This is a genomic window from Geothrix campi (assembly GCF_024609265.1).
In the GTDB taxonomy this organism is placed as follows: domain Bacteria; phylum Acidobacteriota; class Holophagae; order Holophagales; family Holophagaceae; genus Geothrix; species Geothrix campi.
Genome location: NZ_JANHMP010000001.1, coordinates 1,821,888 through 1,875,945, shown reverse-complemented (window position 1 = coordinate 1,875,945; position 54,058 = coordinate 1,821,888). Strand labels below are relative to the sequence as shown.

Sequence of the window (54,058 nt, the reverse complement as noted above, 5' to 3'; positions counted from 1 at the left end):
TCGGCTTCGTGGACCCCAACGGCGGCAAGCGCGCCTCCAAGGCCGAGAAGGGCCACTGCGAGAAGCTCGGCGTCGCCCCGGTTCGCGTGCTCCGCGAGATCAGGGTGGACGCGGCTGACGCCTCCAAGCCCGGCGACAGCGTCCTGGCCAGCGCCTTTGAGGCGAAGACCAAGGTGAACGTCACCGGCATCAGCAAGGGCAAGGGTTTCGCCGGCGTCATCAAGCGGCACCATTTCGCCGGCGGCCGCGCGACCCACGGCTCCATGTTCCACCGCGCGCCGGGCTCCATCGGCCAGTCCAGCTACCCCAGCCGCGTGTTCCCCGGCATGCGCATGGCCGGCCACATGGGCGATGCCCAGGTGACCGTGCGCAACCTGGAGATCGCCAAGGTGGATGTCGAGAACAACCTGCTGCTCATCAAGGGTGCCGTCCCCGGCCCCAAGGGTGGGTACATCGTCATCAAGCAGGAGGCCTAGGATGGCAGCGTTCCAGCACCCCGTCGTCAACCTCGACAACAAGCAGGTCGGCACCGTTGATCTGCTGCCCGAGGTGTTCAAGCTCGAGGACCTGAACGAGCACCTGATCTGGGAAGCGGTCCGCCACTTCCTGGCCAAGCGCCGCGCCGGCACCGCCAAGACCAAGGACAAGTGGGAAGTCAGTGGTTCCGGCAAGAAGCTTTGGAAGCAGAAGGGCACCGGCCGCGCCCGCGTGGGCTCCATCCGCAGCCCGCTGTGGAAGGGCGGTGGCACGACCCACGGTCCGCACCCCCGTTCCTACGATTACGCCTTCCCCAAGAAGGCCCGGCGCGCCGCCCTGCGCAACGCGCTGTCCGCCAAGCTGGCCAGCGGCCAGATCCTGGTGGTCGAGAACTGGGACGTCGCGTCCCACAAGACCAAGGCTCTGGTCCAGACGCTGGGCAAGCTCGGCGTCACCGGCTCCGCCCTTCTGGTGGGTGCCGAGGCCAGCGAGAAGCTCTCCCAGGCCGCGGGCAACAACCCGAAGCTGCAGACGATCGAGAGCCTGGGCGTCAACGTCTATGAGCTCCTCAAGTACGACCAGGTGATCTTCTCCAAGGAAGCCGTCCTGGCCCTCCAGGAGGTGGTGAAGCCATGACCAAGATCTTCGACGTGATCCGCAAGCCCCTCCTCACCGAGAAGGGTCAGATCCTGCGCGAGAAGAACATCCAGGTGTTCGAAGTGGCCACCTGGGCCACCAAGCACCAGATCAAGGAAGCTGTAGAGCTCCTGCTTCAGTCCAAGGTGAAGGGCATCCGCACCGTGCGGATCCCCAGCCGGACCAAGCGCCTGGGCCGTTTCGTGGGGACTTCCAGCCCCCGCAAGAAGGCCTATGTCGAACTCGCCGAGGGCGCGCCCGCGTCCGAATAAGGTGACTTCAATGGCGGACGGAAAAGTTTTGCCCACTATCGCCCGCCCCTTTCAACCCTGAGGCAAGAGGACAACCATGAGCATCAAGCAGCTCAAGCCCACGACCCCCGGTCAGCGCGGCATGTCCAAGTTCGGCTTCGAGGAAATCACCACGGACGTCCCTGAACGTTCGCTGATTGCCAAGAAGAACCGCACTGGCGGTCGTTCCAACACCGGCCGGATCACCACCCGCCACATCGGCGGTGGCCACAAGCGCCAGTACCGCATCATCGACTTCAAGCGCAACAAGCTCGAAGTGCCCGCCAAGGTGGCCACTATCGAGTACGATCCCAACCGCACCGCCCGCATCGCCCTGCTGGTCTACGCGGACGGCGAGAAGCGCTACATCCTGGCCCCCGATGGCCTGGAAGTGGGCCGCACCGTGGTGGCCGGCAAGAACGCCGACATCCTGGTGGGCAACGCGCTGCCCCTGCGGAACATCCCCGTCGGCAACACGGTGCACAACATCGAGATGAAGCCCGGCAAGGGAGGCCAGATCGCCCGCGCCGCCGGCACCTTCGCCCAGCTTGTGGCCAAGGAAGACGACTACGCCCAGCTCCGCATGCCCTCCGGCGAGATCCGCAAGATCCACCTCGAGTGCTACGCGACCATCGGCACCGTCGGCAACCTGCAGCACGAGAACATCCAGATCGGCAAGGCCGGCCGCACCCGCTGGAAGGGCATCCGCCCGACCGTCCGCGGCGTGGTCATGAACCCCGTCGACCACCCGCACGGTGGTGGCGAGGGCCGCACCTCCGGTGGCCGTCACCCCGTGACGCCCTGGGGCCAGCCGACCCGCGGCTACAAGACCCGTGGCAACCGTCGCACGGACAAGTTCATCGTCAAGCGGATCAACTAGGAGACACGACAATGGCACGATCCCTGAAAAAAGGCCCGTTCATTGACGCCCACCTCCAGAAGAAGGTGGAAGTCGCCCAGGCGGCCAACGACAAGCGCGTGATCAAGACCTGGTCCCGCCGGTCGACGGTCGTCCCGCAGATGATCGGACTGACCCTCGCCGTGCACAACGGCAACAAGTTTATTCCTGTTTATGTCACCGAGAACATGATCGGTCACAAGCTCGGCGAATTCTCGCTGACCCGCACGTTCAAGGGTCACGCCGGCAAGTCCGATTCCAAGGCGAAGGGGAAGTAGCGATGGCTGAGATCGTTTCCACCGCCACCGTTCGCCACCTGCGCGGTTCGGCCCAGAAGGCCCGCCTCGTGGTGGACTTGATCCGCGGCAAGCACGTCGGCGAGGCCCAGTGGGTGCTCGCGCAGGCCAAGAAGTATGCCGCGGCCCCCATCCGCAAGCTCCTCGATTCCGCCGTGGCCAACGCCATCGACAAGAATCCTTCCGTCAACCCGGACGAGCTTCTGGTGAAGAGCGCCTTCGTGGACGAGGGCTTCCGCATGAAGCGCGTCCGCCCTGCGCCCATGGGCCGCGCCTACCGGGTCCAGAAGCGCACCTGCCACATCACCATCCAGCTCGCGTCCGCGGCCGGGGAGGAGTAGTCATGGGTCAGAAGGTCCACCCGTACGGGTTCCGCCTCATCTACCAGAAGAACTGGCACAGCAAGTGGTTCTCCAAGCGTGACTACGCCACGCTGCTCCACGAGGACATCAAGCTCCGCCGCGAACTGAAGAAGCAGCTGCACAGCCTCAACGCGATGATCTCGAAGATCGATATCGAGCGCGCCGCCGACAAGGTCACCGTCCGCATCTACACCGCCCGCCCCGGCATCGTCATCGGCCGCAAGGGCGCTGAGATCGACAAGCTGCGCGAAGACCTCCAGAAGCGTCTGAACCGCCCCGTGTCTGTGGACATCCAGGAGATCAAGAAGCCTGAAGTCGACGCGCAGCTCGTGGCCGAGGGCGTGGCCCAGCAGCTTGAGCGTCGCATCGCCTTCCGCCGCGCCATGCGCAAGGCTGAAGAAGCCGCGATCCGCTTCGGCGCCAAGGGCTTCAAGATCAAGGTCGCCGGCCGCCTGAACGGCGCGGAGATCGCCCGGACCGAGGATTACCTCTCCGGCCAGATGCCCCTGCAGACCATCCGCGCGGGCGTTGACTACGGTTTTGCCGAGGCCCATACGACCTACGGGATCATCGGCATCAAGGTCTGGGTGAATCTGGGCGACCAGATTGCCGAGACCGTGAAGCGCTGAGGTGAATCCATGCTGATGCCCAAGAAGGTCAAGAACCGTAAAACCCAGAAAGGCCGCACCCGCGGCGTCGCCACCCGTGGCAACGATCTCGCTTTTGGCGACTACGGCCTCAAGGCGATCGAGCACTGCTGGCTCACGAACCGTGAGATCGAGGCCGCCCGTATCGCCATGACCCGCCACATCAAGCGCGGCGGCAAGATCTGGATCCGCATCTTCCCCGATCGTCCCACCACGTCGAAGCCCGCGGAAACCCGCATGGGCTCCGGCAAGGGGGCTCCGGACGGCTGGGTGGCGGTGATCCGCCCCGGCCGCATCCTCTTCGAAATGGAAGGGGTGACCGAGGAAACCGCGCGTGAGGCCCTGCGCCTGGCCCAGATGAAGCTGTCCGTGGCGTCCGAGTTCGTCAGCCGCACGCCGCCGGAGGAGTGAGAGCCATGACCAAGAAGAACCCCTTTTCCGATTTGACCGGCAAGAGCGTCGAGGAACTGGCGCAGCTGGAGGCCGAACTGGCCGCCAAGCGCTTCACCCTCCGCTTCCAGCATGCTGTGGGCCAGGTCGAGAACACTGCCGAGATCCGCAAGACTCGCCGTGAGCTCGCCCGTGTCAAAACCGCCCTGGCGACGAAGCTGGCCTAGGAGATCCCATGAGCCTCGAAAACAAGATGATTCGTAACGGCGTCGTGGTCTCCAACAAGGCCGACAAGACGGTGGTGGTGAAGGTGGAGCGCAAGTTCCAGCACCCGCTCTACCACCGCACGGTCAAGCAGACCGCCAAATTCATGGCTCACGATGAGACCAACGCCTGCGGCATCGGCGACGTGGTCAAGATCGTCGAGACCCGCCCCCTTTCCAAGCGCAAGCGCTGGATGGTCCTCGAGATCGTTCAGAAGGCCGGCGAGTAAGGAGCTCACATGATCCAGATGGGAACCATGCTCATCGTTGCCGACAACTCCGGCGCCAAGAAGATCTGCTGCATCCTGCCCCTGGGCGGCGGTGTGGGCAAGATCGCCCAGCTTGGCGACGTGATCACCGCCTCCGTCAAGGAAGCGATCCCGGGCGGCACGGTCAAGAAGAAGGCCGTCGTCCAGGCCGTGATCGTCCGCCAGCGCAAGGCCTACCGCCGCAAGGACGGCTCCTACATTCGCTTCGACGAGAACGCCGCCGTCATCATCAAGAAGGATGGCGAGCCGGTCGGCACCCGCGTGTTCGGCCCTGTGGCCCGCGAGCTGCGTGAGCGGAAGTACATGAAGATCGTCTCCCTCGCCCCTGAGGTGCTGTAATGGAAGCCACCACCACCAAGATGAAGCTCAAGAAGGGCGACCAGGTCGTCGTCATTGCCGGCAAGGAAAAGGGCAAGACCGGGACCATCTCCAAGGTCAGCCCCGCCACCAACCGGGTGGTTATCGCCGGCATCAACATGATCAAGAAGGCGACCAAGCCCAATCCCCAAACCGGCGAGGGCGGCGGGATCATCGAGAAGGAGGCCTCCATCCACGCCTCCAACGTCATGATCCTCGATCCCAAGACTGGCAAGGGCACCCGCAAGCGCCCCGAGTAAACCGCTTTCCATCCTCCTGCATTCGTGGGAGGATGGTCATTCTGCCCCGTGCGCGGGGTGGAGATCCACGGCGCATTCCGCGCCATGACAACTGAGGTTGGGGGGAAACGGGCCGGACCGCCGTTCCCAAGCCCCCCCGCTCTCCCGAACCCCTGGGGCATAGCCGCCCCACGGAAATGGAGGAATCCATGACTGCCAAGCAGGACCACGCGGAGCCCCGCGTCAAGGCTCGCTACCACCAGGAGGTGGTGTCGAAGCTCAAGGAGGAGTTTGCTTTCTCTTCCGCCATGCAGGTGCCCCGCCTGCAGAAGATCGTCATCAACATGGGCGTCGGCGACGCCATCCAGAACATCAAGGTCCTGGATGTCGCCGTGGACGAACTGACTGCCATCGCCGGCCAGAAGGCCGTCGTGCGCAAGGCCAAGAAGAGCGTCGCCCAGTTCAAGCTGCGCGCCGGCATGCCCATCGCCTGCATGGTGACCCTGCGCGGGTCCCGCATGTGGGAGTTCTTCGACCGCCTGGTGACCCTGTCCCTGCCCCGCGTCCGTGACTTCCGTGGCGTGCCCACCAAGTCCTTCGATGGCCGCGGCAACTACACTCTGGGCCTCAAGGATCAGTTGATCTTCCAGGAGATCGACTACTCCCGTGTGGACAAGATGAAGGGCATGAACATCACGTTCGTGACCACCGCTGCCAACGACGCCGAAGCGCGAGCCCTGCTCGCCCACCTCGGTATGCCCTTCCGCAAATAGCCAAGGAGATCATACCGATGGCCAAGATTTCCAAAATCGTCAAGGATTCGCGCAAGCCGAAGTTCTCGACCCAGCACCGCAATCGTTGCAAGTGCTGCGGCCGTCCCCGGGGCTATATGCGCAAGTTTGAACTCTGCCGTCTGTGCTTCCGCAAGTTCGCCCTCAACGGCGAGCTGCCGGGCGTCCAGAAGTCCAGCTGGTAAGGAGAGGGGACCATGCATACCGATCCCATCGCTGACTACCTCACCCGCATTCGTAACGGCATCATGGCCGGTCACGATGCCGTGGTGGTGCCCGCCTCGAAGATCAAGGCCGGCCTCTGCGGCATCCTGAAGCAGGAGGGCTACATCCACTCCTTCAAGCAGGTCGAGCATGAGAGCCGCGTCTATCTCATCGTCAACCTGAAGTATGTGAAGGATAAGGAGAACGTGATCCACGGCCTGCGCCGCGTGTCCCGTCCCGGCCTGCGCATCTACACCGGCGCGCAGGAGATCCCGGAGGTCCACGGCGGCCTCGGCATCGCCATCCTGTCCACCCCGAAGGGTCTCCTGACGGGCAAGGACGCCAAGAAGCAGAACGTCGGCGGCGAAATCCTCGCCCACGTCTGGTAACCCATCCTGAAATGGGCGGGTTTCCCGCCCTCATCTAAGGAATCAACCATGTCTCGAATCGGAAAGAAGCCCGTGACGCTGCCCAAGGGCGTGAAGGTCACAGTCACCGGGTCCGAGGCCGTCGTCGAGGGCGCCAAGGGCAAGCTCAGCTGCCCGATCCCCGCGGGGATCACGCTCGACATCCAGGCCGACTCCGTGAATCTCACCCGCGCCAATGACGAAGCCCAGACCCGTGCCTACCACGGCCTGACGCGCGCCCTGCTCGGCAACGCCGTCACCGGCGTGACCGAGGGCTGGAAGAAGGAACTCGACATCGTCGGCGTGGGCTACAAGGCCGCCATGGACGGCGCCAAGCTCCACCTGGAGCTCGGCTACAGCCACCCCATCAACTACGAGGCCCCCGCGGGCATCCAGATGGCCGTCGAGAAGACCACCCACATCGTCGTGACCGGCATCGACCGGCAGCTGGTGGGCCAGGTCGCCGCTGACATCCGGAAGTTCCGCAAGCCCGAGCCTTACAAGGGCAAGGGTGTCATGTACACCGGCGAAGTCATCCGCCGCAAGGCCGGCAAGACCGGGAAGTAAGGGGAACCCATGGCGAACGATATCAACATTCGACGCGACAAGACCAAGGCCCGCATCCGCGGCCGTGTGAGCGGAACGCCCGAGCGGCCCCGCCTCACCATCTACAAGAGCCTGAAGCGCATCTATGTGCAGGCGGTGGACGACACCCAGGGCATCACCCTGGCGTCCGCAAGCAGCCTCGAGAAGGACCTGCGCGCTTCGCTGAAGAACGGCGCCAACATCGAGGCCGCGAAGGCCGTCGGTGCGAGCATCGCTGCCCGCCTGAAGGAGAGGGGCATCACGTCCGTGGTGTTCGACCGGAACGGCTACGTTTACCACGGCCGCGTCAAGGCGCTGGCTGACAGCGCCCGCGAAGCCGGGCTCCAGTTCTAGGGGATGACCATGGCGACTGCAGAGCTCAAGGACAACAAGGAAACCCGCAACTCCGAAGCCGGGGAATTCAAGGACCAGGTCATCTACGTGGGCCGCGTCACCAAGGTGGTGAAGGGGGGCAAGAACTTCTCCTTCTCCGCGCTGGTGGTCGTCGGCGACGGCAATGGCAAGGTCGGCTTCGGCCTCGGCAAGGCCCTCGAAGTGCCCTCCGCCATCAAGAAGGGCATCGAGAGCGCCAAGCGCAACATGATCAAGGTCCCCGTCACCTCGAACGGCAGCCTGCCGCACCCGGTGACCGGCATCTTCGGCTCTGGCAGCGTGCTGCTGAAGCCGGCCCCCGAGGGCACCGGCATCATCGCCGGCGCCGCGGTCCGCGCGATCATGGAGGCCGCCGGCGTCCACAACGTGATGACGAAGAGCCTGGGCTCCTCCAATCCCCACAACGTGGTTCGCGCCACGTTCGAGGGCCTGAAGGAACTCATGGATCCCTACACGGTCCTGACCAACAGGGGCCTGGACCAGGCGGAGGTTTAACATGTCGCAGTTCATCGGCAAGCAGGTGGTGCTGACTCTCAAGCGCTCCATCATCTGCACCACTCCCAAGCACCGGGCCTTCATGCAGACCCTCGGTCTCAAGCGCCCCGGCGACACCCGCGAATGCGAATACACCCCCAACGTCCATGGGATGGTCAAGCTCGTGCCCCATCTCATCAGCGTTCAGGTGAAGGGGTAGACCATGAAGCTCAACGAACTCCGGCCCGCAGAGGGCGCCACCAAGTCCCGCAAGCGTCTGGGTCGCGGCAAGGGCTCCGGCCTCGGCAAGACCTCCGGTCGCGGCGAAAAGGGCCAGAAGTCCCGGTCCGGCTACCGCAGCAAGCGCGGTTTCGAGGGCGGCCAGATGCCCCTCGTCCGCCGGCTGCCCAAGCGTGGCTTCACCAACATCTTCGCTCCCGAGACCAAGGAGATCACCCTCAGCCTCATCTCCATCCACTTCAAGGATGGCGAGTCGGTCACGCTTGAGGCGCTCCGCGAGAAGAAGCTGGTCAACTCCCGCGTGGAGAAGATCGTGGTGCTGGCCAGCGGCGAACTCACCACCAAGGTGAACGTCGTCGCCGATCGCATCACCAAGGGCGCCCGGGAAGCCATCCTGGCCAAGGGCGGCACCATCCAGGAGCCCGCCGCAAAGTCTGCCGAGTAACGGCCGATGAACCGCCTCAAGAACCTCTTCGCAATCCCGGAGCTGCGCAGGCGGCTCCTCTTCACCCTGATCCTCCTGGCCATCTACCGCCTGGGAGTGCACGTCAGCGTGCCCGGGGTGAACGCGGAGAACCTGTCAGCCGCGCTCAAGCGCGGCGGCGGCGGGCTCTTCGACGTCGTTGATCTGTTCTCCGGTGGTGCGTTCAAGAAGTTCTCCGTCTTCGCCCTCGGCATCGCCCCCTACATCACCGCCAGCATCGTGCTGCAGTTGATGGGAGCCGTAGTGCCCTATCTGGAGAACCTCCAGAAGAAGGAAGGCGAGGCCGGCCGGCAGAAGATCACCCAGTGGACCCGGTACCTCACCGTGTTCCTGGCCTTCATCCAGGGCATGGGCATAGCGTCCCTGGCGCAGAGCCAGAACGCGCCCGGCCTGGAGGTCGTGACCACCGCCATCTCCCCCACGGCCTTCCGCCTCTTGGCGGCCTTCACGCTGTCCGTGGGCACCCTCTTCGTCATGTGGATCGGCGAGCAGATCACGGAGCGCGGCATCGGCAACGGCATCAGCCTGCTGATCTTCGCGGGCATCGTGGCGGGCCTTCCGCAGGCCCTCACCACCATCACGGTGATGATCACCCAGTCGCTGAAGAACGCCCCGAACGTCCCGCCCCCGGGCATCTTCATCCTGCTCATCGGGGCCATGACCGTGGTGCTGTTGGCCGTGGTGCTGGTGGAGAACGCCTACCGGCGCATCCCCATCCACTACGCCCGCCGGGCCGACTCGGCCGGCATGTCCAGCCAGCGCAGCTCTTACATGCCCCTGAAGCTGAATACCGCCGGCGTGATGCCCGTCATCTTCGCCAGCTCGGTGATCTTCTTCCCGGCCACCATCGCCCAGTTCACCCGGTGGGAGTGGCTGGCCAAGCTTTCGGCCATGATCAGCCCGCAGACCCACTTCTGGATCTACACCCCGGTCTTCGTGGGCGTGGTGATCTTCTTCGCCTTCTTCTACACCAGCATCGTCTTCAATCCCGATGAGACCGCCGAGAACATGAAGCGGTCCGGGGGTTACATTCCGGGCATCCGGCCCGGCAAGGAAACCAGCATCTTCATGGACAGCATCCTGTCCAAGTTGACCTTCGTGGGTGCCATCTACCTCGCCCTGGTCTCCCTGGTGCCCCTGCTCATCACGAACAACATCCAGGGCCTCAACTTCTACTTCGGCGGCACCAGCCTGCTGATCGTGGTGGGCGTGGCCATGGACAGCGCGGCCCAGCTGGAAAGCCTGCTGGTCATGCGCCGCTACGACGGCTTCCTCGAGAAGGGCCGCATCCGCGGTCGCTCCACTCGCGGAGGGGCCGCATGAGTCTGATCGCGAACATCCTCCTCGGGGCCCCGGGCTCCGGGAAGGGCACCCAGGCCAAGCGTCTGGTGGAAACATTCTCTTTGACTCACCTCTCAACCGGTGACATTCTGAGAGATGCCGTTTCGAAAGGGACGGAGATCGGCCTGAGGGCGAAAGCCATCATGGCCGAGGGAAAACTGGTGGACGACGACACCGTCAACGGCCTTGTCTTCGCGCGGCTGCTGGACGAGACCTCTGACGTGTTGTTCGACGGCTACCCACGCACCCTTCAGCAAGCTCAGGCCCTGGAAGACTTCCTCTCCTCCAAGGGCATGAAGGTGGGTCACGTGGTGCTGGTCGATGTCCCCCAGGAGGTGCTGGAAGCCCGTGTGGTGGGCCGGCGCGTCTGCAGCAACAACGCCTGCGGCGCCATCTACCATCTGGAATCCAAGCCCTCCAAGCAGGCCGGTATCTGCGATGTGTGCGGAAGTCCCCTGAAGCACCGTTCCGACGATACCGCTGAAGCCTTCCGGAGCCGGATGGGCGAGTTCCACTCGACCTTCCAGCCCCTCCTGGGCTTCTACAAGCATCGGCCGACCTTCCGGAGCGTAGATGGCAATCGCGCGCCGGAGCTGGTGTTTGAATCGTTGCGTCACGTCTTCGGAGAACGCGCTTGAGCAAAGAAGAAGCCATTGAGCTCGAAGCCACAGTGGTCGAGGCCTTGCCCAACGCGGTGTTCCGGGTCGAACTGGAGAACAAACACCAGGTGCTGGCGCACATCAGCGGGAAGATGCGCAAGAACTTCATCCGAATCCTTCCCGGTGACCGGGTGCTCGTAGAGGTCACGCCCTACGATCTCACTCGCGGCCGCATCATCTACCGATTCAAGTAAACGAGAGGACACCATGAAAGTACGGCCCTCCATCAAGAAGCTGTGCGAGCACTGCAAAGTGGTCCGGCGCGAAGGCATCAATCGGATCATCTGCAAGAAGAACCCCAAGCACAAGCAGCGTCAGGGTTAAGGAGACACGATGGCACGCATCTCAGGCATTGATCTGCCCATCGGAAAGCGCATCGAGATCGCGCTCACCTACATTTTCGGCATCGGGCGCGCCAAGGCGCACAGCATCCTGACCCGCGCGAAGGTCGACTTCGGCACTAAGGTCCGGGATCTGACCGAGGACGAGGTCGGCCGCATCCGCCGCGTCATCACCGCCGAGGAGACGGTGGAGGGCGACCTCCGCAAGAACATCTCCCTCGACATCAAGCGGCTCATGGACATCGGCTGCTACCGCGGCTTGCGCCACCGGAAGGGCCTGCCCGTCCGTGGTCAGCGCACGCATACCAACGCCCGCACCCGCAAGGGCAAGCGACGCACCGTAGCCGGCAAGAAGAAGTAAGGCGAGGAGCCCATGGCAAAGACCCAGACCCGGACCGCCGGTAAGAAGGTGGTCAAGAAGAAAGAGAAGAAGAACGTTCCCCACGGCGTGGCCCACGTCCAGGCGTCCTTCAACAACACCATCATCTCCATCTCAGATCCGATGGGGAACATGCTCTGCTGGGCTTCCAGCGGCAACCAGAACTTCCGCGGCACCCGCAAGGGCACGCCGTTCGCAGCCCAGGTGGCCGCCGGCATCGCTGCCGAGGCCGCCAAGGAGCAGGGCGTCCGTTCCGTGGACGTCCGCGTCAAGGGTCCCGGTGCGGGCCGTGAGAGCGCCATCCGCGCCCTCAATGCCGCCGGCATCCAGGTGACCAGCATCCGCGACGTCACCCCCATCCCCCACAACGGCTGCCGGCCGCCCAAGCGGCGCCGGGTTTAAGAGAGGAGGAGAGACATGGCACGTTACACAGACGCCGTTTGCCGCCTCTGCCGCCGCGAGGGCATGAAGCTTTATCTCAAGGGCGAGCGCTGCTTCAAGGAGAAGTGCTCCTTCGAGACCCGCAAGGGCAAGATCCCCGGCCAGCACGGCGCGGGCAAGATCAAGAAGCCCACCGGCTACGCCCTGCAGCTTCGCGAGAAGCAGAAGGTGAAGCGCATCTACGGGGTGCTCGAGAAGCAGTTCCGCCACTACTTCGAGAAGGCCGACGCCAAGAAGGGCGTCACCGGCCACAACCTGCTCGGGTTCCTCGAAGGCCGGCTGGACAACGTGATCTACCGTCTGGGCTTCGCGCCCAGCCGCTCCGCTGCGCGTCAGATGGTCATGCACGGTCACGTGCTGGTCAACGGCAAGCGGGTGGACATCCCCTCCTTCCAGGTGAAGCCTGGCCAGGCGGTGGAGTTGGGCAGCCGCGCCCGCGAGAACGACGGGGTCAAGTCTTCCGTCGAGACCTCCGCTGGCCGTGGCATTCCCAAGTGGCTTTCCCTGGACGCCGCCGCCTTCAAGGGACAGGTGCTTGCCGCGCCGACCCGCGAGGACATCACCCTGGACATCAACGAGCAGCTGATCGTTGAACTGTATTCCAAGTAAGGGGGCAGGATGCTGAATCTCAGCGATTTCCAGAGGCCACGATTCGCCGAGGTGACTCCCGGGTCCCTCACGGACTCCTACGGAGAATTCGTGGCCTACCCTTTCGAGCGTGGCTTCGCCACGACCGTGGGGCACAGCCTGCGCCGGGTGCTGCTCAGCAGCATCCAGGGCGCGGCTGTCACCAACGTCCGCATCAAGGGCGTCATGCACGAGTTCACGACCCTTCCCGGGGTGTGGGAGGACATCACCCACGTTCTCCTGAACCTCAAGGAAGTGCCCTTCAAGCTGCACAGCACTGAACCCCAGACGGTGACCATCTCCGCCAAGGGCGAAGGCACGGTGACTTCGGCCGCCATCCGCTGCAACCAGAACGTGGAAGTCGTGGATCCCAACATCCACATCGCCACGCTGGGCGAAGAGGGCGAGCTGGAAATCGAGATGGTGGTGCGCCCCGGTCGCGGCTTCGTGACCGCGGACCACAACCACGACGAGAGCCTGGGCCTGGGCTTCATCCCCATGGATGCCAACCACAGCCCCATCATCCGCGTGAACTACATCGTCGAACCCGCCCGCGTGGGCCAGAGCACCGATTACGAAAAGCTCACGCTCCAGGTGTGGACCAACGGCGCCGTCAACCCCAAGGAAGCCGTTTCCGACGCGGCCCTCATCCTGCGCGACCACTTCCTCGTGTTCGCCCGTCAGGACGAGGACTTCACCGAGATGGAGATGGGTGCCGCGACCCTGGGTGCCGAAGCCGCCAACACCTGGCTGGGCAAGTCCGTCGAAGAACTCGAACTCTCCGTGCGGGCCAACAATTGCCTCCGCAACGCCAACATCACCACCATCGGCGAGCTGGTCCAGCGGACCGAGGCTGAGCTGATGAAAACCAAGAACTTCGGCAAGAAGTCGCTCCAGGAGATCAAGGACGAGCTCGCTCGTATCGGCCTCTCCCTCGGCATGCGGCTCGAGCAGGAAGTGTAAGGAGCCCCCATGCGTCACAACGTTGCCGGCAAGCGCCTGGGCCGCACCACCAACCAGCGCAAGGCCCTCATGAAGAACCTCGCGACCGCCCTGATCCAGAGCGAGCGCATCGAGACCACCCTCGTGAAGGCCAAGGAACTCCGCACCTATGTGGAGCCCTTCATCACCCTCGCGAAGACCGATTCCGTGGCCAACCGCCGTCTGGCGATGGCCCGCCTCGGAAGCAAGGACGCCGTGCAGAAGCTCTTCGGCGCCGACTTCCGCAAGCGCTTCGAGAGCCGTCCCGGCGGCTACACCCGCATCCTCAAGATGGCCCACCGCCTCGGCGATGCGGCCGACATGGCCCTCATCGAGTTCGTGGACTACACCCTCCCCGAGCCGAAGGCCGAGGACGCCGAGTAGGATCCCGCCGCAAGCATGGAAACGCCCCGCTCTGCCGGGGCGTTTCCATGTACGGAAAGAGCGATCATCCCACCGTCCAGGGCACGTCCGATGTCTCCTCCGGTTCTTCCTTGAAATCCGATCTCCCAAGCCGGCGGGACCGCACCACCGTCACGGTGCAGGGGGCTTGGGCCGCGACCTGGCTGGACACGCTGCCCAGGAGGGAGCGACGCAGGGAGCTGGCGCGGGCGCCGATCACCACGTGATCCACGTGGTTGGCGTTCACGTACTGGAGGATGGCGGAGGCGGAATCCGGAGATTGCAGCACGTGGAAACTGATCCGGCCTTCCTCCAGGCCCAGGCCCTCTGCCCAGTGGCGGAGCTCCACCAGGCGCTGGAGGTGGATGTTCCGTCCCTGGTCATCCACGGTCTGGTCCAGGGTGATGCGCCCGAGCTTGAACACGTTCAGGCAGGCCACGCGGGCCCCGGGAAGGGCGGGCAGCATGTGGGCGACCATGTTGCGCAACAGCGCGGCGATGGGAGCGGCCTCGGGGGAGAGGTCGATGGCCACCGCGAGGATGGGGGCGTCCCCGTCCTGCCGGCTGGGAGCCTTGCCCTTGGGGACGGCGAGCTCGTGGTCCGCGAACCGCCGCCGGAGGACGGTGGTGAAGGAGTCCTGCCGCAGCTTCTCTGAGCGGGCGGTCAGCTTCACCTGGTCGGGGTGTCGCAGCGCCAGGGCCAGGTGGGCGGCGGTGGGATAGCGCCAGGCCGGATGCACCTCCAGGCAGCGCAGGATGATCTCCTGGAGCCAGGGAGGGCAATCGGGGCGGAGCCGGCGGGGTGGCATAGGATCCCGCCAGAGCCTGCGCTTCAGGCCGGCGAGACGCTGGGGATCCCCGAAGGGGCGCACGCCCGTGACGAAGAAGTACATCAGCACGCCCAGGGCGAACTGATCGCTGCGGGGGTCCTTCCGGAGGCCGAGAACCTGCTCTGGGGCCATGTATGGGGCGGTGCCGTAGGGGAGCCGGAACTCCTCGCCCATCAAGTCGGGCAGCTCATCGTGGTGGGACAGGCCGAAATCGACCAGCACGATCTCGCCAGTGGGGCGCGTCAGGAGGTTAGAGGGCTTCACGTCCAGGTGGACGACATGCTGGCGGTGGAGGTTGTCCAGGGCCGTGGCGATGCGGGCGCCCAGGGCCGCCACCTCCGTCCAGGGAAGGGGGAGCTGGGTCAGGCGCGGCAGGAGGCTGGGCCCGGGGATCCGCTCCATGACCAGATAGGGCTGGATCCCGGTGGAACCCTGGGCGATGAACTTCGGGACGTGCGGGCCTGACAGCCGCGGCAGGATCATCTGCTCCATCTCGAAGCCGACGATGGCGGCGGGGTCCGTTCCTTCCGAGAGCACGGGCGCCTTCACCAGCAGGGGGAACGCGATATCAGGGTGGGAGGCGGCCCAGAGCGAAGCCATGCCGCCCCGGTGGACCTGCTCTCCGACGAGAAAGCCGTCGAGGGTGGTCCCGGGCGTGATCGTCGTCTGCCGCATGGTCAGAGCCCTTTCCGGAGCCGCGCCGCCAGGGTCGGAGGCAGGCCCGCCTCCAGGATGGCCGTGGCCGTCGCCTGGACATCGTAGGGCACCCGGAAGTGGGTGATCTCGGACCTGGTGGTGTCCAGCAGCGCATACGCCGCGGCGGGATTGCCGTCACGGGACTGCCCGACGGCGCCGACCACGGTCAGCCAGCGGCGGTGCGGCGGCAGGGGCACGGGGACCGAGGGGACAGGGTCGAACGAGACCAATTGTCCGGTGGCGGTGATGCCATGGAGGGCCGGCAGGTGGGTATGCCCGCAGAAGACCATCTGGGCGCGGCTGGCCTCCAGCGCGCGCCGCGCATCGCGTCCCTCACGGATGTAGATCCACGGCGGGTAGGTCTGCGGGCTGGCATGCACATACAGGCGTGCCCCGTCCTCGAAGCGCAGGGGCAGGCTGGCCAGAAACTCCCTGGCCTCGGCCCCCAGCTGGCCGCGGGTCCAGGCCATGGCGGTCTCCGCGTCAGGGGTCATGGTGTCGCGGTCGTTGGCCACGGACTGATCATGGTTGCCCGCCACCGCGATCGCACCGCGGGCCGTCTCCGCCATGATGCGATCCAGCACGCTGCTCGGCTGGGGGCCGTAGCCCACGTAGTCACCGAGGAACACGAGCCGGTCGGTGCCCTGCGAGCTCGCATGCGCAAGGCAGGCCTCCAGCGCGAGCCGGTTGGCATGGATGTCTGCCAGGAGGGCGATGCGCATGGCGGAGTCCGGGTGGGTGGAGGGTCAGGACCATGATAGGGGCTAGGGCCCATCGGAAGCCGTCTCTCTCTGCGGAAGGGCCAGGGAAGCTTCGACGGGGCCTGGAATCTACCAACCCTGAGAGGCGGAGTCCTGGGTCTCGTCTCCTGGCCTGGGATCCATAACTGGAAGAAGATCGCATGGTCGTTTTAGATCAGGAGTTACGGCAATTTTTCCCCCCTTAAAAAAAATGGCTCTCCGGACATGGACTTGCTTGACCCGGAGGAAAGGAGTGCGTTAGCTAGTGGTCAGCCAACACATCCCAATCTGTTCCGCGGAGGTTCGTCCACCGCGAACCCCATAACGATCCATCGCGTTCAGGCCTGGAGCATTCCAGGCATGACCCATACAACTGCCCCGGCTTCGGCCGGCATCACGAAGGGGGATTTCGAGAGGTTTCGCATCTGATGTGCCGTCCGGCCCAATCTCGGAAGGATCACTGAGCGCCCAGCTTCAACCCGAAGGAACATTCAAGGAGGCAACACGTCATGGCAATTGCAACCGAACAAGTCGCAGCAAGGACCCCGCTCACCAAGGAAGAACGCATGGTGATCGTGGCATCGTCCGTGGGGACGGTGTTCGAGTGGTACGACTTCTACCTGTACGCGACGCTGGCTCCCTTCTTCGCGACGCTCTTCTTCCCCAAGGGCAACGACACGGCCGCCCTGCTGTCGGCCTTCGCGGCCTACGCGGCGGGCTTCCTTGTGCGGCCTTTCGGCGCCCTGGTGTTCGGGCGCATCGGGGATCTGATCGGGCGCAAGTACACCTTCCTGGTGACCATCGTCGTGATGGGCCTCTCGACCTTCGGCGTCGGCCTCCTGCCGACCTATGCCGCCATCGGCTGGTGGGCCCCCATCATCATGGTCACCCTGCGCCTGATGCAAGGCCTGGCCCTGGGCGGCGAGTACGGCGGCGCGGCCACCTATGTGGCCGAGCATTCCGCTCACGACCGGCGCGGTTACAACACCAGCTGGATCCAGACCACCGCGACCGTCGGCTTCTTCCTCTGCCTCGGCATCATCATGGGCTGCCGTGCCGCCATGACCAAGGAAGCCTTCGCCTCCTGGGGATGGCGCATTCCCTTCTGGATGTCCATCTTCCTGCTCGCCGTCTCCGTCTGGATTCGCCTGAAGCTGCACGAATCCCCCGTCTTCACGAAGATGAAGGCCGAGGGCAAGACCTCCAAGGCCCCCCTCAGCGACAGCTTCCTGAAGTACCCCAACAACAAGTACGCGCTGCTCGCGCTCCTTGGCGCCACGGCGGGTCAGGGCGTGGTGTGGTACACCGGCCAGTTCTATGCGCTCTTCTTCATGCAGATCACGCTGAAGCTGGACTACCAGACCACGTATATGATGATCGGCGCCTCGCTGCTGCTGGGCACGCCCTTCTTCATCTTCTTCGGCTGGCTGTCGGACAAGATCGGCCGCCTGAAGATCATCCTGGCGGGTTGCCTCATCGCCGCCCTCACCTTCTTCCCCTTGTTCAAGGCCCTGACGCACTACGTGAACCCTGCCCTGGAGACCTTCCAGAACACCACCGTGATCAAAGTGGCCGGGGATCCCAAGGACGAGACGTTCAACCTCTTCGTCGGCCCCTGGAGCAAGTTCTCCCAACTGGACCGCGTGAACGACTTCTTCGGGAAGCAGGGCCTCAACTTCAACAAGATCGCGCCTGAGGCCGGCAAGATGGTGGTCGCCACCATCGAAGGCAAGAATCCCACGACGGGTCAGTTCACCACCACCCGCGTCGAGGGCTGGAGCGCGGCCTCGGAAGGCGCCCTCAAGAAGGCCCTGACCGACCTCGGCTATCCCAAGGAAGCCGACAAGTCCAAGGTCAACTACCCCATGACCCTGCTGATCCTATTCATCATGCTCATCTACGTGACGATGGTGTACGGGCCCATCGCGGCCTTCCTGGTGGAACTCTTCCCCACCAACATCCGCTACACCTCCATGTCACTGCCCTACCACATCGGCAACGGCTGGTTCGGTGGCATGCTGCCCTTGATCGCGACGGCCATCGTGGCCCTGAAGGGCAACATCTACTACGGGCTCTGGTATCCCATCATCGTGGCCCTCATCACCGTGGTGATCGGCGCCCTCTTCCTGAAGGAAACCAAGGACCGGGACATCAGCACCTATCAGCACTGATCCAACTTCCCGGCGGTCCCGCCGTCCGGAAGGCTGCAGGGGTCGGGCGAAGGTTGACTTCGCCCGACCCCACCCCTTGGGCTTCAGCCACAAGACTGGGGACCCTACCCGAGGTAACGAGCACTGGACAAGGGCTCGGGCGGGCCGGAAAATGAGCCACCCCCCCCCACCCATTCAACGTCTTTCCCAGCCTGACGGACCTGCGTGGAGATCCAGGCCTCCACTGCCATCCACACGCTCCTCCGCCGCTTTCCATATCCATCTCACCATCTGGCACGGAGCTGACCCATGTCCGAAGACCTCTTCCCCGTGAAGCCCAACATCCGGGAGCGGGCCCATATCAAGACCATGGAGGAGTACCAGCGCCTGTACCGCCTGTCCCTGGACAACCCGGAGTGGTTCTGGGGGGAGCAGGCCAAATCCCTTACCTGGTTCCACCCATGGCAGTCCGTCTTTGACGCCGACTACAAGGAAGTGGACTTCTCCTGGTTCTCCGGTGGGCGCCTCAACGCCTGCTTCAACTGCGTGGATCGGCATCTCCCGCACCTGGGGGACAAGGACGCCCTCATCTGGGCCCAGGACGAGCCTGGGGTCTATACCCACATCACCTACCGCGACCTCAAGCATCACGTGGCCCGGGTGGCCAATGTCCTGCTGCACAACGGTGTAAAGAAGGGCGATCGGGTTTGCATCTACCTGACGATGATTCCCGAGCTGGTCTACACCATGCTGGCCTGCGCGCGCATCGGCGCCGTGCATTCCGTGGTCTTCGGTGGGTTCTCCGCGGAGTCGCTGCGGGACCGCATCGTGGATGCCCACTGCAAGGTGGTGGTCACGGCCAACGAGGGCCTACGGGGCGGCAAGCGGGTGCCCCTCAAGCGCACCGTGGACCGGGCCATCGAGGGGATGTCCATGGTGGAGACGGTGCTGGTGGCCCGGCGCACGGATGGCGACGTCCCCATGCAGCCCGGGCGCGACCTCTGGCTGGACGAGGAGACCGCCAAGCAGCGTTCCACCTGCACCAACGAGTGGATGGGCGCGGAGGATCCGCTCTTCATCCTCTACACCTCCGGCAGCACCGGCAAGCCCAAGGGCCTGCTCCACACCACGGGCGGCTACCTCACCTATGCCGCCTTCACGCACAAGCTGGTCTTCGACTACCACCCGGACGACATCTACTTCTGCGCCGCCGACGTGGGCTGGGTCACGGGCCACAGCTACATCGTCTACGGCCCCCTGGCCAACGGCGCCACCTCGGTGATCTTCGAATCCACGCCGCTCTATCCGGACGCGGGGCGCTATTGGCAGATCGTGGACGACCTGGGGGTGAACATCCTCTACACGGCGCCCACGGCCCTGCGCGCCCTGGCCCAGGCCGGTGACAGCTGGATCAAGAAGTACAGCCGCAAGTCGCTGCGCATCCTCGGCACGGTGGGCGAGCCCATCAACCCCGAGGTCTGGCGTTGGTACCACGACGTGGTCGGCGAAGGCCGTTGCACGGTGGTGGACACCTGGTGGCAGACCGAAACGGGCGGCATTCTCATCACGCCGCTGCCGGGGGTGACGCCCACCAAGCCGGGCTCGGCCACCCTGCCGTTCTTCGGAGTAAAACCCGTGATCGTGGACCCCGCCACCGGCGTTCCCCTGGAGGGCAACGACGTCTCCGGAGCCCTCTGCCTCGGCGCGCCCTGGCCCGGGCAGGCCCGCACCGTGCATGGCGATCACAAGCGGTTCCGGGAGACCTACTTCACCCAGTACCCCGGCTACTACTTCACAGGCGATGGTGCGCGGCGGGACGAGGACGGCTACTACTGGATCACCGGACGCATCGACGACGTCATCAACGTATCCGGTCATCGCCTGGGCACGGCCGAAGTGGAAAGCGCCCTGGTGGCCCACGAGGCCGTGGCCGAGGCCGCCGTGGTGGGCTACCCGCACCCCATCAAGGGCCAGGGCATCTACTGCTACGTGCTGCTCAACAACGGCTACATGGAGCAGGGGAATCAGCAACTCATCGGCGCCCTCAAGGAGCAGGTGCGGCAGGTCATCGGCGCCTTCGCCGCCCCGGACGTCATCCACATCTCTTCGGGCCTGCCCAAGACCCGCAGCGGCAAGATCATGCGGCGCATCCTGCGGAAGATCGCCTCTTCCGAGTACGACGGCATGGGCGACATCTCCACCCTGGCCGAACCGGATGTGGTCAACCGGCTCATCGAGGAGCACCAGAAGAACCAGAATTAGTCCGGGGGTCCCGCGCTGCGCGCACACCCCCGGGCCCCCGCGAAGAAGCCCGGCAAAGCCGGGCTTCTTCTTTCCAGTAACAGTGGGATGGCGATTGATCAGGCCACTACAGGGGCAGGTCGCGCACGAAGGCGCGGACCAGGGCCTCGAAGCGGCCGGCGGCGGCGGCTCCGGCCTCGAGCACTTCCTGGTGGGTGAGGGCCTGGGGAAGGATGCCGGCGGCCATGTTGCACAGGCAGGAGATCCCCGCCACGCGCATGCCCTCGTGCCGCGCCACGATGGCTTCGGGCACGGTGCTCATGCCCACGGCATCGGCGCCCATCACGCGGAAGGCGCGGATCTCGGCGGGCGTTTCGTAGCTGGGCCCCGTCAGCCCCAGGTAGACACCCTGGCGGAGGGTCTGGCCAAGCGCATCGGCGCAAGCGGCGAGGTGGGCTCGGAAGGCCGGGTCGTACACGGCGGTCATGTCTGGGAACCGCGGGCCCGGCTCCACATTGGGGCCGATGAGGGGGTTGGTGCCGAACAGGTTGATGTGGTCGGTGAGGGCCATGAGCTCGCCCACGGCGAAAGCGGGGTTGAGGGCGCCAGCAGCGTTCGTCAGCAGCACGGCCTTCACGCCGAGGCGCCCGTAGAGGCGCATGGGCGTGACCACGAGGGGCATGGGATGGCCCTCGTAGAAGTGGAACCGCCCGGCCTGGAGCACCACCTTGCGGCCTTCAAATTCGCAAAAGACGAGTTTGCCGCCGTGACCCGCCACCGTGGGCGCCGGGAACCCCGGCAGGTCCGTGAAGGGGATGGCCAGACCGGCTTTGGCCTCGGGGCTTTCGGCCAGGGCGCCCAGGCCTGAACCCAGCACGATGGCGAGATCCGGGGCGAAGGGCGCCCTGGCCTGCAGGGCCTGGAGGGCTGCGGAGGCGGTCATGGCGGCTCCTGAATGGACAGGCCTAAAGGCTGGGCGTGAAGCTCACGGTCACGGAGACATCTGGCTGGAGCGTGCCCGGGCTTCGCAGCCGTGCCCGAACCGGATGGTAGACGGGTGCGGTGGTGCTCACGGTGAGGACCGTGGCGGGCGTGGATCCGCCGGAGCCTGAGAAGGTGAAGGTCCGACCGAGCAGCGGCAGGTCCAGGTCGAGCTCACCGCCGGCCGCCAGCGCGGGGGAGATGGCCACGCCGATCACGTAGCGCTTGTCCGCGCTCAGGCTGAAGCCGCTGTAGAACACCTCGCCTTCGGACTGGTTGGGATAGAGGCCCCGCACCTGGACGGCCTTGGCCATGCTGAGGGTAAAGGGGGCCAGTGGCGTGGTGAGCGCATTGGGGTCCGTGCCCCAGTTCGCCGTGAAGGAGGCGTAGGTTCCAGTCGTGGGGCGGGGCCAGGGCACGCCGTACGGGGCGGTCAGAGGCGTCAGCACCGCATCCGTGAAGATGGCCGCAAGGTCAACAGGTTCCGCGCTCGATCTGGCCTCTTTGAGGCGGGTGAGTTGCGAATAGAGGTTGAGCGGTTCGATATCACGGGCGGTTGAGTCGGTGGCCCCGTTCGTCAAGGCGGGAGAACCGAAGAAGCGCGCTGCAGCGAGGGGATTGAGGGTGGACCAGGTCGATGGGGATCCAGGGGTGGCCACACTGTTGGCTTTAAGGATGATCTCCCAGCCGAGTGCGCGAATGGCCGGTGCGGAGTAAGGGGTGAGTTCAGTGGCGGTCAGGCTGCTGATATCCCGTATGTCCACCACCGGCGCCGCCAGGGTCGTCCCCTGCGTGTCCGCCAGGTAGGGGGACTTGAGGACATTGGCTGCCATGGCCTCGGCGAGGCCTTCGACCCGTGCCATGTCCGGGCTCAGATCCGGGAGGGGCACCGCGACGGGGAACAGCGGGGCCAAGGGAACGCCAAAGGTGCGCCCGAGGTTCCGGGTGAAGAGCACGCCCCGAGAGAGGAGGGGGAGGATGACGCCTTCATCCCAGGCGTCGTCGTTGGCTGGGCCTCCCTGGAGGGAGCCGAAAAAGTGGAGGCTCGCGAAGGAATCGTCGTAGGCAAGGGGGTAGACCGTGCGGTCATATTCCACGAAGGACCCACGGGCCTCGGATACCCCAGGGGCGTAGTGAAGGTCCAGGGCGGCACCGGGTGTCACGGTGCCGTAGACAGCCAGGAAGCTGGCGGCAGTATCACCAATGGCGAGGATGCGGCTACCGGTGCCGATGGTCCGGCCGGAGAGGGTGGTCTCGAGGATGGGATTGCCGGCTTCGAGGGCCAGCCGGTTGCCGGGAAGGTAATTCGAATTGACTAGCCACCAGGGGTCCGTAAGCCCAACGGCGAAATCGACGACGCTGTCCCCTGCGGGGAGGGTGGCCGGAGTCGGATTTCCTGCTGGAGCCGTGCCATCAATGGCCTTGCGCATGGCGTAGCGGTAGCGATTGGCTTGGAGGACTGAGCTGTTGATGCCAGCTGGGTCACCGATGAGGTTAAGTGGGCTTCCGATTCCGTCGTTGAAGCTGCTCAGCAACTCGACCATCAGGGGCTTGTCCTTGTCGACGGTTGCGGCGTAGTGGCCGGTGGAGTCCGTGTAAACCTCGCTGGCGACCAGCCAGACAGGGGTTTTGGTGGATCCGTCCGGGTTGAGCTGGTCGACGCGCTGATAGGTGCGAACCAATACACCCCGGGCGGGCTTCGTCTGGACGTTCGCCGCGACGGAACTGTCCATCAGCCCCGTGGGCACGCCGTTGGCGTCCGTGGCGAGAGGCACGCGGGCGTAGGTGACGGTTCCGGAGAGGGTGATGGTCGTGGCGGCGGCGGGACTGCTCCCACCCTTCTTGCCTCCACAGGCCAGCGCCGCAGCCAGAAGCGCAACGGCCCCCAGAGTCCGGAGGGAAGCTCGGTACAACGGCATGACCACCTCAAAACGGCGAAAGAAGCAAGTCTAGCATGGCACCCACGGCCGATCCCGCGTCGGGATGCGGTGGGGCGCTTCCTTCCAGTGCCGTGGGTGGCGCGGAGGTTCAGAGTGCCTATCAGTACTCTTAGCGCCGGGCGCCGGTCCCCAGCAAGGCGTTCTGGGCGGCGAGCTCGGCGGAGACGTCTTCCTCGTCATTGAGAACCGGCAGGGGATTCCGCTGCACGCCATCGACCTTGAGCTCGAAGTGGAGGTGGGGTCCCGTGGCGTTGCCGGTGCGACCCACTTCGGCGATCTTCTGGCCCCGGCGGACAATGTCGCCCTCGTGGACCAGGTTCAGCTTGTGGTGGGCGTAGAGGGTGGCGACCCCGTTCCCGTGATCCACCACCACGAAGTTGCCGTACTGCTTGTGCTTCCCAGCCATCACCACCTGGCCATCCAGGGCCGCGAACACGGCGGTGCCGGTGGGGGCGGTGAGATCGATGCCCCGGTGGCGGCCCTTGTAGCGGATCCGCTTCTTGCGCTGGTTCTTCACGCGGACGGTCTTGGTGCGCATCCGGGGACCCCAGGCCGAGCTGATGGTCCGGGTCTCCACAGGCCAAAGCAGGTCCAGCCGGTCCGGATCGGCCGGGGTGAAGGTGGGCAGCAGGGCGTTCAGCTCGGCTTCGCTCACCGGCGGCATGACCGGCTGCATCCGCGCCAGGAGCTGGGACGGGGTCCCTGGGGACAGATGCGCTTCGAGGTGCCCGGAGGCAGACGTGCCGTCGGCCACGGCGGGCACCACGGCGCGGACCTGATAGGGCAGCAGGCGCTCCAGGTGCGGCATGGGCGCCGGGGGTACGACGGCGGGCGTGGGCAAGGCCGCCAGCGCGGGCCGCGGCCGGGCCGGAAGCGCCTGGATGGGGGTGGCCTCATCCGTTTCTGAAGCTGCGGCCATGGCCGCGGGGCGGGCGGCGCGCACCTTCAGGCGACTACCAACAGAGAGCTTGGACAGCTTTTGCTTGGGGTTCAGGGCGGCCAGGTCGGCCAAGCTCATCCCGTGGGCCCGGGCCACCGCGGCAGCGGTCTCACCCTTGCGCACGATGTGGACGGCACCATCATCGGCGGGCCTGGAGGCGGTCTTCTTGGAGGTCCGTTTCGGCGCGGCCTGGAGGCCGACACTGAGGGACGCGAGAACGAGGGTCAAAACGGCAAAACGCATGGGTGAACTCCCGGCTACAACGGAAAAGCCTGCTTCGCTAGGCCTCCTTGAGGGGGTCGTGACCCCGGTCGATGATGAAATAGGAACAGTCCAGTCCCCATCCTACCGGGGTCCTGGAACCTTGCATATGCAAATGTTTTCCAACTAGGGCGCCTGCCTTCATGGTTCCCAGGGGCAGCCGGCCCAGGGCAGGGTCACGGTGCCCCGCCGGCCGCCTTCTTTGCGGAGGAGGCGGGCCGGACCGAGGGTCATGCCGTGGCTCACGGCCTTGAGCATGTCGTAGAGCACCAGCAGGCCCACCGTCACGCCGGCCAGGGCTTCCATCTCGATGCCGGTCCGCCCTTCGCAGCTCACTTGCACGCGCAGCCAGGCGCGCCGGGTGAGGGGATCCCAGTGGTGGACCACATCCACGGCCTCGATGGCCAGGGGATGGGCCAGCGGAATCAGATCGGAGGTCCGCTTGACCCCGCCCACGGCCCCGAGCCGGGCCACGGACCAGGGATCGCCTTTGGGGCCGCCCCCCTTGGACAGGGCTTCCGCGGCGGGGGCATCCAGTTCCAGGTAGCCCGCGGCCACGGCCAGGCGACGGGTCACGGCCTTGGCGGAGACATCCACCATCTTGGGCCGGCCTTCGGGATCGAGGTGCGTCAGTTCAGCCATAAGCACTCCGGGAAAGCCGGGGGGTTCCGGGGGACATCGCGAGCCACGCGAGCAGGCGGTCCCCCCTGAGTCATGTCAAGCCGACCAGGCGAGCAGGATGTCCCGCAGGGCGGCCGTGTCCGGCGCATAGGCCCGGGGGCCGCAGGCGGCCAGGGCCTCCTGGGGGTAGAAGCCGTGGCCCACGGCCAAGCTGGGCACCCCGGCGGCCCGGGCCATGTCCAGGTCGAAGGGGGTGTCGCCCACCATGAGGATGTCCTCGGGTGCGAGGCCGGTGCGCGCCTGCATGAGCTCCAGGGTCTCCGGGTGGGGCTTGCCGTGGGTGACGTCGTCCGGCGTGATGATGGGGTCGAAGAAGGCCTCCCAGCCAAACCGGGCCATCTGCCGCAGGAGGGGAACGGTCCGCTTGGAGGTGGCCACGCCCATCCGCTGGCCCCGGGCCCGCAGTTCCTCCAGCAGCTCGGGGATGCCCTCGAAGGGCCGCATCAGGTGCTCGTGCTCCGCGTGGCCGAAGCTCCGGTAGGCCTTGAGCACCGTGTCGTAGTCCAGGCCCAGGGGCCCGAAGGTGTTCCGGATGCCGGCTTCCACAGGGAGGCCCACATATTTGAGCCATTCGGCCATGAGGGAGCGGGGCTGGCCCAAGGCATCCAGGGCGTGGGCCATGCCGGCCTCGATGAGGGGGCGGCTGTCCACCAGCGTGCCGTCGAAGTCCCAGGCGATGAGTTTCAAAGAGGCCTCCAGACCTCCATCATCGCATTCTCTACGCGAGAGCGGCCGAGGGCAGGTGCAGGGCCCGGACGAAGGTGGCGTCCGTGGCCCGCTGGAGTTCAGCGATCACATGGAGAGGAACCGGCGTATCCACGGAGAGGACCACCATGGCCTCGCCTTTCCGTTCCCGCCGCCCCAGGTTCATGCAGGCGATGTTGACGTCGTGCTGGCCGAGCACGGTGCCGATTCTTCCGATCATGCCGGGGCGATCCATGTAGCTCAGCAGGAGCATGTGCTCCTCGGGCATGAAATCCATGGCGTAGTCCCGCAGGCGGACGATGCGGGGCGTCCCCTCGAAGAGGGTGCCGGACAGCACGCGGGTCTTGCCGCTGCCCTCCAGGGTGAGGGTCACCAGGTTCGAGAAGGCGCCGCCGTCCGTGGACTTGCGCTCGTCCACCACCAGCCCGATGCGCTCGGCCACCAGATTGGCGTTGACCATGTTCACGGGCTGGTCCGTGGCCCGGCCCAGCAGGGCGGCCAGGCCGCTCACGGTGAGGGGCGTACAGTCGTGATGGGCGATGGCGCCGGCGAACCCGAAGGTGACGCGGTCCAGGCTGCCCTTCAGGAGCTGGAGCCCGAATTCGCTGAGGACGGCCATGAGCTTGAAGTAGGGCCGCATCTGGTCCATCACCGCCGGATCGAAGCGGGGCAGGTTCACGGCGTTCTCCAGGGGGGCGCGGTCCAGGTAGCTGAGGATCTCCCGGGACACGTCGATGGCCACGTTGACCTGGGCTTCCTGGGTGTTGGCCCCCAGGTGCGGGGTGACCACCAGGCGCTCCTGGGCGATGAGCTGCTTGAGCACCTCCGATTGGGGCGGCTCCTCGGACCAGACGTCCACCGCCGCCAGGCTCACCTTGCCGGACTGGAGGGCCGCCAGCAGGGCCGGCTCGTCCAGGATGCCGCCCCGGGCCACGTTGAGCAGGATGATGCCCTCCTTCATGAGGGCCAGCTGGTCCGGGCCGATCATGCCGCGGGTCTCGTCGTTCAGCGGCGTGTGCACCGTGAGGATGTCGCAGGACCGGCAGAGCTCCTCCAAGTCCACCAGACGCACGCCCAGGTCCTGGGCCCGCTTGGCGCTCACGTAGGGGTCGCAGCCCAGCACCTCGCACTCGAAGGCCTTGAGGCGTGTGGCCACCCGGCCGCCCACCTTGCCCAGCCCGATGACGCCGGCGACTTTCCCCTTCAATTCCACGCCCGTGAATTTCGCCCGCTTCCACTCGCCGGCCTTGAGGCTGGCGCAGGCGGCGGGCACGTGGCGGCAGGCGGAGAGCAGCAGGGCCAGCGTGTGCTCGGCGGCGCTGTTGGTGTTGCCGAAGGGGGCGTTCACCACGATGACGCCCTTGGCGCTGGCGTAATCCACGTCCACGTTGTCGATGCCCACGCCGGCCCGGGCCACGATCTTCAGATTGGTGGCCGCGTCGAGCAGGGCCTTGTCCACGGTGGTGCCGCTGCGGGTGATGATGGCGTCATAGTCCCCGATGCAGGCGTACAGGGCCTCCTTCGACAGGCCGAGGCGCACGTCCAGCGTGATGCGCGGGTCGCGCTGAAGCAGGGCTAGACCCTCGCCAGTCACCTCGTCGGTCACGATGATCTTCATGGAGCCCCCGTCGGATCCTGATGCTGCGCCGCATTGGGAATCCATCACGATAACGGTGGAAGGCTTTCAAGACAAGGATTTGGGCCCTGAACCCGCGCTCTACCTCAGGTAGCGATCGCTCAGATTTCCTGGTCGGGCAGCGGTTCGGGATCGGTGCCGAAGACGCCTTCCCACCGGGCCACCACCACGCTGGCGAGTCCGTTGCCGATGACATTCACGGTGGTGCGGGCCATGTCCATGATCTCGTCCACCGCCAGCAGCATGGCGACGCCCGCCTCGCCGGGCAGGCCGAAGCTGCCGCAGGTGGCGGCGATGATGACGAGGGTCGCCCGGGGCACGCCGGCCACGCCCTTGCTGGTGAGCATGAACGTGAAGACCATCAGCAGCTGCTGGCCCAGGCTCATGTGGATGCCGGCGGCCTGGGCGATGGTGAGGCTGGCCAGCACCAGGTAGAGCGTGGAGCCGTCCAGGTTGAAGCTGTAGCCCGTGGGGATGACGAAGCTGGCCACCTGGCGGGGCACGCCGAAGCGGACGACCTCCTCGAGCAGCTTGGGCAGGGCGGCCTCGCTGCTGGCGGTGCTGAAGGCCGTCAGGGCCGGGTCCTTGATGGCTTTCACGAAGCCCAGGACGCGGATGCCCGCCAGCCAGGCCACCGGCACGAAGACGAGGAGGAACAGCAGGGTGAGGGCCAGGTAGAGACTGCCCACCAGAAGGCTGTACTGCTTAAGAAGGTGGAACACCGCCGGCCAGCCCTTGATGATCGAACCGTTCACGGCGTGCCCGGCCGCCATGTGGCTCACGTTGTAGGCCATGGCGCCGAACACGCCCAGGGGGGTGAGGGTCATGACGAAGTCGGTGTACTTGAACATGGTCTGGGCCACGCCGTCGAAGAAGGCCAGCACGGGCTTGCCGCGCTCGCCCACCTTGGTGAGGGCGATGCCGAAGATGGTGGCGAAGATCACCACCGGCAGGATGTCGCCTTCGGCCGCGTGCTGGATCAGGTTCGACGGGAACATGTGAAGGGCGATTTCCCAGCCCGTTTTCGCCTTGGCCGCGGCCACGGCGGCATGGGCGCCCATGTCCATGGGGAGGTTCGCGCCGGGCTTCAGCCAGTTGGCCACGCCCAGGCCGATGAACAGGGCCAGCGTGGTGATGACTTCGAAGTAGATCAGCGCCTTGGCGCCCATGCGGCCCACGGCCCGGATGTCCCCGGTCTGGGCGATGCCCACGATGATGGTGGACAGCAGCAGGGGGACGATGAGGCCCTTGATGAGACTGATAAAAGCTTTGGAGAGGAACCGGAAGGTGTCGTAGGCCCAAGGGTACTGATCCTGGGGCAGGAAACCGCCCAGCACCACGCCCATGATCAGGCCCACGAAAATCCAGAAGGTACTGGAGCGGTACCAGGGTCGCTTGACGGTCACAGAAACCTCACGCCAGGGGAAAGGGCAAGTTTGGCATGGGACGCCGATTGCTAACGTCCGGTAGAATAAAACTCTGTTTTGGAGTCAATGGCATGGTCCATGGCAAGCGCTGGAATCTACTCAATACGCTCTTCCTCACGGGGACCCTGGCCCTCGCGCTGGTGCTGGTGCCCTGGCGCCTGGCCACGTCCGGCCTGAGGTGGAGCGAGGCGCTGGTCTTCCTCGCCATGATCTCCGCCGTGGGCACCGCCATCAGCGGCGGCTACCACCGGCTCTTCAGCCACCGGGCCTACAAGGCCTCCTGGCCTGTGCGCTTCCTCTTTCTCTGCTTCGGCGCCGCCGCCTTCGAGAACTCGGTCCTCAAGTGGTCCAGCGACCACCGGGTGCATCACCAGCATGTGGACACGGAGAAGGACCCCTACCAGATCGGTAGGGGCTTCTGGTACGCCCACTGGACCTGGGTCATGGAAGCGAAGGAGCTGCCCCTGGCCGGCGTGGCGGATCTGGAGAAGGATCCCCTGGTGCGCTGGCAGCACCGGCACCACTTCCTCATCGGCGCCGTGGTGACCACCATTCCCCTCTGGATCGGCCTGGCCACCGGCAACGTCCTGGGCCACCTCGTCTTCGGCGTGGCGCTGCGCATCGTGATGACGCACCACACCACCTTCTTCATCAACAGCGCCGCCCACATGTTCGGCAGCCGCCCCTACACGGATACCAATACGGCCCGCGACAACTGGCTGCTGGCGCCCCTCACCTACGGCGAGGGCTACCACAACTTCCATCACCTCTGGCAGTGGGACTACCGCAACGGCGCCCTCTGGTACCAGTGGGACACCACCAAGTGGCTGCTGAACGTCCTGGGCTGGATGGGCCTGGTGGGCCAGTTCCGGCGCGTGTCCGAGGCCGCCATGACCCGGGCCCGCCTGCACATGGAGGAGAAGCGGCTCCATGAGCGCCTCAGCCTGGCCAGCCCGGGCGTGGCCACCCCCATGCGCGATCGCCTGGCCGCGGCCCGCCTGAAGCTGGACACGGCCCTGGCCGCCCTGCATGACCGGCATGAAGCCTGGCAGGCGAAGAAGGCCGAGTGGCGCGCCAAGGGCCTGGCCAAGGCCGAAGCCTGGCGGGAGGCCAAGACGGAGCGGAAGGCCGCCCTGGCCCTGCATCGCGCCGAGCTTCGGATGGCCTGGGCGGAGTGGAAGGCGGCCCGACTCGAAGTGCGGTCTGCGCTGGTGTACGCCTAGGGCCGCCCAGCCCCTCGATCCGGGCCCCGCCTGTGGGATCATGGGATCCCCGTTCTTTGGAGCGCAGCATGGCTTCCTTCGATCTCCTCGTCATCGGCTCCGGCCCCGGCGGCTACATCGCGGCCATCCGCGCCGCTCAGCTGGGCCTGAGCACGGCCCTGGTGGAGAAGGATGCGGGCCTGGGGGGTACCTGCCTCCACCGCGGCTGCATCCCCGCCAAGACCTGGCTGGAGAGCGCCCACCGCTTCGAGCAGATGCAGGTGGCCGATGACTACGGCATCGACGGCGTGGACGCCAAGAGCCTGAAGGCCAACCTCGCCACCATCGTCAAGCGCAAGGGCCGCATCGTCCTGAAGAACGCCAAGGGCATCGAGTTCCTCATGAAGAAGAACAAGGTGACCGTGCTCAAGGGCTTCGGCAAGCTGCTGGGCGGCGGCAAAGTGGACGTGGCCGGCGAGGTCCACGAGGCCAAGCGCATCATCCTGGCCACGGGCTCCGCCCCCAAGCCCATCCCCGGCCTGGAAACGGATGGCGTTCGCGTGCTCAACAGCGACCACATCCTGGACCTCACCGAGCTGCCGAGCCACCTGGTGATCCTGGGCGCCGGCGCCATCGGCGTGGAGTTCGCCTCCGTGTTCAGCCGCCTGGGCTCCAAGGTCACGCTGGTGGAGTTCATGGACACCATCCTGCCCCTGGAGGACGAGGAGATCGGCCTCGAGCTGGCCAAGATCTTCAAGAAGACCTACAAGATGGACGTGCGCACCAAGACCAAGATCACCCGCATCGAGAAGCGGGCCGATGGTGTGGTGTGCTTCCTCGAAGGCGAGACCCCCGGCGAGGTGGTGGGCAGCCACTTGCTGGTGGCCGTGGGCCGCGCGCCCATGGTGGAGGGTATCGGCCTGGAGGCCACCAAGGCCCAGGTGGACCGCGGCTGCGTCGTCATCGACAAGTTCATGCAGACCGGCGAGCCCGGCCTCTACGCCATCGGCGACATCGTGCGCACGCCCTGGCTGGCCCATGTGGCCAGCGACGAGGGCATCGTGGCCGCCGAGCACGCCGCCCAGAGCCTGGGCAAGGACGTACACCCCCATCCCGTGCGCTACGACCGCTTCCCCGCCTGCACCTACTGTGATCCCGAGGTGGGCACCATCGGCCTCAACGAGAAGGCCGCCCGGGCCAAGGGCTACGACGTGCAGGTGGGCACCTTCCCCTTCGCCCCCATGGCCAAGGCCAACATCGTGGGCGAGCCCCACGGCTTCATCAAGATCGTGGCCGACAAGAAGTACGGCGAGATCCTCGGCATCCACATCCTGGGCCCGAAGGCCACGGAGTTGGTGGCCTCCAGCGTGGCGCTCATGGGCGGCGAGTTCACCGTGGACGAGCTCATCAACACCATGTATCCCCACCCCAGCCTCAACGAAGTGTTCCCCGAGGCGGCGCGGGCGGTGTATGGGCGGGCGCTGAATATGTAGGTTTTTGATTCATCAACCGCGACCACTAAGGCTTGAAAACACGAAGAACCGCCCGGCATGGGCGGTTCTTCGTATGTATGAGAAGTTGGATTGATAACGGAAACTAACCGGCCCTACCTACGCCGAGGCGACGATTGGAACCGTGGAAGCGGAACGATAAGAGAGCGTGAATCGCACTGTAGGTGGGGTCCAAGTTAAACTGAAGGTTAGGCCCCATTGAGATAATCAATTGATTGCGTAAGTTTGTTCGTAGATTTCGTTTAGCGGACTGCCATTATAAGTCCATAACTGTAGTGGTGAGACATAATAATCGGTGCCGAGAATCATGCGCGTGACCGCAGAAAGATACATTGCATTTTCTCCGTATTGAACACGCCTTGCATCGAGGGTTGTGACCACATTGTCGTTGTATGTTGATTTAAGTTCAGAACCAACAGGAATGCCCATCTCTGCAAAATTGAAGTTAGGTCGTCTGCTTTTCTGCTGTTCCGCTGCTGCCGCCGACACTGTGTCAATTTCCGTCGGTTGCTGGCTGACCTCGATTGTGGTGTCTTCGATATGGATTAGTTTAAGGATAGCAATTGCTTGTTCTGCCCCGATACGAAAAAACTCACGATTAGGGTTAATCCTATACGGGTTAAAAGCAGTGTGTAAGGCCATCTCAACTTCTTGCTCGTTAGTAACCCTGCCCGCAAATTCGAGCGTAAAGGGAACTGGAACACCGGTTGTGTAGAGTTGCGCAATTCGTGTATTGGCATCGTCTTGGGATGTCCGTCCGATCTTTACCAAACCAGGCATGACTGGATTCGTAAGTACATAAACAAAGCCCATGTGGATCACCTCTGTGTGAGTAATGTAGAAGCCTGACAATGGAAGTTAACCTGCCCTACCTGCAAGGAGGCGCTGAACGGAACGGAGGAAGCGAGGAAGCGAGAGAGAGCGGAGGGCAAGGCAGGCGGGATCCTACGTCGAGCGGAGGATTAGGCCTTCAGTCGAACCAATTCGGTTTTGAAACAGTAGAAGGCATCCAAGGGTACCTGGCTGTTGCAGCAACGAAGTCGTCGTGATAGTGACTTCTTTGTCCCCAAAATTCAACTTCTTCGATCCCTGACACAGATGTCTTAAGGTTGTCCATAGAAAAACTCCAGTATTTATTACTATCCTGTCCTTCTCGAGGTATTGCATGCCCGGTTTGGGAATCTATCAATTCACCGCAAGCTAGATTGTCCTCGAGGAGCAGAGCAGTCTCTGATTCGACCTTAACGGCGATATCCCGAATCGCAGTTGAGATGTCTTCGTAAACCTTGTTTAAAGTTTTCTTTGCTAGAATGATGCTTACAGGTTTATAAGCAGCTATGGAAAAATCGTCATTAAACTGTGCGGAGATTTGATCTTCGCTCACATAAATGCAATTATCACGAATTGCTTGATACTGGCGTAGCAATTGAAGAGTCTGTAAGTTGGTAACCTTAAAGCTGCAAAAATGTTCACCATAAAGATTTTTAACGAGTGTTGCTATTGGGTAGATTAGTTCAATGCGAACCCATTCTTGATCACGACTAAAATAGAGTGATGTAGTGAGGTGTTTGCTCCCAATGGATTTTAATTCTTTATACCATGGCTCTGTTGAATTTGTTGGTACAACATTGGCAATCGTGGAAATTTGTATAAGACATCGCTCGATTTCAAGTAATACATGTTTGGAATTCTGTTTGATCAAGTCCACATCGTCCTGTTTGACGGGACGAAAATGGGCAAGTGAATTTCTTACAGTTCCAATCTCCTGCAGCTTGGTTAATACGACTGCTTTGGTTGCTTTGAAATAACCAGCGAAGTACCTCCAATACGCATCAGAGATAAGAATTTGCGTGAGTTCACCGCTATTCAAGTAGAGCACTGGTGATGTCACCTCGTCACCCAGATAGCCGTGCTCTCGAGCCTGAGCAATTCGCTTACGGGTTTCGGTCCGGATAGTCGCGCCATCGCTTACAGCCGCAAGATCCCAATCTTTTCCAAGTTCTCGTTTCAAAATGACGTATACAAAAATTCGTAAAGCATTCTCGAAACGAAACAAGATATTAAGCGCTTCATAGTAGTAAAGATGTAGCCATCTGTCCGGAATTTTTAGACCTTTTGAATCAGACAGTTCTGCGCTCTGCCAGTCCATGGAGGAACTCCTAATGAAGATGCAATCCGTCTAAAGAAGGCCTATCTAAATTTGGACGAAGGGTCAAGCATAGGTGAAGATTGCCTAATTTGAGCTGCAGCGGTGTAACTGCTGATTGGATACTGGGTGAACGGATAATTGCCGTGCCTGAGTAATCTGAGAGAGAGGCCGCCTAAACACTCGGTAGGTGAAAGATCTTAGGTGTTTTCCATGGAGACACACTGGTCCTGTATCTTCAAGAGAATCGTGCAAACGGGCGAAATCCACCTCCGAACGGTTGGCCGGCCCATCCGAGGCTCAGTCCCCGTACTCCCCCTTCAACAGCCGCGCCCTCAGCTCCGCCGGCAGCCGCCCGGCCTTGTGGTCCTGGGTGAGCATGGCTTTGTAGCGGCGGTTCTGGAGGAGGTCGACAGCGGGGACGCCTCGGGCCTGGGCGTCCTTGAGGGTGGCGAGAAAGCCTTCCAGGTCCTTGGCGCGGTACTGGACGACCAGCAGGAGGGCCAGGGCGTCGGGGTCCACCCGCTGGCCGGGCGGGGCCTGGGCCATCACGTCGCGGATGATGCGCAGGGCGCTGAGGGGGTCGCTGTCCACCAGGGCCTCGGCCCCCTTGAGGGCGGCGTCGTCCATGGCGGCGTTTCTCGGCGGGGCCGGGCGCAGGGCCCACCAGGCGCCGCCCGCGGCCAGTAGGCTCGCCAGCCCCAGGGCCCAGGCCCCGCGGCGCCGGGGCGCGGCCTTCGCGGGGTGGGGAAGCGCCACGGTGGCCTGATCGGAGGGCCGATCTGAGGGCTGGTCCTGGGGGCGCCAGGCGGGATCCAGGGCGGCGCGCAGGGCCTCGCCCAGATCCTTCGCGGAGCCGAAGCGCTCCAGGGGATCCTTGGCCAGGGCCCGGGTCACCAGGTCCCGCAGGGCGGGGCTCAGGCCCTCCAGGCGGCTCGTGTCCAGGTCCGGCGCGGGCTCGTTGAGGATGCAGTAGATGAGCGAGCCGTTGGTGTCGCCCTGGAAGGGGCGGTGCCCCGCCAGGCCCTCGTAGAGGATGACGCCCACGGCGAAGAGGTCGGCGGAGGGCGTGGCCTGGCCCCGGCTCAGGTACTCGGGGGCCATGTAGGCGAGGGTGCCCACCACCATGCCCGTCTGGGTGGCCTCCTGGCCCAGCGATTTCGCCACGCCGAAATCCAGGATCTTGGCCACGGGCCGCTCGCCTTCGCGGGCGATCATGATGTTGGCGGGCTTGATGTCCCGGTGGACGATGCCCTTCTGGTGGGCGGCCTGGAGGCCGTCGCAGACCTGGGCCATGGCCTCCAGGAAGGCCCGGGGCGCCAGGGCCTGGCGGCGCAGGAGGCTCTCCAGGCTGGGGCCCTCCACCACTTCCATGGCGAAGTAGAGCAGCCCGTCCGCCTCGCCGAACTCGTAGATGGTCACCACGTTGGGGTGGTGCAGCCCGGCGGCGGACTGGGCCTCCCGCGCGAAGCGGGCCTTCAGATCGCCCAGGGCCTCGGCGTCCGCCTGGGGCCGGATGGTCTTGAGGGCCACCTCGCGCCCCAGCGTCGTGTCCCGCGCCAGGAACACCTCGCCCATGGCCCCCTGGCCCAGGGTGCGGAGGATCTCGAACTTGCCGACGCGGTCGGGCATGGGGTCTCGATGGGAGGTTCCCCCTACCTTACCCTTCCGGCCCTGCCCGGAGGCCGCTCAGGCGGGGAACAGGTCCAGGTCAATCCAGAAGGTGGTGCCGGGCGGGCCGGTGTCGAAGCCCACCTTGCCGCCCAGCACCTTCTCCCCGAAGAGCTTCACGGCGTAGGTGCCCAGGCCCCGGCCGCTGTCGGCCTTGGTGCTAAAGGAGCGGAGGAAGATCTGGCTGCGGATGGCCTGGGGGATCTCGCCGGGGTTGTGCACCTGGAAACGCAGCTGGCCGTTCACCGGGCGGACGGACAGGGTGACGGACTCCCCGGGCGCGATGGCCTCGGCGGCGTTGACGGCCAGGTTGAGCATCACCCGGGAGAGCAGCTCGGGATCGGTGCGGATGGGCTCGGCCGAGATGGCCCGCAGGACCACAGGGCGGCTCCCGCCGGTGGCGTGGCGGGAGAGCAGGTCCCGGACGTCCTGGAGGATCTCTATGGGCGGGACCTCGCGCAGGTTGGGGCGCAGCTCGCCGTGCTCGGCCTGGACCATGGCCCGGTAGCTCTGGAGCTCGCGGTCCAGGAGGCCCGTGAGGCGCACGAGCTTATCCGCCACCTGCTGGGTGCTGGCGCCCCCGGCGCACAGCAGGTCGCTCCAGCCGCGGATGCCCTGCATGAGGTTGGCGATGTCGTGGAAGAAGAGGCGTTCCAGGGCGTCCCGGCGCTTGGTGGGGCTGACGTCATGGAGGAAGACCGCCTGGAACTCGTGGCGGCCCACCCGCAGGGGGTTGACGGCGATCTCGAACTCCGCGCACTGGGTGGTGTCGCCGTTGCGAAGCATGAGGAGGCACTCGGAGCGAGCCGGGCGGCCGGTGCGCTGCCCCTCCAGAATGGCCAGCACCGCGCCGCAGTGGGCGCAGGCCCTGCTGGTGCCGCAGCCCCCCGGGCCCTCCTCTGCGTGGATGCACCCGAAGACTTCCCCCGGGCGGCGGCCCATCAGAGCCTCGGAGGTCGCCCCCACCAGGGCCTGGACCGAGGCGTTGGCCGCCAGCACCTGGCGGTGGCAGTCCAGGATGAGCACCAGCCCGTCCAGGGAGGCGGTGAGGAACTGGGCGACTGGGTTGGCCAGGCAGGCCTCGGCTTCCATCTGGAGCGTGCGGTGGGGGGCGCGCTGGGCCGGGGCGAACCAGGTGGATCGGGGAGGCCGGGATGGCAACCGCTTGGCAAGCACCATGGGCACCCTCCCCCTTGAGTCAAAGCCAAAAATGCCGAGTTGTTGAAAATATACACATTTCCACCGGGCGCGCCTTCATGTAAAAACGGCATCCTGCGCCCGATGGCCTTCAGCAGCGCGCGCAGAAGTGTGGCGGCGCGGGCAGGCGGGAGAGCCCTTCGAAGGCCAGCTCCCAGGCCCGGGCGGGCCCGCGGAAGGCGGTGGCCTCGGGCGTGAGCGTGCGCAGCGCGTGGAGGGGGGCGGGGTCGCCGGGCAGGGGTAGGAAGGGGATGGGCTGGCCCGTGGCGGTGCGCAGGGCCGTGCGGAGGGCGTCGGTGAGGGCCGTGGCTTCCGGCAGCACCAGGGGCGGCACCCGCAGCTCGGCGCCTTCGGGCAGGGGCACGCCGGGCCAGAGGTCCGCCTCGAAGCCGCCGTGCTCCACGTGATCTGGCGCCTCCCGCCACTCCGGGCGGCGGAAGGTCATCTTGCGGCGGGCCTTGTCCCAGTCCGGCAGGAATAGCTTCAGGTCCGCCTTCTCCAGGGGGCCCATGGGGGCCTTCTCCAGGGCCACGGGCACGGTCCGGGCGATGCGGCCCGGCAGGCGCCGGACCAGCATGGGCTTCCCGTCCAGCCAGGGCAGGCCCGCGTCCAGGGCGCAAACGAGGGCGCCCAGGCGTCGGCGGTGCAGGTCCAGGGTGGAGGCTAGGTCGCAGCCGGGCGCCGGCACGAGGCCCAGCACGTTCACCGCCAGGCCCCGGGCCTGGATCGCGGCCGCAGCCGCCAGGGGCTCGACCAGGTCCTCCGCCGTCCGCCCCAGCACCAGGATCTGCGGCAGGCCGTGGCCCTGGATCCGCTCCACGAGGACGAACCCGCCGCCGGGCGCCGAGAGCACCGATCCGCCCAGCTCCGCCGCCAGCCGCAGCGCCTCGGGATTCATCCCAGGGCCTCCACCAGCTTCTCCCGGCGCCGGTCCAGGGCCGCGGCCGCCGCGGGCAGCAGCAGCAGGTGCGCCGTCAGCACCAGCCCGAAGAGGAGCGCCATGCCCGGCACCAGCAGCCGCGGCGAGCTCCAGGCCAGCAGCGCGTAGGCGCCCCCGAAGAGGCTGGCCCAGAAGCCCGAGGTGGCCACGCTCAGCAGGCCCAGGGCGAAGGGCATGTTGTTGTTCTTGAGGCTATCCATGGCCATGGGCCGCGGCGCCCAGGTGGAGGTCCACTGCCCCACCGAAGTCTGGGCCAGGAAGATGCAGCCCATGAGCAGCATGCCGCCGAGCAGGGGAATGAGCCCCGCGTGATCCACAGCCAGCAGCAAGCCCGCCAGCGCCAGGGCCTGGAGCCCCTGGTGGGCCGCCATGCCCAGCAGCTTCCCCTTGAGCAGATCCTCCGGCCCCACCGGCAGGAGCAGCAGGCCCTTCACGCCGTGCCGGTCCAGGCCGAACTGGTTGAACACGAAGTTGTTCGCCACCAGGGACAGGTAGGCGAAGGCCGCGGGCACGGTCCAGAGGGGGTTCGCCTTGAACTGGGCGAAGGGACCCTTCAGCAGCACCACGGTCATGAGGGGCATCAGGAAGGCGAAGCGGCCCAGGTGGCTGCGCATGAGCGTCTGGAAATGGAGCCGTCCGAGACCTTCGGCGGGATGCCGGAAACTCCACAGGCGATCGGGCCTACGGGTGGTGGAGGGCGGGGCCGTGGCTCCGCTCGTCTCCCGGGCCATGATCCGCGCGCCCAGGACCATCACCAGCGCCAGCAGGCCCAGCGGGTAGAGGTGCAGGGCCAGGGCCGCGCTCCACTGCCCAGCCTGCGCCTTGGCCAGACTCCGGGCGGCGGCATGGGTGGGCAGGGCTTCCAGCACCCGGGCGGCGCCCCGCCCCAGGGCCTGGGCCTTCTCGACCTGGGCGGCCTGGAGGGGGCGGGTGGACGGCCCTGCCCCGCGCTTCGGCAGGCCGGAGGACATCAGGGTGGAGCCCAGCCAGGCCAGGATCCCCAGGCCCACCAGGGCGAGGCGGAGGCGCTTCACCAGGGCCGCAGCCAGGCCCCCCACCAGCAGCTGGAGGGCCAGCAGCATCAGCAGCGTCTCGAGAAGCACGAGCGGGATCAGCGGCAAAGTCCAGGGTGCCGCCGCACCGATGCCCAGCATCAGCCCCGTCAGGGCCAGGCCCATCGTCAGCGGCAGCATGTCCGCCAGGCCCGCCGTCAGCTCCGCCAGGTAGAGGGTCCGCAGCCGCAGGGGGAAGCCCCGGTAGGTCTCCCAGGCCAGCTCCCGGGCGCCGCCCAGGACGCCGCCAATGAGGCCGCCGCCGAAGCCCAGGAAGGCGAGCAGGGTGCCGAGGATCGTGATGACGACCGGCCGTTCGAGGCGGCTCCCCAGGAGCCAGCCCAGGGCGCCCCCACCCAGGAGCAGGCCGAGGGCCCCAAGCAGGGAGAACACGCCCACCGCCAGGGCCAGGGCCCAGGCACCCTGCCGTCCCAGCTCCCGGGCCGAGCGGTTCCAGGTGGCTTGTCCGTGGGCGGCCAACAGGGCGCGGAAGGGGCTCACAACCACGAGAGGCCCTCCTTCTGGGGGCCACCCACCAGATCGACGAAGAGCTGTTCGAGGCTTTCATTGCCTCGGCGAAGTTCCTGCAGGGGGCCGAAGCCCTTGAGCCGGCCCTCGTCCAGGATGGCGATGAGGGGGCAGAGCTTCTCCACCACTTCGAGGATGTGGCTGGTGAGCACCAACGTGACGCCGCTCTGCTGCAGGCTCTGGAGGATGTCCTTGATGGTGCGGCTGGTGACGGGGTCGATGCCCTCGAAGGGCTCATCGAGGAACACGACCTTGGGCCCGTGGATGAGCGCCGCGCAGAGGGCTACCTTCTTCTTCATGCCGAAGCTGTAGTCCGCGATGAGCGTCTTCGGGCCGGGCGCCAGGTCCAGGGTGTCGAACAGCTCCGCCTGACGGCCATCGATGAGGGCGTCCGGCATGCCGTACATGCGGCCCACGAAGCGCAGGTACTGGGGACCCGTTAGCATGTCGAGGAGGGCCATGTCCTCGGGCATGGCGCCGATCTGGCGCTTCACGGCGAGGGGGTCGGATTCGAGGTCCAGGCCGAGCACTCGGATGCGGCCCGAGGTGGGCTTCAGCAGGCCCGTCACCATCTTCAGCGTCGTGCTCTTCCCGGCCCCGTTGCGGCCCAGTAGGCCCAGGAAGGCACCGGGTTCGAGGGCGAGGCTGAGGTCGTCGACGGCCGTCTTGTCGCCGAAGCGCTTGGTGAGGGAGTCCAGTTCCAGGGCGGGCATCCTCCGAGGGTAGCAGTGGCGCCCGGAGGCTTCAGGGCCGGGAGGGCCCGGTATACTTCGCGCCATGGCAACCCCCCGGATCTTGGTGTCGTCCCTGCTGACCCTTTCGTCTTTGCTGGCCCTGTCCGCCTGCTCCAAGCCCGAGGCGGCCAACCTGTCGGATGCCGCCACCGCGCCCCTGGGCGACCTCAACCTGGTGCGCGCCAAGATCCCGCCGATCCTGCTGGCGGCCCAGAAGGCCCCCTACGGACCACCGGCGGATCCCAGCTGCGCCGGCCTGGTGGCAGAGGTGCAGCAGCTGGATGCGGCCCTGCCTCCGGACCTGGATGCTCCGCCGGCAGCGGCTCCAAGCCTGGGCGAACGCGGCCGGGCCGAGGCGGGCGGCGCGGCCGTGGGCGCCGTGCGCCATACGACCGAGGGCCTCATCCCCTTCCGGGGCTGGGTGCGGAAGCTGAGCGGAGCCGAACGCCGCTCCCGGCTGGTGGCCGAGGCCGTCGCCGCGGGCCTGACCCGACGGGCCTACCTCAAGGGGTTGGGGCAGGCCCAGGGGTGCCCGCCGCCCGCCGCTCCCCGACGTCCCGAGCCGGCCTCCACCGCGGCCGCGCCCGTCGAACAAACGCCATCCGCACCCCGGTAGCCCAGGAGGAACCCATGGATCTCGGCATTCGCGGCAAGGTGGTCATGGTGGCGGCGGGCAGCAAGGGGCTGGGTCGGGCCGCGGCCCTGGCCTTGGCAGCGGAAGGCTGCGCGGTGTCCGTATGCGGGCGGAGCGAGGATGCCCTGGCGGCGGTGAAGGCCGAGCTGGAGGCCCTGGGCGTGCCCGCCCTCACGGTGGCGGCGGACGTGTCCAAGGCCGAGGATCTGGCCCGCTGGCATCAGGCCACGGGGGCCGCGATGGGTCCCGTGCAGATCCTGGTGACCAACACGGGCGGTCCCAAGGCCGCAGGCTCCGCAGACCTCTCCGACGACGACTGGGCCGCCGGGGTGGCATCCACGTTGATGAACGTGGTGCGCCTGTCACGGCTTGTCCTGCCCGGCATGCGGGCCGCCCAGTGGGGCCGCATCGTCCACATCACCAGCCTGGTGGCCAAGCAGCCCACGCCCCTGCTCACCATCAGCTCCACCCTGCGGGCCGGCCTATCGGGCTTTACCCGCACCCTAGCCCTGGAGACAGCCGCGGAGGGGATCACGGTGAACGCTGTCCTGCCTGGCCACGTGATGACTGACCGCCAGGTCCACCTGGCTGAGCTGCGCTCCGCCGCCGAAGGCATCACCATGGACGAGTACTACGCCCGCACCGCCGCGGCCATCCCCGCCGCCCGCATCGGAGACCCCGGTGAGGTCGGCGCCGTCATCGCCTTCCTCTGCGGCCAGCCCGCGAGCTACCTCACCGGCCAGAGCCTGCTGGTGGACGGAGGCCTTGTCCAAGGCACGTTCTGACGCAGAAACGCCGGCCCCTGGCCGGCGTTTCTGTGCAGGTAACGGTCTTCAGTTCTTGATCCCACTCACCGTCTGGAAGTAGTGCGCGAAGGCTGCGATGCCGCCCCCGGCCTGTTCCCAGTCGTAGTTCTCGTTGGGCGCGTGGTAGCCGTGGCTGGGCAGGCTGAGGCCCAGGAAGAACACATCGCAGCCCAGGATGTCCTCCATGGTCTTCACGGCGCCGATGCTGCCGCCTTCCCGGGTGAAGGAGCAGGGGGCGTTGAAGGCGAAGTGGTAGGCGTCCTTGATGGCCTCGGCGTAGGGGCCGGTGACATGGCCCTTGAAAGGCGCCAGGCCATGCTCTTCGTGGAACTGCACATCGGGGAAGCGCTCGTTCACGAAGGCGCGGATGCGGCCGATGGTCTTGGCCTCGTCCATGTCCGGCACCAGGCGGCAGCTCAGCTTCACCTCGGCCCGGGGCGGCACGGCGCTCTTGATGCCGGGGCCCGTGTAGCCGCCCACGACGCCGTGGACTTCCATGGTGGGCCGACCCCAGACGCGCTTCATGACCTTGATGGGATCCTCGGTGCGCATGCCGGTGATCATGTGGTCCTTCTTGAAGGTGTCCACGCTGAAGCCGGCGTTCTCCCACTCCTCCAGCTCCTGCTTGGAGGGCTTCACCACCTCGTCGTAGAAGCCGGGGATCTTTACCTTGCCGGTTTCGCCATCCATCATCTCGGCCACGACCTTGATGAGCTCGGCCAGTGGATTGCGCGCCGCGCCGCCCACCACGCCGCTGTGCAGGTCGTGGTCCGCGGTCTCCAGCGTCAGGCGGAAGCCCTTGAGGCCGCGCAGACCCGCAGGAGTGCTGGGTTTGCCGCGGGTGATCCAGACCGTGTCGCTCACCACGATGGCGTCGGTCTTCAGGCGGTCCTTGTGCCGATTCAGGCCACCCTCGAAGCTGGGCGAGCCGATCTCCTCCTCGGTCTCCCACAGGAAGTGGATGTTGAGGGGCACGCCCGCCTTGCGGGCCGCCAGGGCACCGAAGAAGGCCGTCACGGCCGGACCCTTGTCGTCCGTGCTGCCGCGGCCCCGGTAGGTGTCGCCGGCCACCACGAAGGTGAAGGGCTCCGCCGTCCACTCGGGTTCGTTGGCGGGCTGCACGTCCATGTGGTTGTAGACCGTGATCGTCGAGCAGCTGGGATCCTCGCCGAACCACCCGTGGATGAGGGGATTGCCGCTGGTCTCCAGGATCTCGGCCTTGCCCCCGTGCCGCTCGAAGAGCGCCCGCGCCGCTTCGGCCACGCGCCGCACATCGCCCTGGTGGGCCGGGTCGGCGCTGATGGAGGGGATCTCCACCAGGGTCTTCAGCTCCGCCTCGAAGGCCGCACGGCTTTCGTTGGCGAACCGGCCCAGGGCCTCACGGGTGAGAAGGGATGGATTCATAGACGCTCCGGAAAGGGTCAATCATCATCCCACATCCGGAAGTCTTGTCTATTAAGCGATCTAGGCATCTTCGATGCCTCAGCCGGGGTACCCGCCCGCCACCTTGAGTCCCGTCCACTCCGGCAGGCCCAGGGCCAGGTTGAGGTTCTGCACGGCCTGAGCGGCCATGCCCTTGCCCAGGTTGTCCAGGGCGACCATCACGGCGCCGTGGCCATGGCGCGCCGCCACCGCGATATCGGCGAAGGCGCTGCCCGTGGTGGCGGCCACGCGGGGCGACCCCTCCACGATCCGCACAAAGAAGCGATCTTTGTAGAAGTCCTCATAGAGGGCCCGAAGGGCCCCGCCTTCAATTCCCGCGGGCAGCGGGAATTGAAGGGTGGCGAAGATGCCCCGCACCATGGGCGCGCTCTGGGGCACGAAGCTCAGCGGCACCTCCCAGCTCTCCGCGGCGAGCGTGCGCAGCACCTCGGCCTCGTGCTGGTGGCTGAGGATCTTGTAGGCGCGGAAGTCCGTGGCCCTGGTGGGATGGTGGGTGGTGTCGCTGGGTGCGGCGCCGGATCCCGAGGAACCCGTGGCGGCGGTGACGGCCACGAAGGCGGGTTTCCAGGGGGCCAGTGGCAGCAGGGCCAGCTGCAGGGCGGTGGCGAAGCAGCCGGGATTGGCGATGCGCCGGGCGCCCTTCATGCGCCCGGGCTTCCAGTCCACCAGGCCGTAGACCCAGGCGGGATCCAGGCGGAAATCGGCGGAGAGATCGATGACCGTGACTTTGTCCGCGAGGCCAAGACGCGTCCACTCGGTCTGGAACTCCGGCCAAAGCCTGGCCAGCTCCCCGTGGGGGAGGGCCGAGAACACGACCGGGAAGGCGCTGTCGGCCAGGGGCGTCCAGTCCGGCGCGGCCTCGAAGGTACCCTCCACCAGCCCCTGCAGGTGCGGGTGCTGGGCATGGAAGGGCTTGCCCGCGTGGCTCCTGGCCGTGCCGCGGAGGGACTTCACCGCGGGATGAATCGACAGCCAGCGCAGCAGTTCGCCTCCGCCGTAGCCGGAGGCACCGAGGATGAGCACGTCGACCTTGCTCATGCCTTGGCCGCGATCTTGGGCTCGACGAGGCCCAGCACGAACTTGCCGAGTGCTTCCGAATCGGCGCGGGCGTTGCGGGCGGGGAGACCGAGGGTGGCCACGAAGCGCTCGCCCACGCGGTTGTCGGTGGCGGGGCCGGCGATGAGGTCGGCCTGGATGGCAAAGGCGTTCTTCAGGTGATGGACGCCACCGGCCGCGCCCACGGGATCGTTGGCGCACAGGATGAACGCGCCGCTCAGGGCCTTCAGGTCGGCGTCTTCGAGGATGGCCTGGACGCCGTACTCGCCCATGATGCCGTCGCCGGTCTCAGCCACGATGACATCCACGCCGTGGGCCGCCAGTTCCGAGAAGATGATGCGCGACACGCCGGCCGCACTGCGCGCGTCCGTGCAGACGATGCCGGCGTCGGTGAAGTCCAGGGCCACCTCGGCGCCGTAGTCGCGCATGGCCAGCGCGTCGCGCATGAGAGACACGCCCGTGAGCTTGCAGGCGCCCACGCGGTAGCCCGCGCGGCTGAGCTGGCGGATGGTGGCGCAGGCAGCGGCGGTCTTGCCCGCGTTCATGCAGGTGCCCGCCACGTACACCACGGGGCAGTGGGTGGAGAGGCCCGTACCCTTGAGCGCGCCCATGCGGATGTGGGCGGGCTGGCCAGCGCGGGACTGGAACTCGGGGAACACCAGCACTTGGCCCAGCACCTCCAGTTCGAAGGGCTTGCCCACATCAGGGTTGTGGGACAGGCACTTGCCGATGACGCCGCCCATGTTGAGCAGGTTCACGGTATCGCCCGGTTTCAGGGACTCGGGCATGACGCCTTCGTAGCCCTGGAGGGCATTGCGGTGGCCCAGGGCCCCCACGAGGATGTCCCCGTCATGCAAGGTGCTCATGCGCCCGTGGGGATCCTCCAGCTGGTTGTAGGTGGTCTTCTCGCCCCGGATGCGGCAGGCGATGACTGAGCCTTCTTCCAGCAGGATCTCCGGTGAGAGCGTGAGCGTGCGGCCCAGCCGCAGGTTGCGGGTGACCGAGGCGAGTTTGTCGACGTGGATGCGCATGGGGACCTCGGAATCAGTTCGGCTTGGCCTTGAGGGTGAGGACCTGCTGGACGCCGAAGACCTTGGCGAAGCCGGCGGCCTCGGCGCCGGTCCAGAGCTTGTTGGCCTCGCCGTAGGTGGCGATGCGGGGATCCATCAGGGAATAGGGGGATTGCACGCCCTCTACCACGAAGGCGCGGGGGTGCAAGGTGAGACGCACCTCGCCGCTCACGCGGTCCTGGCTGGATTCGAGGAAGGCCTCGAGATCGCGGGCCAGCGGGTCGAAGAAGTGGCCTTCGTGGAGGAGCGACCCGTACAGGTTGCCCAGGCTCTCCTTCCAGAAGAGCTGCTTCCCGCTGAGGACGAGCTTCTCCAGCTCTCGGTGGGCGCCGATGAGCAGGTGCGCGGCCGGGGCCTCGAAGCCCACGCGGCCCTTGATGCCCAGGATGGTGTCGCCGAGGTGCACGCCGCGGCCGATGCCGTAGGGCCGGCCCACGGCGTTGAGCTGGGCGACGAGGGTGACGGGGTCCATGCTGTTGCCATCCAGGGAGACGGGCACGCCTGCCTCGAAGCCGATGACCAGCGTCTTGGGGGCCAGGCTGCCGATGACGCCGCCGGGGAAGGCCGCCTCGGGCAGGGAGGTCCAGGGATCGAGGGTCTCCCGGCCGCCCACGCTGGTGCCCCACATGCCCTCGTTGATGGAGTAGTCCTGCGTCTTCGGGGGGAAGATCACGCCCCGGTCGGCGCAGTAGGCCATCTCCTCGGCCCGGGAGAGGGCCAGGTCGCGGATGGGGGTGAGGATCTGGAGGTCCGGCGCCAGGGCGCGGAAGGCCACATCGAACCGCACCTGGTCGTTGCCGGCGCCGGTGGAGCCGTGGGCGATGGCGGCGGCGTGCATGTCCTTGGCCAGCTCCGCCACGGCCCGGGCCTGGCAGACGCGCTCGGCCGACACGGACAGCGGGTACATCTGGCCCCGCAGCACGTTGCCGTAGACCAGGTAGCGCAGGTAGCCATCGAAGAGCCCGATGCGGGCGTCCACCGTGGTGTGGCTGACGGCGCCCAGTTTCGGCGAGGCGGCCTCGATGCGGGCCAGCTCCTCCGGCGAGAAGCCCCCCGTGTTCACCGTGACCGTGGCCACGTCGTAGCCCTGCTCCTTGAGGTAGAGCACGCAGAAGGAGGTGTCGAGACCCCCCGAGAAGGCGAGAACGGCGAGCTGGCTCATGGGAGGCCTTTCAAGAGAGAAACATCAAGGGGGCCGTTCCTCAGTTCACCCATAGCGCAGCCTCCGCTTGGGCATGGGCTTGCTGCCTCGCCTCGATCCAGCCACGGGCAGCGGCGAGGTCGGCTTCGAGCGCGTCCAGGGCCAGGTTGCCGGCGCCGCCCAGGTGGGTGGCGGTGAGAGCCGTGCGGTCCGGAGCGAAGGTGCCGTCCTGGATCTGCTGGGCCACCTGGCGGTAGGCCTCGCGGAAGGGCAGGCCGCCCTGCACGAGGACGTAGGCCTGGTGGGCGGCGTAGAGCTCGTCGCTGGAGGCCGCGGCGGCGGCCTTGGCCTTCACCTGGAGGGCGGGCAGCAGGGGCTTCAGCACGGCGAAGAGGTCGTCGGCGTGCCGCAGCGCGGTGATCAGGGGCTGCTTCAGCAGCTGGAAGTCCCGGTGGTAGCTGGAGGGCAGGCCCGAGGCGAGCTGCTCCACCAGGCCCGCGGCGCCGCGCAGCTCCCGGCAGCGGCCCCGCGCCAGCTCCACCACGTCCGGGTTCTTCTTCTGGGGCATGATGCTCGAGCCGGTGGTGAAGGCGTCCGGCAGCTTGAGAAAGCCGAACTCCTCGGTGCTGTAGAGGGAGACGTCCCAGAGGAACTTCTCCAGCACGCCACCCACGGAGGCGGCCCACTGCAGCACGGCGGCCTCGTGGCGGCCCCGGCTGTTCTGCACGTCGATGGGGCTGCGCTGCACCTTCGAGAAGCCCAGCAGCTTCGCCGTGAGTTCCCGGTCGATGGGCAGGGGCACGCCGAAACCGGCGGCCGATCCCAGCGGGCAGCGGTCCAGGCGGCCGTACACGCCCTGCAGGGCCTCCAGCTCCTCCAGCAGGCCTTCGGCGAAGGCCGTGGCCCAGAGGCCGAAGGTGCTGGGCATGGCCCGTCGCAGGTGCGTGTAGCCCGGCAGGGGCGTGTCCTGATTCGCCTTCGCGAACGTGAGGAAGCCCTCGGCCAGGTCCGCCACCCGCAGGCCCAGGATCACCAGGGCATTGCGCAGGTAGAGGCGCAGGGCCAGGATCACCTGGTCGTTGCGGGAACGGCCCAGGTGGATGCGGCCGCCCACGGGGCCCAGGTTCCGCGTGAGATCGGCCTCGATGGTGGTGTGGCCATCCTCCATGTGGGGCGGGATGGGAAAGGCCCCCTGCTTGGCGAGGTTGGCGATGCGCCGCAGCCCGCGGACCAGCGAAACGGCGTCGGCTTCGGGGATGAGGCCCGTGGCGGCCAGCATCCGGGCGTGGGCGGCGCTGCCGAGCGCATCCCAGGCCAACAGGGCCAGGTCCGTCTCGGGATCCTCGCCCACGGTAAAGCGGTGGATGGCCGCATCCAGTGGCACGTCCTTGGCCCAGAGGGTGGTGGCTTCAGGTCTCATCGGGCCCCCGTCTCTTGGTTGGCCGCCTGCATCTTGAAGAACGCGGGGATGAGCTTGGCATAGAAGGCCGCACCCGCTTCAAGTTCCTGGATGGTGAGGTATTCGTTGGGGCAGTGGCTGCGGAAGGTGTCACCAGGGCCGACCTTCACGGCGGGCACGCCGCCCAGGAAGGCCCAGTCCGAGGTGGTGCCGGAGCCCACGGGGCCTGCCTTCTTGGCGGCCTGAAGGGCGGCGCGGACGATGGCGTGCTTGGGATCCGTGCCCTTGGGCAGGTAGCGCTTGGAGTGGATGGCGACTTCGCTCTCGAGCTGCCGCTGGAAGGCGGCGCACAGGGCGTCGTGGTCCTGATCGGGGCCCGTGCGGAGGTCGATGAAGAACTCGCAGGCGTCGGGCACCTGGTTGCGGCGCAGGCCGCCGCTGATCTGCGTGACCTGGGCCTTCTGGCTGCCCAGCAGCGGGTGGGCCGGGAACTCCATGGCGGCCACCTTGGCGATGTCCCGGGCCGCCTTGTGGATGGCATTCTCGGCGCCCAGCATCTGGGCGTTGGCCACGTGGCCGCTCTGGCCCCGGGCCGTGCACTTCAGGAGGAGCATGCCCCGCTGGGCGGCGCAGACCCGCAGGCCCGTGGGCTCGCCCACCACGGCGCCATCCAGGGGGCCCAGCTGGTCGAGGATGGTGGCGATGCCCTGGCCGCCGGTCTCCTCCTCGGCCGTGAGGGCCACCACCACCTCGCCGTCGAGGGGCTGCTTCGCGAGGTCGAAGGCCGCGAGCAGGATGGCGGTCACGCAGCCCTTGGCGTCATTGGCCCCCAGGCCCTGGAGCCGGGACCCATGCCAGACGGGCGTGAAGGGATCGCCCTCCCAGCCGGCGCTGGGAGGTACGGTATCCAGGTGGGAATTGAGCAGGAGCCTCGGCCCGCCCTTCTTTCCGAAGGTGAACCAGAGGTTGTGGCCCTGGCGCTGGACTTCGAAACCCTGGGTGGAGACGAGGTTCTGCACCAGGTCCGCCAGGGGGCCCTCCTCGCCGGACACGCTGGGCGTGCCGACCAGGAGCGTGAGCAGCTCCGCCGGGCTCATGGCTTGGCCCCGGCCGTGGGCGCGGCGGTTCCCGATGCGATCCCCGATACGATCATCGTTCCGCTGCCCTCATTGGTGAAGATCTCCGCCAGCAGGGCGTCCGGGGCGATGCCGCTCACCAGGTGGGCGCTGGCGACGCCGCCCTGGAGAGCCGCCTTCACCGCCGCGACCTTGGGGCGCATGCCGCCGCTGATGACACCCTTGGCCTCGAAGGCGGCGAGCTCCTCCAGGGTGGCATGGGGAATGAGGGAGGAGGCCTTGTGGACGTCCTTCAGCAGGCCCGGGACGGAGAGCAGGAAGAACAGCTTTTCGGCGTGCAGGGCCGAGGCCAGGCTGGCGGCGATGGTGTCGGCGTTGGTGTTGTAAATGGCGCCGTCTTCCCCCCCGGAAAGCGGCGCCACCACCGGCACGAAACCTCCTTCGAGCAGGTGGCTGAGAACGTGGGGATCCACGGTGTCGATGTCGCCCACCAGGCCGAAATCCACCAGCTGGGGTTCGGTGGCGCCGTCCGGCACGATGGGCACCGGCGGCCGCCTGGTGGCCTTGAGCAGGCCGGCGTCCAGGCCCGTGAGACCCACGGCGGGCACGCCGGCGGCCTGGAGCTCCGCCAGCAGGTCCATGTGCACCTGGCCCGCGAACACCATCTTGGCGGCGTCCAGCACTTCGGGGCTCGTCACCCGCCGCCCCGCCACCTTTTGCACGGGGATGTTCATGGCCTCGCACACGGCGTCCAGCTCCGCGCCGCCGCCGTGCACCACCACCACCTTGATGGAGAAGGACCACAGCAGGGCGATCTGCTCGCAGAGCGCCTTGCGAATCTTGGGCTCGGCGATGACGTCGCCGCCCACCTTCACCACGAAGGTCTTGCCTCGGAACAGGCGAACGTACCGGGAGGCTTCTTTGAGGGCGGCGTAGGGATTGGGGGAGAGCGGCATGGATAACTCCGGAATTGGACGTGGTGGCTGGGCTTTGCCCGGGCACCACGTGGGGGGACCCGGGCGGTCCCCCCCGGATCGATGTCAATCGTTCAGCAGATGGTCGATGGTGGCGCGCTGCACGTGGAAGCGGTTCTCGGCCTCGTCCACCACGCGGCTCCAGGGGCCGTCCAGGACGCTGTCGTGGACTTCCAGGTTCCGGCGCACGGGGAGGCAGTGGGTGAAGATGGCCTCCTTCGCGGCCTTCTGCATGTGGGCGGCGGTGGGCATCCAGGCGCCCAGGTCGGTCATGGGCGCGGCCGCCAGGCCCGACGTGGTGGAGGGCCCCCAGGCCTTGGCGTAGACGGCGGCGCTGCCCTCCAGGGCGGCGTCCTGGTCCGTGGTGTAGAGGATCTTCCCGCCGGTGGCCGCCGCGTACTTCTCCGCCTCGGCGCGCACTTCCGGCGCCAGCTCGTAGCCCTTGGGGTGGGCCACGCGGATCTCCGCGCCACAGGCGGCGGCGGTCAGCAGGAAGGAGTTGGGCACCGCCTTGGGCAGGGGCTTCATGTGCGGCGCCCAGGTGAGGGTCACGGGCACCTTCGTGGTGCCGTGGGCCTCCTGGATGGTGAGCAGGTCCGCCAGGCCCTGGTGGGGATGCTCCCGGGCGCTCTCCATGCTCAGCACGGGCACGGTGGAGAAGCGCCGGAAGGCGTTGATGACGGGATCCAGCTCATCGATGGCGTCGCCATCGCCGTGGGAGAAGGTCCGCACGGCCAGGGCATCCACGTAGCGGCCGAGCACGGGCACGCCCTCGCGCACGTGCTCGGCCCGGTCCTGGTCCATCACGGCACCGTCGCGGTCCTCCAGCTTCCAGGTGCCGGCGCCCACTTCGAGCACGATGGCGTGGCCGCCGTGCCGCAGCATGGCCGCCTCGAAGCTGGCCCGGGTGCGCAGGCTGGGGTTGAAGAAGACCATGCCGAGGATGCGGTCCGCGAAGATGGCGCCGGGCCGCTCCTTCTTCCAGGCGGCGGCCCTGGCCAGGATCTGCTGGACGCCCTCGGGGCCCAGGTCGGCGATGCGGGTGAAGTGCTTCATGTGGGCTCCCGGAATCAGGGCTTGGCGAAGGCGTGGATGGCGGCGACCAGGGCGGTGAGGGCCGCGTCGCTGACATTGAGGGGCGGCATGAGGCGCAGCACCTTGGGGTCCCCGGAGCCGCCCAGGAGGATGTGCTGCGCCATGAGGTGCTTCTTGAGGGCGGCGGCGTGGGGTGTGCGGAGGCCCAGGAGGAGGCCCTCGCCCTGGATGGCTTCGACGACCGATCCTTTCAGCTCCTTCCGAAGCCGCTCAGCGGCTTCGGAAGCCTGCGCCATCAGCCCTTCGGTCTCGATGACGTCCACCGTGGCCAGCAGGGCCGCGCAGGCCAGGGGCCCGCCGCCGAAGGTGCTGCCCAGGTCGCCGCCCTTGAGCTTCGAGGCCACGGCGGCGGTCATGAGGAGCGCCCCCATGGGCACGCCGGAGGCCAGGCCCTTGGCGGAGGTCATGAGATCGGGCCGCACGCCGTAGAACTGGGATGCGAAGGGCGTGCCCAGGCGGCCCATGCCCGTCTGGATCTCGTCGAAGATGAGCAGGGTGCCGCTGACATCGCACTTGGCCCGCAGGGCCTGGAACCACTCCCGCGAGGCGGTCTTGATGCCGGCCATGCTCTGGATGGGCTCGAGGATGACGCCGGCCACGTCCGAGAAGTCCGCGGCTTCCAGGGCCGCCAGATCCCCGAAGGGCAGGCGCAGGCAGGGCGTGAGGCTGTCCGCGAAGGGCTGGGTGATCTTGGGGTCATCCGTCACGGAGAGGGCGAGCGTGGTCCGGCCGTGCCAACCGCCGTCGAAGGCGGCCAGCGTCTTCCGGCCCGTCAGCAGCAGCGCCACCTTCAGGGCGTTCTCGTTGGCCTCGGCGCCGCTGTTGCAGAAGAAGACCGAGTCCATCCCTGAGAAGGCCGTGATCTTCGCGGCGGCGGCATCCCGCACGGGCAGGGCCGCGGCGGCGGAGTAGAAGAGCAGCGAGGCGGCCTGGTCGGCCACGGCCTTCACCACCTTGGGGTGGCTGTGGCCCGTGGCGCACACGCAGTGGCCTCCGTAGAAGTCCCACCAGGCTTGGCCCCGGTCGTCGAAGACGCGGTCAGCCTCGCCCTTCACCAGGGGAAAGGGATAGGGGGCGTAGGTGGGCAAAAGAGCGGGGACTGTGGGGCTGGGCAGCATGCGGAAATCCTGTGCATATGCGCGCATGGGGGTGCATAACCATGCAATCGATTGCATAATATGCACAGATCAGATTTCCCGAGGCAAGAACTATTTCATGGCTTTTGTGAAACATCTGAGTGATCGACTTGCGAATTCATGCAATTTCATGCAATATCCATGCATGGATTTGGATCAGCTCATCCTCCAGCTTCTGGAGACCCACCCCATCGCGGATCAGACCGATCTGCTGGACCGGTTGTCGGCGGAAGGCCACGAGCTCACCCAGTCCACCCTGTCCCGGCGGCTCAAGCGCCTGGGGGTGCAGAAGGTCCAGGGGCGCTACCGCCGGGTGGAGGGCTCCGCCCAGGTCCTGCCCGAAGTGACCATCATCGAGGCGCCGCCCAACCTGCTGGTGCTGCGCACGGCCCCGGGTTTCGCCCAGGCCCTGGGCCTCAGCGTGGATGCCGATCCCGTTCCCGGTCAGGTGGGTACCCTCGCCGGCGACGATACCGTGTTCGTGGCCGTGCTGCCCGAGCGCCTGGCCGACGTGAAGGCGCACCTGCTGCGAGTAGTGGCGGGGCGGTAGGGGCTTCGGGGTCGCAGCCTGTAGACTGACTCCGTATTCGCATGGAGCCCCACATGGACCGTTTCGGTAGTTCAAAGCTGCGCATCGGCTGGACGCTGGTCTGCCTGTTCTTCGCGGGGCTGGTGCTCATGGGCGTCCGAGGCCAGCAGGGCGTGGAGGGGTCCCAGATCGTCGTCTTCGGTACCCAGGTCCCCCTGGGCGCGGATTCGCTGCGGGCCTACGTCCTGGGTAGCCTGCAGAGCGTGATGTACTGGATGGTGTCGCTGGTGGTCCTGCTGGGCGCCTTTGGCCCCGTGAGCCAGTGGACCGCGGCCGCGGCCCGGGGAGAGCGGCTCAAGGGCTTCTTCGCGGGGACGGGGCTGGGCTTCGTGCATGGGCTGTTCCTCTCGCAGGTCGCGCTGATTCCCGTGTGGGTGCTGAGCTGGCGCCTCATCGGCGAGGCCTGGCCACCGGAGCTGTTGCGGGCGGATCTGCACGGCCTGCTGCTGGGCCTCCAGATGCTGCTGTGGGCGGTGCTGCTCTCGCGCCTGCTGAAGTCCAGCGCGGGGCTGGCCCTGCTGCTCACGCTGCTGCTCCGCGAGCTCGGCCCGCGGCTGAGCTTCTTCCTGGATTTCGGCCAGGATCTGGGGTGGAGCGCCGGGCAGGTGAAGGTGTTGGAGGTCTTCGTGCGGCTGCTGCCCATGGCCCAGCTGCCTTCGGACCCCTTCTCGCCGCTGGCGCTGCCCCTGTCCATCGGCGGGCCGCTGGTGCTGGGCGCCCTGGCCATGCTGCTTCCGGCGGGCGGTCGGAAGTAGGCCCGTGCGCCGCAGCCTGGCCTTCATCCTCCCGGTGATTCTGCTGGGCCAGACGGCCCGGGATCCGGCGGAGCTGCGCCAGAAACTCGCGGTCATCCAGGGGCGCCTGGGCCAGGTGGACCAGCAGCTCGCGGCATTGAAGAAGCGGCGCAAGGGCGTGCTGGTGGAGATCCAGGGCATCTCCCTGCAACGGGATCGGGCCAAGGCCCAGGTGGACGGGGCCCGCCTGCGAAGGGACCAGGCTCAGAGCGAAGTCCAGGTCATCGGCCGCGAACAGGCCCGCATCCAGGGCGAGGTGCTGAAGCTCCAGCGGGATCTCCGCAAACAGGTGCGCTGGATGCAGGCGCTGGGCCCCTGGGGGGATCTGGGCATCTACGCCACGTTCAAGGATCTGGACGCCTGGCTGGGGCGGGGCCGCATGCTGGCCTGGGCGCGCCTGCAGGAGCGGAAGCGCCTGGACCAGATCCACCGGCTCCAGGACGACCTCGCGGTCAAGGAGAAGGCCCTGAAGGACGTGCTTGCCCGCCTGGCCATCGAGGAAAAGGAATCCGCCCAGCTGCAGGCCGCGCTCCGCCTCCAGGAGGAGAAGCTCAGCGCGTTCCTGGAGGGCCTTCAGAAGGACGAGGCCGCCCAGAAGCAGGTCCAGGCGGAGCTGGCGGAGGAGGCCGTCCAGCTCGAGCGCCTGCTGACCGGCCTGCTGGCCAAGCCCAAGGGCGAGGCCTTCGAGGCCGCCGTGGCCTTCGCATCCCTGTATGGCAACCTGCCCCAGCCCACGGAAGGCACCCTGGCCCAGGGCTTCGGCG

The 54,058-nt window shown here is 66.5% G+C and carries 63 protein-coding genes (2 of these 63 only partly in view); 38 read left to right on the top strand and 25 right to left on the bottom strand.

Going from position 1 to position 54,058, the window contains the following annotated elements:
- The 29 genes from rplC to rplQ form a co-directional block, all read left to right on the top strand.
- Window positions 1-476, top strand: partial view of a 50S ribosomal protein L3 gene (gene rplC, locus NOV65_RS08780; protein ID WP_257305912.1) — the 3' portion only. 151 nt of this gene lie to the left of the window's left edge; 476 of the gene's 627 nt are visible here — the last part of the coding sequence; the start codon falls outside the window, past its left edge; its stop codon occupies window positions 474-476.
- 1 nt (window position 477) lies between these two features.
- Complete coding sequence (rplD, locus tag NOV65_RS08775; RefSeq protein WP_257305910.1) at window positions 478-1,113, top strand: 50S ribosomal protein L4; 636 nt, start codon at window positions 478-480, stop codon at window positions 1,111-1,113.
- Window positions 1,110-1,385 (top strand): 50S ribosomal protein L23, encoded by a 276-nt coding sequence (locus NOV65_RS08770; protein WP_257305908.1) that lies wholly within the window; start codon window positions 1,110-1,112, stop codon window positions 1,383-1,385. Before rplD ends, NOV65_RS08770 begins: the two co-directional genes overlap by 4 nt.
- A 76-nt stretch (window positions 1,386-1,461) precedes the next feature.
- The gene (rplB, locus tag NOV65_RS08765; protein WP_257305907.1) at window positions 1,462-2,283 is read left to right on the top strand and encodes a 50S ribosomal protein L2; all 822 of its coding nucleotides are present in this window, start codon (window positions 1,462-1,464) and stop codon (window positions 2,281-2,283) included.
- A gap of 11 nt (window positions 2,284-2,294) precedes the next feature.
- Window positions 2,295-2,579: a 30S ribosomal protein S19 gene (gene rpsS, locus NOV65_RS08760; protein WP_257305905.1), complete on the top strand. Its 285-nt coding sequence runs from the start codon at window positions 2,295-2,297 to the stop codon at window positions 2,577-2,579.
- Between the two features lie 2 nt (window positions 2,580-2,581).
- A complete protein-coding gene (gene rplV / locus NOV65_RS08755) occupies window positions 2,582-2,938 on the top strand; it encodes a 50S ribosomal protein L22 (protein ID WP_257305903.1) in 357 nt (118 codons plus the stop codon).
- 2 nt (window positions 2,939-2,940) lie between these two features.
- A complete protein-coding gene (gene rpsC, locus NOV65_RS08750) occupies window positions 2,941-3,588 on the top strand; it encodes a 30S ribosomal protein S3 (protein WP_257305901.1) in 648 nt (215 codons plus the stop codon).
- A 9-nt stretch (window positions 3,589-3,597) separates the two neighbouring features.
- Window positions 3,598-4,017 carry a 50S ribosomal protein L16 gene (gene rplP / locus NOV65_RS08745; RefSeq protein ID WP_243303178.1) on the top strand — a complete coding sequence of 140 codons (420 nt, stop codon included), beginning with the start codon at window positions 3,598-3,600 and terminating at the stop codon, window positions 4,015-4,017.
- Window positions 4,018-4,022: 5 nt separating this feature from the next.
- A complete protein-coding gene (gene rpmC, locus NOV65_RS08740; protein ID WP_026852748.1) occupies window positions 4,023-4,223 on the top strand; it encodes a 50S ribosomal protein L29 in 201 nt (66 codons plus the stop codon).
- Window positions 4,224-4,231: 8 nt separating this feature from the next.
- Window positions 4,232-4,489 (top strand): 30S ribosomal protein S17, encoded by a 258-nt coding sequence (gene rpsQ, locus NOV65_RS08735; protein ID WP_257305898.1) that lies wholly within the window; start codon window positions 4,232-4,234, stop codon window positions 4,487-4,489.
- 9 nt (window positions 4,490-4,498) lie between these two features.
- A complete protein-coding gene (gene rplN / locus NOV65_RS08730) occupies window positions 4,499-4,867 on the top strand; it encodes a 50S ribosomal protein L14 (protein WP_257305896.1) in 369 nt (122 codons plus the stop codon).
- A gap of 20 nt (window positions 4,868-4,887) precedes the next feature.
- Window positions 4,888-5,145: a 50S ribosomal protein L24 gene (gene rplX, locus NOV65_RS08725; RefSeq protein WP_420843192.1), complete on the top strand. Its 258-nt coding sequence runs from the start codon at window positions 4,888-4,890 to the stop codon at window positions 5,143-5,145.
- Window positions 5,146-5,333: 188 nt separating this feature from the next.
- The gene (gene rplE / locus NOV65_RS08720; protein ID WP_257305893.1) at window positions 5,334-5,897 is read left to right on the top strand and encodes a 50S ribosomal protein L5; all 564 of its coding nucleotides are present in this window, start codon (window positions 5,334-5,336) and stop codon (window positions 5,895-5,897) included.
- A 17-nt stretch (window positions 5,898-5,914) separates the two neighbouring features.
- Window positions 5,915-6,100 (top strand): type Z 30S ribosomal protein S14, encoded by a 186-nt coding sequence (locus NOV65_RS08715; protein ID WP_257305892.1) that lies wholly within the window; start codon window positions 5,915-5,917, stop codon window positions 6,098-6,100.
- A 12-nt stretch (window positions 6,101-6,112) separates the two neighbouring features.
- Entirely contained in the window at window positions 6,113-6,508 is a 396-nt protein-coding gene (gene rpsH / locus NOV65_RS08710) for a 30S ribosomal protein S8 (protein ID WP_257305890.1), read from the top strand.
- A gap of 48 nt (window positions 6,509-6,556) precedes the next feature.
- Window positions 6,557-7,093: a 50S ribosomal protein L6 gene (rplF, locus tag NOV65_RS08705; RefSeq protein ID WP_257305888.1), complete on the top strand. Its 537-nt coding sequence runs from the start codon at window positions 6,557-6,559 to the stop codon at window positions 7,091-7,093.
- Window positions 7,094-7,102: 9 nt separating this feature from the next.
- Complete coding sequence (rplR, locus tag NOV65_RS08700; RefSeq protein ID WP_257305886.1) at window positions 7,103-7,465, top strand: 50S ribosomal protein L18; 363 nt, start codon at window positions 7,103-7,105, stop codon at window positions 7,463-7,465.
- 9 nt (window positions 7,466-7,474) lie between these two features.
- Window positions 7,475-7,999 carry a 30S ribosomal protein S5 gene (gene rpsE / locus NOV65_RS08695; RefSeq protein WP_257305880.1) on the top strand — a complete coding sequence of 175 codons (525 nt, stop codon included), beginning with the start codon at window positions 7,475-7,477 and terminating at the stop codon, window positions 7,997-7,999.
- A 1-nt stretch (window position 8,000) separates the two neighbouring features.
- Window positions 8,001-8,198 (top strand): 50S ribosomal protein L30, encoded by a 198-nt coding sequence (gene rpmD / locus NOV65_RS08690; protein ID WP_243288428.1) that lies wholly within the window; start codon window positions 8,001-8,003, stop codon window positions 8,196-8,198.
- A gap of 3 nt (window positions 8,199-8,201) precedes the next feature.
- Window positions 8,202-8,663, top strand: a complete 462-nt coding sequence (gene rplO / locus NOV65_RS08685) for a 50S ribosomal protein L15 (protein ID WP_257305878.1) — start codon at window positions 8,202-8,204, stop codon at window positions 8,661-8,663.
- Between the two features lie 6 nt (window positions 8,664-8,669).
- Entirely contained in the window at window positions 8,670-10,025 is a 1,356-nt protein-coding gene (gene secY, locus NOV65_RS08680) for a preprotein translocase subunit SecY (protein WP_257305876.1), read from the top strand.
- On the top strand, window positions 10,022-10,681 hold the full coding sequence (locus tag NOV65_RS08675) for an adenylate kinase (protein ID WP_257305873.1): 660 nt from the start codon (window positions 10,022-10,024) through the stop codon (window positions 10,679-10,681). Before secY ends, NOV65_RS08675 begins: the two co-directional genes overlap by 4 nt.
- Window positions 10,678-10,896: a translation initiation factor IF-1 gene (gene infA / locus NOV65_RS08670; protein WP_026852734.1), complete on the top strand. Its 219-nt coding sequence runs from the start codon at window positions 10,678-10,680 to the stop codon at window positions 10,894-10,896. Before NOV65_RS08675 ends, infA begins: the two co-directional genes overlap by 4 nt.
- A 13-nt stretch (window positions 10,897-10,909) precedes the next feature.
- Window positions 10,910-11,026, top strand: a complete 117-nt coding sequence (gene rpmJ, locus NOV65_RS08665; protein WP_243288424.1) for a 50S ribosomal protein L36 — start codon at window positions 10,910-10,912, stop codon at window positions 11,024-11,026.
- A gap of 9 nt (window positions 11,027-11,035) precedes the next feature.
- Complete coding sequence (rpsM, locus tag NOV65_RS08660; protein ID WP_257305869.1) at window positions 11,036-11,404, top strand: 30S ribosomal protein S13; 369 nt, start codon at window positions 11,036-11,038, stop codon at window positions 11,402-11,404.
- Window positions 11,405-11,416: 12 nt separating this feature from the next.
- On the top strand, window positions 11,417-11,824 hold the full coding sequence (rpsK, locus tag NOV65_RS08655) for a 30S ribosomal protein S11 (RefSeq protein ID WP_243303191.1): 408 nt from the start codon (window positions 11,417-11,419) through the stop codon (window positions 11,822-11,824).
- A gap of 15 nt (window positions 11,825-11,839) precedes the next feature.
- Window positions 11,840-12,472: a 30S ribosomal protein S4 gene (rpsD, locus tag NOV65_RS08650; protein WP_257305866.1), complete on the top strand. Its 633-nt coding sequence runs from the start codon at window positions 11,840-11,842 to the stop codon at window positions 12,470-12,472.
- Window positions 12,473-12,481: 9 nt separating this feature from the next.
- Window positions 12,482-13,453 (top strand): DNA-directed RNA polymerase subunit alpha, encoded by a 972-nt coding sequence (locus NOV65_RS08645; protein ID WP_257305864.1) that lies wholly within the window; start codon window positions 12,482-12,484, stop codon window positions 13,451-13,453.
- 9 nt (window positions 13,454-13,462) lie between these two features.
- The gene (rplQ, locus tag NOV65_RS08640; RefSeq protein ID WP_243303195.1) at window positions 13,463-13,855 is read left to right on the top strand and encodes a 50S ribosomal protein L17; all 393 of its coding nucleotides are present in this window, start codon (window positions 13,463-13,465) and stop codon (window positions 13,853-13,855) included.
- Window positions 13,856-13,919: 64 nt separating this feature from the next.
- Here rplQ and NOV65_RS08635 read toward each other — a convergent pair whose 3' ends face one another.
- A complete protein-coding gene (locus tag NOV65_RS08635) occupies window positions 13,920-15,377 on the bottom strand; it encodes a serine/threonine protein kinase (protein ID WP_257305862.1) in 1,458 nt (485 codons plus the stop codon).
- A 2-nt stretch (window positions 15,378-15,379) separates the two neighbouring features.
- Window positions 15,380-16,120: a metallophosphoesterase family protein gene (locus NOV65_RS08630; RefSeq protein ID WP_257305860.1), complete on the bottom strand. Its 741-nt coding sequence runs from the start codon at window positions 16,118-16,120 to the stop codon at window positions 15,380-15,382.
- A 527-nt stretch (window positions 16,121-16,647) separates the two neighbouring features.
- Between NOV65_RS08630 and NOV65_RS08625 the strand changes: the two genes are divergently transcribed.
- Both NOV65_RS08625 and acs read left to right on the top strand, forming a co-directional pair.
- On the top strand, window positions 16,648-18,309 hold the full coding sequence (locus tag NOV65_RS08625) for an MFS transporter (protein ID WP_425250830.1): 1,662 nt from the start codon (window positions 16,648-16,650) through the stop codon (window positions 18,307-18,309).
- Between the two features lie 288 nt (window positions 18,310-18,597).
- Complete coding sequence (gene acs, locus NOV65_RS08620; protein ID WP_257305857.1) at window positions 18,598-20,550, top strand: acetate--CoA ligase; 1,953 nt, start codon at window positions 18,598-18,600, stop codon at window positions 20,548-20,550.
- A 106-nt stretch (window positions 20,551-20,656) separates the two neighbouring features.
- Here acs and NOV65_RS08615 read toward each other — a convergent pair whose 3' ends face one another.
- From NOV65_RS08615 to NOV65_RS08585, 7 genes are all read right to left on the bottom strand, one after another.
- The gene (locus NOV65_RS08615) at window positions 20,657-21,472 is read right to left on the bottom strand and encodes a purine-nucleoside phosphorylase (RefSeq protein WP_257305855.1); all 816 of its coding nucleotides are present in this window, start codon (window positions 21,470-21,472) and stop codon (window positions 20,657-20,659) included.
- Window positions 21,473-21,494: 22 nt separating this feature from the next.
- Window positions 21,495-23,429, bottom strand: a complete 1,935-nt coding sequence (locus tag NOV65_RS08610) for a hypothetical protein (RefSeq protein ID WP_257305853.1) — start codon at window positions 23,427-23,429, stop codon at window positions 21,495-21,497.
- Between the two features lie 130 nt (window positions 23,430-23,559).
- Complete coding sequence (locus NOV65_RS08605; RefSeq protein ID WP_257305852.1) at window positions 23,560-24,633, bottom strand: peptidoglycan DD-metalloendopeptidase family protein; 1,074 nt, start codon at window positions 24,631-24,633, stop codon at window positions 23,560-23,562.
- 159 nt (window positions 24,634-24,792) lie between these two features.
- Window positions 24,793-25,293, bottom strand: a complete 501-nt coding sequence (moaC, locus tag NOV65_RS08600; RefSeq protein ID WP_257305849.1) for a cyclic pyranopterin monophosphate synthase MoaC — start codon at window positions 25,291-25,293, stop codon at window positions 24,793-24,795.
- Window positions 25,294-25,368: 75 nt separating this feature from the next.
- Entirely contained in the window at window positions 25,369-26,019 is a 651-nt protein-coding gene (locus NOV65_RS08595) for an HAD family hydrolase (protein ID WP_257305847.1), read from the bottom strand.
- A 31-nt stretch (window positions 26,020-26,050) separates the two neighbouring features.
- On the bottom strand, window positions 26,051-27,655 hold the full coding sequence (gene serA, locus NOV65_RS08590; RefSeq protein ID WP_257305845.1) for a phosphoglycerate dehydrogenase: 1,605 nt from the start codon (window positions 27,653-27,655) through the stop codon (window positions 26,051-26,053).
- A gap of 119 nt (window positions 27,656-27,774) precedes the next feature.
- Window positions 27,775-29,079 carry a dicarboxylate/amino acid:cation symporter gene (locus tag NOV65_RS08585; RefSeq protein WP_257305843.1) on the bottom strand — a complete coding sequence of 435 codons (1,305 nt, stop codon included), beginning with the start codon at window positions 29,077-29,079 and terminating at the stop codon, window positions 27,775-27,777.
- Window positions 29,080-29,171: 92 nt separating this feature from the next.
- Between NOV65_RS08585 and NOV65_RS08580 the strand changes: the two genes are divergently transcribed.
- Both NOV65_RS08580 and lpdA read left to right on the top strand, forming a co-directional pair.
- Window positions 29,172-30,323, top strand: coding sequence for an acyl-CoA desaturase (locus NOV65_RS08580; RefSeq protein ID WP_257305841.1), 1,152 nt, complete (start codon window positions 29,172-29,174; stop codon window positions 30,321-30,323).
- Between the two features lie 68 nt (window positions 30,324-30,391).
- On the top strand, window positions 30,392-31,795 hold the full coding sequence (gene lpdA / locus NOV65_RS08575; RefSeq protein WP_257305840.1) for a dihydrolipoyl dehydrogenase: 1,404 nt from the start codon (window positions 30,392-30,394) through the stop codon (window positions 31,793-31,795).
- A 225-nt stretch (window positions 31,796-32,020) separates the two neighbouring features.
- Here lpdA and NOV65_RS08570 read toward each other — a convergent pair whose 3' ends face one another.
- The 7 genes from NOV65_RS08570 to NOV65_RS08540 form a co-directional block, all read right to left on the bottom strand.
- Window positions 32,021-32,626 (bottom strand): GIY-YIG nuclease family protein, encoded by a 606-nt coding sequence (locus NOV65_RS08570; RefSeq protein WP_257305838.1) that lies wholly within the window; start codon window positions 32,624-32,626, stop codon window positions 32,021-32,023.
- Window positions 32,627-32,783: 157 nt separating this feature from the next.
- On the bottom strand, window positions 32,784-33,962 hold the full coding sequence (locus NOV65_RS08565) for a hypothetical protein (RefSeq protein ID WP_257305837.1): 1,179 nt from the start codon (window positions 33,960-33,962) through the stop codon (window positions 32,784-32,786).
- 297 nt (window positions 33,963-34,259) lie between these two features.
- Window positions 34,260-35,591 (bottom strand): serine/threonine-protein kinase, encoded by a 1,332-nt coding sequence (locus NOV65_RS08560; RefSeq protein WP_257305835.1) that lies wholly within the window; start codon window positions 35,589-35,591, stop codon window positions 34,260-34,262.
- Between the two features lie 57 nt (window positions 35,592-35,648).
- Window positions 35,649-36,809, bottom strand: coding sequence for a sensor histidine kinase (locus NOV65_RS08555; protein WP_257305833.1), 1,161 nt, complete (start codon window positions 36,807-36,809; stop codon window positions 35,649-35,651).
- 109 nt (window positions 36,810-36,918) lie between these two features.
- Window positions 36,919-37,725, bottom strand: coding sequence for a hypothetical protein (locus NOV65_RS08550; RefSeq protein ID WP_257305831.1), 807 nt, complete (start codon window positions 37,723-37,725; stop codon window positions 36,919-36,921).
- Window positions 37,722-39,326: a hypothetical protein gene (locus NOV65_RS15445; RefSeq protein WP_306671960.1), complete on the bottom strand. Its 1,605-nt coding sequence runs from the start codon at window positions 39,324-39,326 to the stop codon at window positions 37,722-37,724. The genes NOV65_RS08550 and NOV65_RS15445 overlap by 4 nt, the downstream gene beginning before the upstream one ends.
- The gene (locus tag NOV65_RS08540; RefSeq protein ID WP_257305829.1) at window positions 39,317-40,060 is read right to left on the bottom strand and encodes an ABC transporter ATP-binding protein; all 744 of its coding nucleotides are present in this window, start codon (window positions 40,058-40,060) and stop codon (window positions 39,317-39,319) included. The genes NOV65_RS15445 and NOV65_RS08540 overlap by 10 nt, the downstream gene beginning before the upstream one ends.
- Window positions 40,061-40,145: 85 nt before the next feature.
- Between NOV65_RS08540 and NOV65_RS08535 the strand changes: the two genes are divergently transcribed.
- Together NOV65_RS08535 and NOV65_RS08530 are read left to right on the top strand one after the other, a co-directional pair.
- Window positions 40,146-40,697, top strand: a complete 552-nt coding sequence (locus tag NOV65_RS08535; protein WP_257305827.1) for a hypothetical protein — start codon at window positions 40,146-40,148, stop codon at window positions 40,695-40,697.
- A 14-nt stretch (window positions 40,698-40,711) separates the two neighbouring features.
- Window positions 40,712-41,500 (top strand): SDR family oxidoreductase, encoded by a 789-nt coding sequence (locus NOV65_RS08530; protein WP_257305825.1) that lies wholly within the window; start codon window positions 40,712-40,714, stop codon window positions 41,498-41,500.
- Window positions 41,501-41,548: 48 nt separating this feature from the next.
- Here the strand turns inward: NOV65_RS08530 and NOV65_RS08525 are convergent, their stop codons facing one another.
- From NOV65_RS08525 to NOV65_RS08485, 9 genes are all read right to left on the bottom strand, one after another.
- Window positions 41,549-42,925: a M20/M25/M40 family metallo-hydrolase gene (locus NOV65_RS08525; protein ID WP_257305823.1), complete on the bottom strand. Its 1,377-nt coding sequence runs from the start codon at window positions 42,923-42,925 to the stop codon at window positions 41,549-41,551.
- A 78-nt stretch (window positions 42,926-43,003) separates the two neighbouring features.
- The gene (gene argC / locus NOV65_RS08520; protein WP_257305821.1) at window positions 43,004-44,002 is read right to left on the bottom strand and encodes an N-acetyl-gamma-glutamyl-phosphate reductase; all 999 of its coding nucleotides are present in this window, start codon (window positions 44,000-44,002) and stop codon (window positions 43,004-43,006) included.
- On the bottom strand, window positions 43,999-45,051 hold the full coding sequence (locus NOV65_RS08515; protein WP_257305819.1) for a P-loop NTPase family protein: 1,053 nt from the start codon (window positions 45,049-45,051) through the stop codon (window positions 43,999-44,001). The genes argC and NOV65_RS08515 overlap by 4 nt, the downstream gene beginning before the upstream one ends.
- 13 nt (window positions 45,052-45,064) lie before the next feature.
- Window positions 45,065-46,252, bottom strand: coding sequence for an argininosuccinate synthase (gene argG / locus NOV65_RS08510; RefSeq protein WP_257305817.1), 1,188 nt, complete (start codon window positions 46,250-46,252; stop codon window positions 45,065-45,067).
- Window positions 46,253-46,292: 40 nt separating this feature from the next.
- Window positions 46,293-47,651, bottom strand: coding sequence for an argininosuccinate lyase (gene argH, locus NOV65_RS08505; RefSeq protein WP_257305814.1), 1,359 nt, complete (start codon window positions 47,649-47,651; stop codon window positions 46,293-46,295).
- Complete coding sequence (locus NOV65_RS08500; RefSeq protein ID WP_257305812.1) at window positions 47,648-48,727, bottom strand: M20/M25/M40 family metallo-hydrolase; 1,080 nt, start codon at window positions 48,725-48,727, stop codon at window positions 47,648-47,650. The genes argH and NOV65_RS08500 overlap by 4 nt, the downstream gene beginning before the upstream one ends.
- Window positions 48,724-49,662 (bottom strand): acetylglutamate kinase, encoded by a 939-nt coding sequence (argB, locus tag NOV65_RS08495; RefSeq protein WP_257305811.1) that lies wholly within the window; start codon window positions 49,660-49,662, stop codon window positions 48,724-48,726. The genes NOV65_RS08500 and argB overlap by 4 nt, the downstream gene beginning before the upstream one ends.
- A gap of 84 nt (window positions 49,663-49,746) precedes the next feature.
- Entirely contained in the window at window positions 49,747-50,736 is a 990-nt protein-coding gene (locus NOV65_RS08490) for an N-acetylornithine carbamoyltransferase (RefSeq protein WP_257305809.1), read from the bottom strand.
- A 14-nt stretch (window positions 50,737-50,750) separates the two neighbouring features.
- Complete coding sequence (locus NOV65_RS08485) at window positions 50,751-51,893, bottom strand: aspartate aminotransferase family protein (RefSeq protein ID WP_257305806.1); 1,143 nt, start codon at window positions 51,891-51,893, stop codon at window positions 50,751-50,753.
- 163 nt (window positions 51,894-52,056) lie between these two features.
- On the opposite strand from NOV65_RS08485, the gene NOV65_RS08480 reads away from it, so the two are divergent.
- The 3 genes in view from NOV65_RS08480 to NOV65_RS08470 are tightly spaced (at most 53 nt apart) and all read left to right on the top strand, a layout consistent with a single transcriptional unit that may run on beyond the window.
- A complete protein-coding gene (locus NOV65_RS08480; RefSeq protein ID WP_257305803.1) occupies window positions 52,057-52,461 on the top strand; it encodes an arginine repressor in 405 nt (134 codons plus the stop codon).
- Between the two features lie 53 nt (window positions 52,462-52,514).
- Entirely contained in the window at window positions 52,515-53,255 is a 741-nt protein-coding gene (locus NOV65_RS08475) for a hypothetical protein (protein ID WP_257305801.1), read from the top strand.
- Between the two features lie 4 nt (window positions 53,256-53,259).
- Window positions 53,260-54,058, top strand: the 5' portion of a protein-coding gene (locus tag NOV65_RS08470; protein ID WP_257305799.1) for a murein hydrolase activator EnvC family protein. The gene runs 341 nt beyond the window's last position; 799 of the gene's 1,140 nt are visible here — the first part of the coding sequence; it begins with the start codon at window positions 53,260-53,262; the stop codon falls past the right edge of the window.

Coding starts and splice junctions, on each gene's coding strand:
- NOV65_RS08630 (WP_257305860.1), bottom strand. CDS start 16,120: ATGCGCATCGCCCTCCTGGCAGACATCCATGCCAACCGGCTCGCGCTG.
- NOV65_RS08490 (WP_257305809.1), bottom strand. CDS start 50,736: ATGAAGCACTTCACCCGCATCGCCGACCTGGGCCCCGAGGGCGTCCAG.
- rpsK (WP_243303191.1), top strand. CDS start 11,417: ATGGCAAAGACCCAGACCCGGACCGCCGGTAAGAAGGTGGTCAAGAAG.
- NOV65_RS08610 (WP_257305853.1), bottom strand. CDS start 23,429: ATGCCGTTGTACCGAGCTTCCCTCCGGACTCTGGGGGCCGTTGCGCTT.
- NOV65_RS08770 (WP_257305908.1), top strand. CDS start 1,110: ATGACCAAGATCTTCGACGTGATCCGCAAGCCCCTCCTCACCGAGAAG.
- rpmD (WP_243288428.1), top strand. CDS start 8,001: ATGTCGCAGTTCATCGGCAAGCAGGTGGTGCTGACTCTCAAGCGCTCC.
- NOV65_RS08475 (WP_257305801.1), top strand. CDS start 52,515: ATGGACCGTTTCGGTAGTTCAAAGCTGCGCATCGGCTGGACGCTGGTC.
- NOV65_RS08625 (WP_425250830.1), top strand. CDS start 16,648: ATGGCAATTGCAACCGAACAAGTCGCAGCAAGGACCCCGCTCACCAAG.
- NOV65_RS08540 (WP_257305829.1), bottom strand. CDS start 40,060: ATGCCCGCCCTGGAACTGGACTCCCTCACCAAGCGCTTCGGCGACAAG.
- rplO (WP_257305878.1), top strand. CDS start 8,202: ATGAAGCTCAACGAACTCCGGCCCGCAGAGGGCGCCACCAAGTCCCGC.
- rpmC (WP_026852748.1), top strand. CDS start 4,023: ATGACCAAGAAGAACCCCTTTTCCGATTTGACCGGCAAGAGCGTCGAG.
- rpsH (WP_257305890.1), top strand. CDS start 6,113: ATGCATACCGATCCCATCGCTGACTACCTCACCCGCATTCGTAACGGC.
- argH (WP_257305814.1), bottom strand. CDS start 47,651: ATGAGACCTGAAGCCACCACCCTCTGGGCCAAGGACGTGCCACTGGAT.
- NOV65_RS08615 (WP_257305855.1), bottom strand. CDS start 21,472: ATGACCGCCTCCGCAGCCCTCCAGGCCCTGCAGGCCAGGGCGCCCTTC.
- argG (WP_257305817.1), bottom strand. CDS start 46,252: ATGAGCCAGCTCGCCGTTCTCGCCTTCTCGGGGGGTCTCGACACCTCC.
- NOV65_RS08635 (WP_257305862.1), bottom strand. CDS start 15,377: ATGCGGCAGACGACGATCACGCCCGGGACCACCCTCGACGGCTTTCTC.
- secY (WP_257305876.1), top strand. CDS start 8,670: ATGAACCGCCTCAAGAACCTCTTCGCAATCCCGGAGCTGCGCAGGCGG.
- argC (WP_257305821.1), bottom strand. CDS start 44,002: ATGAGCAAGGTCGACGTGCTCATCCTCGGTGCCTCCGGCTACGGCGGA.
- rpsS (WP_257305905.1), top strand. CDS start 2,295: ATGGCACGATCCCTGAAAAAAGGCCCGTTCATTGACGCCCACCTCCAG.
- rplP (WP_243303178.1), top strand. CDS start 3,598: ATGCTGATGCCCAAGAAGGTCAAGAACCGTAAAACCCAGAAAGGCCGC.
- NOV65_RS08565 (WP_257305837.1), bottom strand. CDS start 33,962: ATGGACTGGCAGAGCGCAGAACTGTCTGATTCAAAAGGTCTAAAAATT.
- rplQ (WP_243303195.1), top strand. CDS start 13,463: ATGCGTCACAACGTTGCCGGCAAGCGCCTGGGCCGCACCACCAACCAG.
- lpdA (WP_257305840.1), top strand. CDS start 30,392: ATGGCTTCCTTCGATCTCCTCGTCATCGGCTCCGGCCCCGGCGGCTAC.
- rplF (WP_257305888.1), top strand. CDS start 6,557: ATGTCTCGAATCGGAAAGAAGCCCGTGACGCTGCCCAAGGGCGTGAAG.
- NOV65_RS08605 (WP_257305852.1), bottom strand. CDS start 24,633: ATGCGTTTTGCCGTTTTGACCCTCGTTCTCGCGTCCCTCAGTGTCGGC.
- NOV65_RS08560 (WP_257305835.1), bottom strand. CDS start 35,591: ATGCCCGACCGCGTCGGCAAGTTCGAGATCCTCCGCACCCTGGGCCAG.
- rpsC (WP_257305901.1), top strand. CDS start 2,941: ATGGGTCAGAAGGTCCACCCGTACGGGTTCCGCCTCATCTACCAGAAG.
- rplD (WP_257305910.1), top strand. CDS start 478: ATGGCAGCGTTCCAGCACCCCGTCGTCAACCTCGACAACAAGCAGGTC.
- NOV65_RS08530 (WP_257305825.1), top strand. CDS start 40,712: ATGGATCTCGGCATTCGCGGCAAGGTGGTCATGGTGGCGGCGGGCAGC.
- rplN (WP_257305896.1), top strand. CDS start 4,499: ATGATCCAGATGGGAACCATGCTCATCGTTGCCGACAACTCCGGCGCC.
- NOV65_RS08485 (WP_257305806.1), bottom strand. CDS start 51,893: ATGCTGCCCAGCCCCACAGTCCCCGCTCTTTTGCCCACCTACGCCCCC.
- rplX (WP_420843192.1), top strand. CDS start 4,888: ATGAAGCTCAAGAAGGGCGACCAGGTCGTCGTCATTGCCGGCAAGGAA.
- NOV65_RS08500 (WP_257305812.1), bottom strand. CDS start 48,727: ATGAGCCCGGCGGAGCTGCTCACGCTCCTGGTCGGCACGCCCAGCGTG.
- NOV65_RS08525 (WP_257305823.1), bottom strand. CDS start 42,925: ATGAATCCATCCCTTCTCACCCGTGAGGCCCTGGGCCGGTTCGCCAAC.
- NOV65_RS08715 (WP_257305892.1), top strand. CDS start 5,915: ATGGCCAAGATTTCCAAAATCGTCAAGGATTCGCGCAAGCCGAAGTTC.
- moaC (WP_257305849.1), bottom strand. CDS start 25,293: ATGGCTGAACTGACGCACCTCGATCCCGAAGGCCGGCCCAAGATGGTG.
- rpmJ (WP_243288424.1), top strand. CDS start 10,910: ATGAAAGTACGGCCCTCCATCAAGAAGCTGTGCGAGCACTGCAAAGTG.
- rplE (WP_257305893.1), top strand. CDS start 5,334: ATGACTGCCAAGCAGGACCACGCGGAGCCCCGCGTCAAGGCTCGCTAC.
- NOV65_RS08645 (WP_257305864.1), top strand. CDS start 12,482: ATGCTGAATCTCAGCGATTTCCAGAGGCCACGATTCGCCGAGGTGACT.
- argB (WP_257305811.1), bottom strand. CDS start 49,662: ATGCCGCTCTCCCCCAATCCCTACGCCGCCCTCAAAGAAGCCTCCCGG.
- rplR (WP_257305886.1), top strand. CDS start 7,103: ATGGCGAACGATATCAACATTCGACGCGACAAGACCAAGGCCCGCATC.
- NOV65_RS08555 (WP_257305833.1), bottom strand. CDS start 36,809: ATGGTGCTTGCCAAGCGGTTGCCATCCCGGCCTCCCCGATCCACCTGG.
- rpsD (WP_257305866.1), top strand. CDS start 11,840: ATGGCACGTTACACAGACGCCGTTTGCCGCCTCTGCCGCCGCGAGGGC.
- NOV65_RS08515 (WP_257305819.1), bottom strand. CDS start 45,051: ATGCGCATCCACGTCGACAAACTCGCCTCGGTCACCCGCAACCTGCGG.
- NOV65_RS08675 (WP_257305873.1), top strand. CDS start 10,022: ATGAGTCTGATCGCGAACATCCTCCTCGGGGCCCCGGGCTCCGGGAAG.
- rpsM (WP_257305869.1), top strand. CDS start 11,036: ATGGCACGCATCTCAGGCATTGATCTGCCCATCGGAAAGCGCATCGAG.
- NOV65_RS08480 (WP_257305803.1), top strand. CDS start 52,057: ATGGATTTGGATCAGCTCATCCTCCAGCTTCTGGAGACCCACCCCATC.
- rpsE (WP_257305880.1), top strand. CDS start 7,475: ATGGCGACTGCAGAGCTCAAGGACAACAAGGAAACCCGCAACTCCGAA.
- rplB (WP_257305907.1), top strand. CDS start 1,462: ATGAGCATCAAGCAGCTCAAGCCCACGACCCCCGGTCAGCGCGGCATG.
- acs (WP_257305857.1), top strand. CDS start 18,598: ATGTCCGAAGACCTCTTCCCCGTGAAGCCCAACATCCGGGAGCGGGCC.
- NOV65_RS08570 (WP_257305838.1), bottom strand. CDS start 32,626: ATGGGCTTTGTTTATGTACTTACGAATCCAGTCATGCCTGGTTTGGTA.
- rpsQ (WP_257305898.1), top strand. CDS start 4,232: ATGAGCCTCGAAAACAAGATGATTCGTAACGGCGTCGTGGTCTCCAAC.
- rplV (WP_257305903.1), top strand. CDS start 2,582: ATGGCTGAGATCGTTTCCACCGCCACCGTTCGCCACCTGCGCGGTTCG.
- serA (WP_257305845.1), bottom strand. CDS start 27,655: ATGAAGATCATCGTGACCGACGAGGTGACTGGCGAGGGTCTAGCCCTG.
- NOV65_RS08580 (WP_257305841.1), top strand. CDS start 29,172: ATGGTCCATGGCAAGCGCTGGAATCTACTCAATACGCTCTTCCTCACG.
- NOV65_RS08550 (WP_257305831.1), bottom strand. CDS start 37,725: ATGAATCCCGAGGCGCTGCGGCTGGCGGCGGAGCTGGGCGGATCGGTG.